This window comes from Streptomyces sp. NPDC048337, from assembly GCF_043201175.1.
GTDB lineage: Bacteria > Actinomycetota > Actinomycetes > Streptomycetales > Streptomycetaceae > Streptomyces.
Genome location: NZ_JBICYR010000001.1, coordinates 558,279 through 607,646 on the forward strand (window position 1 = coordinate 558,279; position 49,368 = coordinate 607,646).

The window sequence follows — 49,368 nt, forward strand, 5'->3', positions numbered from 1 at the left end:
TCCTGGCGAACATCCTGCGCACCGACATGCACGCCCACCGGCCCCTGCCGGCCGACTCCGAACTCGCCCAGGCCATCACTGTCCTGGCCCGAGCACAGCAGGATGCCGTCTGGACTCGGCAGCAGGTCGCCAACCAGGTCCGCTCACTCCTGCGCGAGTATTACGCTGCTGCTCTGCTGGCCTTCCAGAGCAAGCAAGGCGGTCTGACCAGGGCTGACGCCCGTGTCATCCTCGCTCTGGCGCCGACTCCGGCCAAGGCCGCGAGGCTCACCCTCGCCCAGCTGCGGGCTGCCCTCAAACGCCGTGGCCGCCTCCGCGGCTGCGACGCGGAAGCCGAGCGGCTGCGGGACGTCTTCCGCGCCGAGTACGCCCACCAGCTCCCGGGCGTCGAGGGCGCCTTCGGTCACCAGCTCCTGGCCCTGCTCAAGCAGCTGGATGCCACCTGCCAGGCCGCGGACGATCTCGCTGAGGCGGCCACAGCTGCCTCTCACCAGCATGCCGACAGCGAGATCCTGCTCAGCTTCCCCGGCCTGGGGCCCATGCTCGGCGCCCGCGTGCTCGCAGAGCTGGGCGACGACCGTGACCGGTTCGCCGACGCCAGAGCGCTGAAGTCGTACGCCGGATCCGCCCCCATCACCCGGGCTTCCGGCAGGAAGCGCTTCGTCGGCCGCCGGTTCGTCAAGAACAATCGCCTCATCAATGCCGGCTTCCTCTGGGCCTTCGCCGCCCTCACCGCCTCACCGGGAGCGAACGCGCACTACCGGCGCCGACGCGAGCATGGCGACTGGCATGCCGCCGCACAAAGGCACTTGCTGAACCGCATCCTCGGCCAGCTCCACCACTGCCTCAAGACCCGACAGCAGTTTGACGAACAGCACGCCTTCGCACCGCTCCTGTCACCCCCAACCGAGCAGGCCGCTTGACTTCATAGCCCCCTGAGATGTCTTGACACAGCCCCTTAAGGTTTCTGATCAGGGCGTGGTCAAGGGGGTGTGTGATAACACCCCCGGTGTGGTGCGGTGCGGTGGTGCGCCCACCCAATGGTTGCGGTGCGCACCACCGCCGTCCCTGACGCGCACTACACGATGGAGAGGTGCACCGGGTGGGCTCCGGCCGGTGCGGGCTGGAGGCAGCTGGACGGCCTTGCCGGGCCCGACCGACCACCACGCCCAGTCCTTGCCCTTGGGGTTCGGCGCCGGCTGCTCCGCCGACCAGGTCAGCCCGCTGTCCGATTTCCCTCACGCCCGAACGGTACGGGAATGATCACCGCAAGGTACGGGTACGTCCGCACACCGGACCCGTACCGTCTCGGATGCCACCCGGCAGCGCCTACCGCGGCGGCCGCTGCAAGGGCGAACTCCCTGCGGCGGGGCCGAAGATCTCCGTACGATGCGTGCGAATGTTCTCGCACCGCGCCTCGGTTTCAGGGGGAGACTTGCGTCAGGCTGCTGTCGTCTTCGTACATGGCCTCTTCTCGTCGCCGACCACATGGACGCCCCTACAGCGGGAGATGTCCGGGATCCCTGCGGTGTCCGACGAGTACGACTTCCTCTTCTTCGAGTACGCGACGCGACCCGTGACGTGGAACCCACTACGGCGGATGCCGGATCTCGACACGATCGCGGAAAGCCTGCGCGGATTCATCGGCGACCTCACGGCCGGCTATGAGAGGGTCGCCCTCGTTACGCACAGTCAGGGCGGGTTAGTCGCTCAGCGGTACTTGTCCCGGATGCTGCTGGCGGGCCGGGGGAGGGAACTCGCCAAGATCCGGCGACTGGTGATGTTCGCCTGTCCGAACAACGGGTCCGACCTGTTCTTGTTGGCTCGCAGGGGGCTGATCCCGATGACCAGGAACAGCCAGGAGCGAGAGCTCAAGCCGCTTCAGACCTCGGTGCTCGAAACCCAGCGGCGAGTGATCGACGGAATCGTCCGGGCCCCGGAACTCGCTCACGACAGCTGTCCGATTCCGATCGTGGCCTACGCTGGCGAGAGCGACAACGTGGTGGTCCCTTCCTCTGCCGCGGGGTTCTTCCCCGAGACGGGGGTGCTGCCCGGTGATCACTTCTCGGTCATCAAGCCGAGCGGGCCGGACAGCCGGATCGTCCACGCGGTGCGCCGGGAACTCGTCCGGGCCCTGGCGGAGCCCTTTCCCGCCGAGCCGCAGTCCGAGGCTGACATTCCGCACCGTCGCAGGCCGGCCCGCCTTGCCGGCGACGTCCTCACGGAACGGGAGCTGACCGGCCCGATCGACGTGCCGACAGGCGGACCAGGTGGGCGTGCAGTCCCGTTCTACCTTCACGGCGGACCGATGGAACAGCTCAGGAACGTGGACATCGTGGTGTCCTCGGAGAACACCTATCTCCAGATGTCACAGTTCTTCAAGCCATCGACTTCCGGGAGTCTGCGACGGGCCGCTGCCGAAAAGAGCGGCGGGGGCCAGATCCTGGAAGACGTGGCCGGCGATCACCTTGCGACCTGGCTCCGTAGCCACGGCAGCTACGGCCTTCCCGTACCGGGCGGAACCGTCGCTCCTACTCCCGCAGGCGCGCTTTCGAGGCGGAACGTACAGCGCATCTACCACGCGGCCATCGCAGCCCCGGTTTCGGGCACGAACGACTACGCCGTCGACCCCCAGTCCATCCCCAGGGCCGTCCACAACACCTTCGACCTGGCTCGCCAAGAGCGTGAGGAGGGTCTCGCCCTCTCCTCCATCTGCTTCCCGCTCTTCGGGGCGGGGCGCGGCGGGATGAGCGTCTCGGAGAGCTTCGAACTGATCTGGGAGCCGCTGATGAGTGAGCTGGCCGAAGACCCCAGCTGGAGCATCCACTTCAGCACCCGTCGAAAGACGATCTTCGATCTTCTCCACGAGCGGCTTCATGTCAAACAGCGAGCCCACGGCCGGACCACGTAGGGAGGACGGGTGACGTCGTCGCAGGACCTGCCGCCGTCGGATGCGGTCTGCATGAACCACATCGACGACAAACACTTGCGCCACCACCTCGGCGCCATGATGACCGCCTCCCGCTGCTCGTTCTGCACCACGCGTTCGCTGTGTGGCGAACCGGTGGCCGTCGGCCTCCACCACCTCGTGCACCGAGTCCTCGGCGCCGTCCGCGAGAAGTACCGGCCCACAGGCGTGACCGGTCGGGGCATCGGCACTGCTCGCGCCGTCGAGGACATCTGCCAGGGAGCTGTCGAGCCCCGCGTGACACGCGCCCTGCTTCAATGGACGGAGCCAGAGTCGTGGCAGCTGCGGGAAACACCGAACCATCAGCCCGGCACAGTCCACACTCCGTGGAGTCTCTTCCGCCAGCAGGTCGGCCACCACAGACGGTTCACCCTGCTCGCCGGTCCCGACCGACACGGTGCGCCCTCGTCCGTAGCCATGCTGGACGAGGTGTCGGCGGTCGTCGACCGGCTGGGCCTCGTCCGCACGCTGCCCGCCGGGCAACAGGTGTGGCGCGGCCGGATGCGCCGGGACCCGACCCCGCCAGGCTATGCCGCAGCCGATATCGGCTCGACCCCTCTCGCACGGGCCACCGCCAACCGGATGAGCCCCGTGGGTGTCTCGATGTTCTATGGATCCGAGAACGTGGCCACCGTCCTCGCGGAGATAACGGCCCACGACCCCCGGCCCTACGCCGCCGTCGCGGCATTCGAACTGATCCGCCCGATCCCGGTGGTCGATTTGGCGACCGTACCCGCCGCGCCCAGTGTGTTCGACCCCGACCGAAGGTCCTTGATCCGTTCCGTCGGATTCATGCGGTCCTTCTCGGAAGACCTGAGCCGCCCGGTCACTCGAGACGGACACGAGCACCTCGCGTACGTCCCCACCCAGGTGCTGACCGAGTACTTCCGCTGCCTCTCACCACTCAGCGTGGACGGCATCGCCTTCCGCTCCGCCCACAACGGCGGCGTCAACTACGTGCTGTTCACCGGCCCCGAAGGCTGCGTTGACCCCGGTGCCGAAACCTCCCGCGCGGTGCTTCGCCTCCAGCCGGGCACCGAACGAGTCATTGCACGTCAGGAAGCATCTGGGCGTGGCCGAAGCAGGTTCTAGCAGCCGACCGGCAGAGGCGTCTCTCCTCGCATGCGCCGTCGTCCCAGACGTCCCGGATGCTCCGGGTGGCGGGCTCCCTGGTCTCTCAGAGGTCGCTTTTGTCCGATGTTTCATCCCGAGATGGACTGTTTGGTGGGCTTCTTCAGGTCGCGCCAGGAGATGGTGTTCTCGCCGGTCAGGCGGCGGGCCATGAGGTCGGCCATGGCGAGGTGGATCACGGCTTCGGACCGGGTGGGCAGGGTTTCGTAGTCGCGGGCGAGGCTGGAACCTCACCCTGGCGGGGCCTAAGGCTCTGGCCGACGGCAACGAACTACCGTCACGCCCGAAGGCTGGCACCGGAGCGAAGGCCGTCCAAGCGGGGTTCGGCCCGCACGCCGTCGCGGTGACCGTCACGATCCTCGCCTACACCGACACCGTCCTGCGCGGGCGCCGGGAGTACCTGACCGACTGGCAGGTGGAGGTCAACCACGCCATCAAGGAGACCGGCCTGTCCTTCAACACCGATGCCGTCCTCCCCGTGCCGACCAAGACCAGCGAGGTCCGCCTCTTCGAACTCGACAACGGGTGACGGCGGCCATGACAACCTCCCCTCTGGGGAGAACTACGGCTCTTCGACACTTTCCGTGAAACGAGTTGGTCAGTGGGCCAGGAGGATGCGTCTGCGGAGGAGATCGAACCCGGCGCGGCCGTAGTGCTGGCGCTTGAGGAGCTTGATTCTCGTGACGTTGCCTTCGACGGCGCCGGAGCTCAGTGGGAGCGTGAGTCCGGCGGTGACGGCGGAGAGGTCCTTGCGGAGTCCGTTGGCGAAGGTGCGGATCTCCTTGACCTGGGACTCGTCTGCCTGGGCGAGCCAGTCTCCCAGCCGGTGCCCGTCGCGGCGGCGCAGGATGGTGGCGAAGCCGCGGGCCAGGCGGCAGGCCTCGGCGATCTCCGGGCAGCGTCCGGAGACATCTTTGAGGTCCTGGCGGGCCTGGTCGCTCTGGTTCTCCGGGCGGCCGATGATCCACCGGACGACATCGGCGACCGCAGGTGGTGGCGGGGGAACGGATCGTGGGCCGTTGTGCCTGGCCAGAGTGTTGAAGAACCGCCGTACGCTTCTGCGGCCCCCGAGGTAGCCGCGGGTGGTGAGCTCGTCGAGCAGGGTCTGTGCGTTGTCGCATCCTTCGGCCCACCGGCGCGCGAGGTAAGGCTTGTGCGGGGTCAGGGCACTGGTGCGGCCGGGCCGCTCGCGTATCAGCGACTCGGCGGTGGCGGCCCTCGCGTATCGCCGTACCGTTTTGCGGTCGAGCCCAAGCCGGGGGCTGATCGCGTTGATGGTGAGGCCCTGCCGGAACAGGGTCTGGACGGCGTGGTGCCGTTCGCGGATCTTGCGTTCGTAGGCAGATTCCGCACCCGGGGTGCTGGCCGGGCCCGGAGTTGCCTCGGGCTCGGGCTCAGGAACCTTGAGGCAGGAGCGGTGGCAGGTGACCGTCTTCTCCAGGCCGGTGGTGAGGTTGTGGAGCAGGTGCCAGCGGTCTGCGACCTGCGGGATTCCGGGCTGGCCGCGTTCAGCGCCCTCGGCGAAGGCACCGCCGCGGTCCCGGCAGACGGTGCCGATGTGGGGGTGCCGGCGGAGCCAATTCGCGAAGGTCTCGGCCGTGTGGTCGGGCAGGACATCGATGGGACGGTGGCTGTCCATGTCGATGAGGATGGCGCCGAAGCGCCGGCCACGGCGGAAGGCGAACCCGTCGACGCCGAGGACGGGTCAGTTCAGGCACTTCCGGGAGATCCATGGAGCGGATCAGTCGCAGTAGCGTGGGCCCGCTCACGGGAGTGGCCAACCGTTCGGCGAGTCGTTCGCCGGGCCTTAACCCGTGTCCAGGATTCCGCAGCGTCGCGGGTCAAGGCCCGGGAGGGCGCAGGGAACCCGTGACTCATGGGTTCCTTCCACCATCCAGACCCCGGTCAGGGAGCGCTCGCCCGGCTCGGCCAGGGCGGTGAGCGCGGCCAGCCTGGCACGGCTCCAGCCCAGCACCCGGTCGGCCGGTTCGACCAGGTACGGGTCCCACACTGCGCCGGCCGCGGCGGACCTCGTCTCCGTGGCGGTCGTGCTGTGTCGACCCGTACCGTCAGCCCGGCCTCGGCCAGGCAGAGTCACCAGGTCACGTCACCAGGTCACCGGGTCACCCGGTCACCACGATGAACCGTCGAGCGCGTCGTGGCTGTCAGGCGGAGCCCGGCACCGGGGCCGTTGCCACCAGCAGGGTCCGTGGGGGGACGGTCCAGCGGTCGCCCGGTTTGAGGGGGGACGGGGAGGCGGGGGTGCCGTCTGGGGTGGTGGTGTCGAGCATGGGCTCGTAGACCGCGCCCGGGCGCCCGGGGACGGTGAACTCGGTGGGTTGTCCGTCGGCGTTGAGGACGGCGAGGAGGTCGTCGTCGTGCGGGTCCACGGCGTCGCCCGCGAGCAGGAAGCCGAGGAAGCGGGTGGCCGGATCCTGCCAGCGTTCCGTGGCCATCGGGGCGCCGGTGCGGTCGTACCAGGCGATGTCGAGGGGGTTGCCCGTGCCGGTGAGGAAGGTGCGGCGCCTGAGTGCGGGATGGGTGCGTTGGAGCGTGACGACCCGTCCTACGAAGGCGACCAGGGAGGCGTCGGCGTCGCTCCAGTCGTACCAGCCGATCTCGTTGTCCTGGCAGTAGGCGTTGTTGTTGCCGCGCTGGGTGCGGCCGAGCTCGTCGCCGCCGTAGAGCATGGTGACGCCCTGCGAGAGCAGGAGCGTCGCGAGCAGATTGCGGCGCTGGCGTTCCCGTACGGCAGTGACGGCGGGGTCGTCGGTGGGGCCCTCGGCGCCGTAGCTGGACGAGCGGTCGTTGTCCGTGCCGTCGCGGTTGTTCTCGCCGTTGGCCTCGTTGTGCTTGCGGGAGTACGAGACCAGGTCGGTGAGGGTCATGCCGTCATGGCAGGTGACGAAGTCGACCGAGGCGTCCGGGCCGCGCCGGTCGGGTGCGTAGAGGTCGGTGGAGCCGGTGAGACGGCGGCCGAGGTCGGCCACCGCGGGCGCGCCGCGCCAGAAGTCGCGGACGGTGTCGCGGTAGCGGTCGTTCCACTCGGCCCAGCCGGCCGGGAAGCGGCCCACCTGGTAGCTGTCGGGGCGGCCGACGTCCCAGGGCTCCGCGATCAGCTTGACCCGGTTCAGGACCGGGTCCTGGTAGAGGAGCTGGAAGAAGGCGGAGAGACGGTCGACCGGGCCGCTCTCGCGGGCGAGGGTGGCCGCCAGGTCGAAGCGGAAGCCGTCCACATGCATCTCGGTGACCCAGTAGCGCAGGGAGTCGAGGATCAGCCGCAGGACCTCGGGGCGGCCGGCGTTCAACGTGTTGCGCGTGCCTGTCGTGTCGAGGTAGCGGGACGGGTCCGCCGGGTCGAGCCGGTAGTACACCTCGTTGGCGAGGCCGCGGAAGCTGAGGGCGGGATCGTCGGCGGGGCCCTCAGCCGTGTGGTTGTAGACGACATCGAGGATCACCTCGATGCCCGCCTTATGCAGCGCGGCGACCATCGTCTTGAACTCGGCGATGGGGCCGCCCCCGTCGGGCGCCCCGCTGTAGCCGGCGTGCGGGGCGAAGAAGCCGATCGTGGAGTAACCCCAGTAGTTGGTGAGTCCCCGGTCGAGCAGAAATTGCTCGGACAGGAACTGCTGCACCGGCATCAACTCGACAGCCGTCACCCCCAGTTCACGCAGGTGGCCGGTGATCGCCGGATGGGCCAGCCCCGCGTACGTGCCACGCAGCTCGGGCGGGACATCGGGGTGCGTGGCGCTGATGCCCTTCACGTGGGTCTCGTACAGCACGGTGTCGGCCCACGGCCGGCGCGGCGGCCGGTCGTCGCCCCAGTCGAAGGCGGTGTCGGCGACCAGCGACTCCAGGCGCCTGGGACCGACGGGGCGCAGCGCCTTGGCGTACGGGTCGAGCAGCAAGTCGCGGTCGTCGAAGCGGAGGCCGCGGGCCGGGTCGTACGGGCCCGAGGCGCGGAAGCCGTAGCGCTGCCAGGGGCCGACGCCCGGCACACGGGTGTGCCAGATGTCGCAGTCGACGGCGAGCGGCACGCGGCTCTCGCGGCCGTTGTCGTCGAGGAGGCAGAGCGTGACTTCGCCGCCGTACGCCCCTGCCGAGGAGTAAACGGCGAAGTCGGTGCCCTGCCCGTCCCAGGTGGCTCCGAGGAGATACGGGTCGCCGGGGCGGGTGTCGGTCATGTCAGTCGGATCCCGTCAGTCGTAGCCGCCGAACATGAAGAGGGAGGCGCGCTGGTCGGCCGGGTTGAGCAGGCCGTGCAGATTGCCGCCCTTGAGGAAGGCCAGGTGCCCGGCCGTGAGCCTGCGGACTTCGAAGGAGCGGGTGCGGGTGCCGGAGTCGGCCCAGTCGCCGATCACCATCAGTCCGTCGCCTTCGAGCATCAGGAAGACTTCCTGGTTGTCGCGGTGCCGGTGCAGACCGATGCCGCAGGCGGGGTCGAGGACGTGCAGGTCCATGTAGTCGACGGCGAAGAACTGCTCGGCGTCGCCACTGTCGTGACCTTTGCGGCCGAACGCGTCGAGGTTGTACGGCTCCAGGGCGCGGCGCAGTTCCCCGCTGCCCTCGAAGCGGCCGTAGTTGCTGAAGAGGTTGCGGTACTCCAGGAATCCGACGCCGCCGTGCGGATTGGGGCTGGTGCCCACGGTCAGATACGAGTCCCAGCCGCGGATCCGCATCTCGAAGCCGAGCCGCACGGCGTCAACGGCCCCGGTGCCGTCGGGCTGGGCGGTCCAGCGCACGTCGATGGCGAGGGCGTTGAGCGGATGCATGGCGTGCCGGGGGGCGACACCGCGTACGTCCTGCTCGGTGAGCCGGTCGCGGGCGAAGTCGTCGGCGCCGCCGGTGACGATGTCCGGCCGCGGCTGGAGGATGCCCGCGTCCAGGGAGGCCCTGCCGCGGTCGCCGAGCCGGTCCCGCAGCCCGTCGCCGCCGCGGCCCCACAGCTCGACCGTGTAGAAGTCGGTCTCCTCGTCGTAGGGGGCGCGCAGTTGGACGGAGGGGCCGCCCGCGACGGACACGGTGCAGCCGATGGAGTCGCCGAGGCGGCCGGCCGTCTGCCGGAGGGCCGAGTCGGGGCCGCCCCGGTAGCTCAGCTGGAGGAAGGGGCCGCGCCAGTCGTCGGTGGACGCCCAGCCGCGTACCGCCCGGGTGTCGGCGAGGTGGAAGTCGCGGACGTTCTGCTTCTGGAAGTCGGTCTTGACGTCCTGGTCCTCGGGGGCGAGCTGATCCTGGTTGGGTGCGCTGGGGCCGTACAGCTCCAGCCATCGGTGTGGGAACAGGTACTGCAGGGAGGCGGCGTCGTACGATTCGCGTTCGGCGGCCAGCCGGGAGCGTTCCACGAGGGTGAGCAGCTTCAGGAGCGGGTTGTCGGCCGCGTAGTCCGGCTGTTTCCCGGGCTCGACGCGGAAGACCGCATCGCTGTGCACGATCTTGGGCATCGGCCCTCCTCAGGTGGTGTGGTACAGGAACGCGACGAACTTCAGCGGCTGGTCGCCGGGGTTGCGGATGCCGTGGACACCACCGCTCTTGGTGTAGATGACGCTGCCCGGCCGTACCGGCAGCTCACGGCACTTGACCGGCCCGATCCCGAACACCTGCCGCTCCACCAGCGGATAGCCGGCGGTGGTGGGATCGTCGCCGTCGCTCATGTAGGCGAGGCCGGTGCCCGAGACGACGTAGTAGACCTCTTCGGAGCCGATGTGGCGGTGGGTGCCTTCCACGGCGCCCGGCGGGACGGTCACCTCGTGGAAGAAGACCAAGTCGCTGCCGAGCTCCCGCTGGAACAGCCAGCGCATCTGCACGATGTTGTCGTTGCGGCGGTCGGGATTGCCCTCGTCGGTCATCGCGTTGCGGTAGTTGACGGGCTTGATCTGCGAGGCGTCGGGGATGAAGAAACCACGCTGGAAGTCGAGGAGGTAGTTCTTGTCCTCGACCGTGTTCTGCGGGGAGCTCGGCTCCTGGGTCCGCGGTTCCTGGTGGGAGCGCAGATAGGCGTTGTCCCACTGCGGATTGCCGAGCCGTTGTCCGGTCGGGTACAGCACCCCGTCCTCGCGGAAGGCCATGGCGACCTCGCTGATCTCGCCGAGCAGCGGGGAGAGCGCCGGCACCCGGGTGATCGGCGCGTCACGGCCCATCAGCGGAAGCACCCGATGGTCGTGCGGAGTGCCTTCGGGGGCCTCCAGGGTGCCCCAGATCTCGGCGGTGTACGCGGCGATGACCGGGTCCCAGTGAAGGGTGACGGTGGCCTCCGCCGTCTTCTCGGGGTCGTCTCCGGTGATCCGTACCCAGGCCTTCGTACGGGGGCCGAGGCGTCGGCCGAACTCACGGGCCTGCTCGACGAGCCGGATGCCCGAGTATTCGAGGCGCAGCATCGGGCAGAGCTTGGTCCCGCCGAGGAAGACATCGCCCTTGATGGCGGTGCCGTCGGCGGAGTTGCGTACCTCCGCGACGTAGTAGCGGTAGCGCGAGGAGCGCGTGGCGGTGAGGTAGCGGGCGTGGTAGATGCGGTCCGGGTAGAACACCACCCGGAAGATCTCGTTCTCCGGGTGCGTGTACACCTGGTCGAAGCGGGTGTCCATGTCAGAGCCTCCCGAGCAGCACATCGCCGACGCGGAACGAGTTGGCCTCGATGGTCAGCGTCGGATTGGCGCTGCCGGACGTCGGCATGAATGCGCCGTCGGTCACGTAGAGGTTGTCGAAGTTCCAGGCCCGGCAGTCCGGGTCGAGTACGGAGTCGTCGGCGTCGCTGCCGAAGCGGGCGCCGCCGAGCACATGGTTGGCAATCCGGACGACCGAGCCGCCGACCGAGCCGGAGCTCACGTCCTTCATGTCGCCGCCGTTCTCCAGGATGGAGCGGCAGGTGTCGGCCAGGGTGTCCATCAGGGCGCGGTCATGGCTGTGCCAGGTCTTGATGATGTAGGCGACCGGGCGGCCCCATTTGTCCTTCACGGTGGGGTGCAGCTCGATGCGGTTGGCGCGCTGCGGCACCTGGTTGGCCATGAAGGCGACGGAGAGCCTGCGCCCGAAGCTTGCTTCCAGATAGTCCTCGAAGCCGTTGCCGAGGAGGCCGGTGTCGTAGAGGTAGCCCTTCCACATGTTGTCCATGTCCATCGCGTGCCAGGTGCGTGCGAGGGAGATGGGAAGGGCTCCGTCGGAGGTGTTGTTGTAGATGACCCCGCCCGCCCACAGCCGCTTCTCACGGATCCACTCGGTGCGGGCGCAGTGGTCGGTCGCCCAGTCCGAGTCGAGGGTCTTCGACTTGTCGGCGCGCTCCGGCACGATGCACTGCGCGCCGCCGAAGCAGTGCGTCAGGAAGTACGCGCCGAGCAGACCGTTGCCGTTGATGCGCCGGTCGAAGGCCCGGTCGGCGGCGCCGGAGAGCTTCAGCAGCCGTACGGACTCGATGGCCGAGCAGGCGACGACGACGATGCGCGCCGAGATCGTGCGGGCACGGCCGGCCGGGTCCCGGTAGTGCACCTTGGTGACCCGGGAGCCCTCGGCCTCCAGATGGGTCACGCAGCAGTTGGCGCGCAGCTCGAAGCCGCTCCCGCGCTGGAGCGGGGCGAGCAGGGACACCCAGGTGCTGGACTTGAGGCCGAGCGGATCGCCGTAGCGGTTCACGAAGGCCGTCTTGATGGTGTCGGGGTCCTTGGGGACGGTACGGCCGCTGGGGGCGTGGTCGCGCGTGATGACGGCGAGCGGGGTGCGGTAGCGCGGCATGCCGAGCGCGTCCATGCCGGCGGCGGCGTAGCGGCTGATCGGGTTGGGTTCCAGCGGCGGCTGGTAGTGGTCGGCGGACGGTACCTTGGCCTGGCCGGTCCAGGTGCCGTTGATGCCGACGAGTTCCTCGGCCTTGGTGTAGTACGGCTCCAGCGCGGCGTAGTCGACGGGCCAGTCGCGGGCCTCGCGGCGGACCTCGCCGCCCGGGTCGTCCCTCAGGTCGCCGCGGCCCTCGTTGAAGGAGCGCAGCCGGAGGTCGTCGGGGGTGAAGCGGGGCGAGACCCCGCCGTACAGCTGGGTGCCGCCGCCCACCACCTGAGCCGTGTATCCCTCGATGGTGACCCGGTCCTGGCCGTCGGAGTCCCGGTAGACGTGTGGTTCGTCGTTGAGGTCGGGTTCCACATGGCTGGAGTAGTACGACTCTCCGGTGTTGGCCACGCCGGGTACGGTGATGCGCTTCTCCGCGCCGGTGGCGAAGGACTCGTCGCGCTTGAAGTCGCTGAGCCCGCCGGGGCTCTGCATCTGGGTGCGCAGCATCGGGCCCTTCTCGAGCACCACCACCTGGTGCCCGGCCCTGACGAGGGCGTGGGTGAGCGGTGCTCCGCCCGCGCCGCTGCCGATGACGACGACCTCGACCTGTTCCACCTCGGTGGTCATGCGTTCCCCCGTCAGCCGCGGTAGTCGGTGTTGTGCCCGAGCGGTGCCTCGAGGGCGCGCCGCCAGTCGAAGAGCGTGGCCCCCGCGGAGTCGCGGAAGCGGCTCTCCAGATACATCCAGCCGGCCGCCCCGGAATTCCCGTGGTGGCGCGGGTGCACAAAGGCCCCGGTCATCGCGTGCCGCCTCAGCAGCAACAGGAAATTACGGGGTTTTCCATAACGCCCGTAGTCCCACCCGGGAACTTGCTCGGTCTCCATCTGTGCGTAGAGATCCGCATACACCTCGGGTGGCGCCAGAGCTGGTTCCAGACCTCCGCAGCGGGCCCTCACCAGATCCCCGATGCTCCTGAGACAGGTGTGGTAGTCGTCGGCGTTGTGCTGTTCCTCCCGCGAGATGATTTTGTCGATGTAGTTGACCGTGCCGACTTCTTCGTCGAGCTGGTACGACAGCGGGAATTCCTCGCTGCGGCCGGCCCGGTCCAGCGATTCGTACACACCGCGGATGAAGCGGCGGTTCTCGTCCAGGCGGAACGGCAGCAGATGCCGCACCAGGCGTCCGAGGACCTCCCGCTCGGCGCGATTGAGGGCGAGCGGCACCGTGCAGGCGTCGGTGAAGAAGCGCGACCAGGTCTCACCGTTGTCGACCACCGCGCGCTGCGGGTTCACGGGGTCCAGGCCGTACGCGCCGTCCACGGCGAACTTGTAGAGGTGCACCTGGCCCTTGGGGACGCGTACGGTCGTCGCGAACAAGCCCGTCGGCTCACCCGCGAACATCAGCGGGCGCAGCGGTATCGGAGTGTGCAGCGGCGCGAAGGTTCCGACGACCTCCACCTCGCGCGCTGCGGCGCGCCGCCCGTCGTGGACGAACGTCACGTCGTTGAAGGGGAAAGACGTCTCGGCGGACGCCCCGTCCCAGTGCGTGTCGACGAGGGGAAACCGCCATGCCTCGCACACGGCGGCCCGCGCGTCACCCGGCTCGTACTGGCCGAAATCGTGGCGCGGATCCTCACTGTCACGGGCGAGGTATTTGGTGCAGTGGTTCAGGACGTACTGATCGTCCTTCTCTATGATTTCGACTTTCACTGCGGCCCCCGGATGATTGACCATCAGATGCCCCCGACGCAGACCGTCATCGAAGCTATTCGCGAACCGGGTTCTTGTCCACGGATACGGCGGGAGCGCGTACCGTTGCCTACATGCGTGCTGCCTGGTACGAGAAGAAGGGTCCCGCCGCGAAAGTCCTGGAGACCGGTGAAATGGACGCACCGGTGCCCGGACCCGGCGAGGTGCGGATCCGGCTGCGGTATTCCGGGATCAATCCGGGCGATGTGAAGAAACGCCGGCCCTGGCTTGGCGCGGAACAGATGCCGTACCCGCGCGTGGTGCCGCACAACGACGGCTCGGGAGTCGTCGACCTCCTGGGCCCGGGTACGCCCGCGGAGCTGCTCGGGCGGCGGGTATGGTGCTCCTACGCGCAGAGTTACCGGCCCTTCGGCACGGCCGCCGAGTACACCACCGTGCCCGCCCACTGTGTCGGCCCGCTCCCCGACGAGGTCGGCGCTGAGCAGGGCGCCTGCCTCGGCATCCCCGGGATCACCGCCCACCGCGCTGTCTTCGCCGACGGGCCGGTCACCGGGCGTACGGTCCTCGTCGCCGGGGGGCGCGGCGCGGTGGGGCGCTCGGCGGTGGCCCTGGCCGCCCGCGGCGGAGCCCGGGTCATCGCCACGGTGACGGGTCCGCCCGAGCCGGTGCCCGGCGCGGACCATGTCCTGACCGCCGGGGACGACCTGGCGGACCGGGTCCGCGACCTCACCGGGGGCCGCGGCGTGGACCGGATCGTCGAGGTCGCCTTCGACGCGAACGTGACGCTCGACGCCGAGCTGCTGGCCCAGGGCGGCACCCTCGCGGCGTACGCGACCGCGGAGCCCGCTTCCCCGCTGCCGTTCTGGCCCCTGGCCTTCGCCAACGCCACCGTCCGCCTGCTTGGCTACGATGACTTCCCGCCCGACGCCGTACGCGCGGCGATCAAGGACGTTACCGCGGCGGCCGCGGCAGATGATCTGCGCCACCCGATCGCGGAGACCTTCGGCCTGGAAGCGATCGCCGCCGCCCACGAGGCCCTGGAGCACCCCTCCACCGGGCACGGTCGGATACTCCTCTCACTGCCCTCCTGAACCGGCCAGGCACACTGCTGAGACGAGTCCCACAAGGATGAGACCCTGATGAGCCTGTACGACATCCCGCTGCGCACCCTCTCCGGCCAGCCGACCTCGCTGGCCGACCACAAGGGCAGGGCGGTGCTCGTCGTGAATGTCGCCTCGAAGCTGTTGAGCGACGCTGAAGATGTGCATGAAGGCGACGTGTTGGTTGTCGACGGGGCGGGATGAAACGACCCCGGCGGCCGTCAGGCCGCCGGGGTCGTGGTGAACATGGTGTCGTCTTCGTGGTCACTCTGTCGCGTGGGTCTCGGTGATGGCGGCGATGAGGCACTGCCAGGCGATGTTGTTGACCGAGCGGGGCAGGCCGCGGCTGGTGAGATGGATGAGTTCGACGGCGTCGTCGGAGAACAGGGTGTCCTGCCGTCCGGCGATGGTGGGGTGCTTGATGTAGCTGGCGGTGTCAAGGTCAACGGAAAGGACACCGGCACGGTGGTCTCAGCCTGACCGAGCAACGCGCGAAGCTGCCCGTGAAGCTCCGAACCACTGAGGTTGTTCCTGTTTGACGGACATGCCTTCCCGGGCACACGCCCAGTTCTCGGATGTCCGTCAAACAGGAACAACCTCAGTGGTGGCGGCCGTGTCCGGAGAGGTCAGGGTGACAAGCATGTTGGTGCACATACGACGCGACAGCCGGTCCGCGGGCCGGCCGTCGAAGTAGTCACGAAGAGCCTCGCGGCCCGCTATACGGCGATCTCCGGCGGGCCATTCCCAGATCCCGTCCGGCGTGAAGAGGTCCGCCACCGAGCTCGGGTTCCCGGGGGCAAGCTGACGGACAAACTCGATGATCAGTCGCTCGCATGCCCGCTCGGCAAGCAGGCGTTCCATCGGGCCGAGAGTTTCAACATGCGTGATCAACTCCTATCAGACCCGCGCATGGAAGCGAAGGCTTCCCGGAACAACACCCAGCAGCTACGCCCGCCCCCGGCGTTCATGTCGTCCACCTCTGGAAGAACCGGCGCACATGATGCATGGGACACCCACAGCCTGTCCGATCGGGGGAGAGGCCGGGAGTCGGACGGAGCCGGCCAAGAGCATGGCGGTCTGAGCCAGCCGCCCCGTAAACCATCTGACATGGCTTCCCTCTCTGCTGCCGCCACGTTCGTTGGAGCCAACCATCTCTGCTCGGCCTGCTCGGTCTTGAGGCGGATGTCGCGCAGGTGAGTGTCCTGATCTCGGGTGAGATGTCTTGGTGGTCCCGGCTGTTGGGAGTGGCGGCCCGGCAGTCGAGGCGGGGCCGTGCGCACGCGCACATGCGCGAACCCCTACCGTGGTGCCCTCCATGTAGCGGATTTCGAACAGTGCGACGAACGGGATGTGACAGGTGACGGAGGCGAACGGTGCGGATCTGGTCGGCGAGGTTCTCGGCGGGAGGTACCTCGTGACCGCGATGATCGGCCGCGGCGGCATGGGGGTGGTCGCCCGGGCCGTGGACCAGTTGCTGAACCGCGAGGTCGCCGTCAAGGTCCTGCGGGCCTACACCGACGCCTCCCCCGCCGAACTGGCCGATCTACGGGTCCGGATGCAGAGGGAGGCGCAGGCCGCCGCCCGCATCCGGCACCACGGTGTGGTCACGGTGCACGACGTGGTCGAGGAGCAGGGGCTGCCGGTCATCGTCATGGAGCTGGTCGACGGGCCTTCCCTCGACGCCGTGTTGGAGGAGCGCGGCTCACTGGATCCGCGCGAAGCAGCCGCGATCGGCGCCAGGCTGATGGACGCGCTCGACGCGGCACACCGGGCCGGGGTCCTGCACCGGGACGTCAAGCCCGGCAACGTACTGCTTGAGCACAGCGGCCGGATCGTGCTCACCGACTTCGGTATCGCCACCATGGAGACCTCCGGCGACGAGGCCCTGGCCAAGCTGACCCAGAGCGGTCAGATCGTCGGCTCGCTCGACTACCTGCCACCGGAGCGCGCACAGGGCCAGGTACCGGGAGCCGCGTCGGACATCTGGGCGCTCGGCATGACGCTGTACGCGGCCGTGGAGGGTACCGCGCCCTTCCGCCGTACGTCGGTGTGGTCCACGCTGGCCGCGATCGTCGGCGAACCGCTGCCGGAGCCCCGGCGCGCCGGACCGCTCACACCGGTGCTGAAGGCGCTGATGGCCAAGGACCCGTTGCAGCGGCCCGACGCAGGGCGGGCGCGCGAGATGCTGGAGGCGGTCGCCGGGGGCAGCGGGGCGGACCCCGCGCCGGCACCGGCGCCCCAGCCCGCCACTCCGCCGGGCTTCGGCCCCGCCCCCGTCACGCCGTTCTCCCAGCCCGCCCCCCAGCCCCTCGCCCCGTACTCGGCCGGCGCGTACGCGGCCCCTCCGCCGGGGGCGGGTCCCGAGCAGCCGGGCATGGCGCCTGGCATACCCGCCGGTCACCCCAGCCGTTCCGAGACCCGTGCCACGGCGGTCTCAGGGCGGAGCCGCCGCACCCAAACCATCGTCGCGGTGGCGGCCGCCACCATCCTCACCTGCGGCGGCGTCGCATACGCTCTGATGGACACGGGAGGCGCTGAGGGCAGCGGCGGGTTGAACACGGCGCTGCCCACCGCGGGCACGACCGGCGCCCCGGGCTCCCCGGGGGACCTGACGTCCATCAGCCCCGGCGCGACGCCGTCCGGCACCCCCTCGAAGAAGACAACACCGAGCGCTGCGCCGAGCAGCGGAGGTGACAAGTCGGCCGGGAACCCATCAGCCTCTCCGAAGGCAACGCCCGGTTCCACGGTGAAGGAACCCACCCCGGTGTCGACGGCGTGCACCGGGTGGGCCCACTCGAACCGCAGCGACGGCTACGGCCACGCGTCCCAGACCACCCACCTCTACACCGGGCCGTACGCGGAGTGCTCCTTCGTGACCGAGGTCAGCTCCGGCACGAAGGTGTACTACCACTGCTACGTCTCCAACGCTCATGCCAACAAGTGGATCTACGCCCGTATTGCGGGCACGAACACCGAAGGCTGGGTGTTCGGCGACAAATCCACTCTGGACGGCGGCGCGATCGCCCGCTGTTGAGACTGATCTGTCCGAGATCGCGAGGGTAGTCGCCTCCACGACCAATCGGGGTGCGTTCCTGGCGACCGCAGTGTGGAGGCGGGCCACGGACCGGGCCAGGGCCGGCAGCCGAACCGCATCAGCGCCCGCGTGTGGACGACCAACGGATGGAGCGCCAACACCAAGGTGGAGGACGTCGCCAAGTTCAGGACCTAGCGGGACCAGGCGTACCCGCAACGGCACTTCCCCGCGGGGACCCGGCTCTGCGCGGACGGCTTCCGAGGCGGCTCCAGCGGAGGCCTGCCCTGCGTGACCATCACCGGGCGACCTGCTGTGACGACGACTCCTAGCGTGCCATCCCGTAGGCCCGCGGTGTCGGGGTGGGACGGGTCCGGGACAGCTTTGCGGCCCTGCCGCGGGCCGTTTCGAACGCCATGACCGGATTCCCGGCCTCGCGCCAGGGTTGAGCCCCGCACCATGGCCCGATCCGGCGGAACTGCTCCAGGGCGGCCCCGTACATCATCGACCGGAGCATGTAGTGCGCCAGCATGTGGCGCAGGGCAGGCAGGCGCTCGTCGTCGGGCGCGACCTGGTCGAACGAGGCGGCTATCCGCTTCAGCAGTCTCCTCGTCATGGGCGTGACGGGCAGCGCGCGAGCGGCGGACCGTTCGGTGAGCTCGTTCAGCGCGTGCAGGTACATCCCGGCGAGGGGGCTGCCGGAAGGGGCCTTGCGGACTGCCTGGCGGGCGAACAGCATCATCCGCCGGTTGCTGCCGTACCACTTGGCGCACCAGTACTGGAGGCCCTGCCAGTGCCCCTCGTAGTGGTGGGGTGCGCGGGCGATGAGCCCCTCCCAGAGCGGTCTGAACTGCGAGCGGCCGTACTGCGCTCCGCGCGCCGCCGTGACCATGACGACCCAGGGGCCCGGGTTGGCGGGGTCGAGCAGTGCGGCCTCGCGGGCTTCCTCGATCGCGGCCGGGAGCATGGCGCGGAAGCGGTTCATGTCCTCGGTCGGGACCGCGTGTGCGTAGGCGCTGCCCCGGATCTCCCAGGCGCGTTGGACCATGACGCGCGCGTGGAGGGTTGCCGCGTCGCAGTTCCCGGGCTCGGCGGCGCGCCAGGCGTCCAGCCAGGCGTCGTCCTGACGGGCGATCTGCTGCAGGAGCTCCAGCCGGGCCCAGCGCTCGTCCCAGTCCTCGCCAGCTGCCCGGACGTACCGCGCGGCGGCACTCCAGTCCCCTTCCCACGCGGCGTCGGCCACGGCTTGCCGCTCCTCTCCCCGTTCTGCCGACGGGGGAGGACCGGGGCGCCGGTTGTCGAGCTGCTCACGCGGCGGAAGGCCGTAGGCAGACGCCACGAAGTGCTGTCCGACCCAACGGTCGACACGGCCGGGGATGGTGAAGAGGAGGTAGAGCACGAGGAGAAACACGCCGAGTGCGACGGCGAGGAGGATGTTCACGGCGGGGAATGATTCCCGAATCGATCACTCTCCGCAATAGCCCAGGTCATCGATACGGCGAGGTCGGGGCAGGGTGCACGGGCGTCGGGTCGGGCCACGTGTGGGGGTATCGGGAAACGGATGTGCGATTGTCGGTGCCGCGTGATAGTCACTACCCCTACGGGAGGTGATCAACGCCCTCCCCGTTCGAACGCAATAAGGGGTGGGGGCATGGCATTGCTCCGTCAATGGGGACTCACGCTGGGGAAATGGGCAGGTAAGCCCGTTGCGCGGGTCCAGGAGGACTCGGGCGATCCCGACGTACGGCGCGTGCGCGAGGCCGCCGCGGCAGCGGACTGGTCCGCCGTACGCGCGGTCCTCGAAGCGCGTCCCGAGAGCGGCGACCGGACCGAGCTGCTGTGGGCCGTCGGCGACACCGATGGGGTGGAGCGGTGGATCGCCGGTGTCCTCGAAGCGGAGCCCGAGGCAGCCCTGCCCCGGCTCGTGGCCGGGATCCGCCACATCAGCTGGGGCTGGGAGGCGCGGACCTCGGCCCGGGCCAAGGACGTCTCGCGCGAGCAGTTCGAAGTCTTCCACGCGCGGCTGCGTACCGCCGAGGAGTACCTGTACGAGGTCGCGGAGCGCGAGCCGCTGTGGACCTCGCCCTGGTACGGCCTCCAGATCACCGGCCGCGGCCTCCAGGTCGGGCAGACGACCGCGCGACGCCGCTTCGAGGCGACGATGCGCCGCGACCCTGGGCACCTTGGAGCGCACCAGCAGCAGCTGCAGCAGGTGTGCGACAAGTGGGGCGGATCGCACGAGGAGATGCATGCCTTCGCCCGCGCGTCCGCGTTCGGCGCTCCGGCCGGAACCCAGTTGGGCCAGCTCGTCGCGATCGCCCACCTCGAACACTGGCTCTCCCTCGACGCCGGACCGGACGCCGCCTACATGCGGCGGCCCGAGGTCACGGCGTCCCTGCGGGAGGCGGCCGACCACTCCTTCCGGCATCCGGACTTCGTGCGTGACGGAGGGTGGATCCAGGTCCTCAACACCTTCGCGATGGCCTTCTCCCTGGCCGGGGACCGTGACGCCGCCCGCGAGTGCTTCGGTATAACGGACGGACGCGTGACGGAGTTCCCCTGGTACTACCTGAACGGCTCCGACCCGGCCGCGGCCTACCGCAAGCAGCGTTCGTCCATCGGCCGCTGAGCCGCTGACACCCGGGCTGGGGTTCGGCGGGGCGGCGGGGGCACCGGGGGCCCGGGGCACCGGTGGACCACGGCGGCTGCGAAAGCGCGGCCGGCCCACCGTCCCGGCAGCATCGCCCCGGCCTCGACGGCCATTGCCCCGGACCCCGGCCCCGCCCGTACGCGGACCCCCGTACCCCGCTCGCTGGGCATCCGCCAACCGCCCCAACGCCTCAGCCCGGTCCCCACCGCGCCACACGCCCGCGTACCCCTCTCGTCCGCTCACCCGCCCACGCCGCCCGCGGCGCACGGCCCACCGAAAGACTCCGCCAGGTGCCCAACTCAGAGACTGCACACACCTTCCAGGTCGACCTGCGCGGCCTGGTCGACCTGCTCTCCCACCACCTCTACTCCAGCCCCCGCGTCTACCTGCGCGAGCTCCTGCAGAACGCCGTGGACGCCATCACCGCCCGCCAGGCCGCCGCCCCCGGCGCGCCCGCCACCATCACGGTGCGCACCGGCGACACCCTCACCGTCACGGACACCGGTATCGGACTGACCGAGGCCGACGTCCACCGCTTCCTCGCCACCATCGGCCGCAGCTCCAAGCGCACCCCCGACGGCGTCCTGGACGGCGCCGGCGTCGACGCCGCCCGCGGCGACTTCATCGGCCAGTTCGGCATCGGACTGCTCGCCTGCTTCGTCGTCGCCGACGAGATCACCGTGCTCAGCCGGTCCGCCGCCGACCCCTCGGCTCCCGCCGTCGAATGGCGCGGCCACTCCGACGGCCGCTACACCATCCGCACCCTGCCCGCCTCGGCCGTGCCCGAGCCCGGCACCACCGTCCGCCTCACCCCGCGAGCCGACAACGCCGAGTGGACCACCCCGCAGCAGGTCGTCTCCCTGGCCCGCCACTACGGCGGACTGCTGCGCCACGAGGTCACCGTCCTCGGCCCGCACGGCGAGACCCACCGGATCAACGAAACACCCCCGTGGGAACAGGACCACCGCTCCCCGCTGGCCCGCCGCGAGGCGATGACCGCCTACTGCCGCAGCCTCTTCGACTTCACCCCCCTCGACACGATCGAGCTGGACCTGCCGGCCGCCGGGCTGCGCGGCGTCGCCTACGTCCTGCCCACGGCCGTGAGCCCGGCCCAGCGCGCCGGCCACCGCGTGCACCTCAAAGGCATGCTCCTGACGGACCAGGCGCCCGAACTGCTCCCGGAGTGGGCGTTCTTCGTACGCTGCGTCGTCGACACCACGAGCCTGCGGCCGACGGCCTCCCGCGAGGCCCTGTACGAGGACGGCACCCTCTCCGCCGTACGGGACGCCCTCGGTGACCGGATCCGCGACTGGCTCACCGGGCTCGCCGCCAGCGACCCGTCGCTGCTGCACCGCTTCATCGACACGCACCACCTCGCCGTCAAGGCGCTCGCCCGCTACGACGACGAGCTGCTGCGCATCGTGCTGCCGTGGCTGCCGTTCGAGACCACCGACGGCAACGTCACCCTCGAGGAGTTCGCGCGGACGCACCCGACCCTGCTGGTCACCCGTAGCGTCGAGGAGTTCCGCCAGGTCGCGCCCATCGCCTCGGCCGCCGGACTGGGCGTCGTCAACGGCGGCTACACCTACGACCGCGACCTCGTGCACCGGCTGCCGGAGATCCGACCGGGCACGGCCGTCACCGACCTCGACCCGGCCACCGTCACGGCCCACCTCGACGCCGTCGATCCGTCCGCCGAACTGCGCGCCGCGGCCTTCCTCGCCGTCGCCCGCGAGACCATCGGCATCCACGACTGCGACGTCGTCCTGCGCGACTTCCAGCCCGTCACCGCCCCCGCCCTGCTCCTCGACAACCGGGACGCCCGCCACGAGCGGACCAGGTCGAGCCTTGCCGCCGACAGCGACGGCCTGTGGGCCGACATCCTCGGCTCGCTGCGCCAGGAGACCCCGCGCGCCCAGCTCGTCCTGAACCACCTCAACCCGCTGGTCCGCCAGGCCATCACCATCGACGAGCGCGGCCTGGCCGTCACGACCGCCGAGGCCCTCTACGGCCAGGCCCTGCTCCTCAGCCGCCGCCCCCTGCGCGCGAGCGAGAGCGCCCTGCTCAACCGGGCCTTCATCGGCCTGCTCACCCATGCCATGCACCACACCGGTACGACGGCACCCGGCTCCGAGCCCCGGAAGGAACTGTAGATGCTGGACACCCCCGAGGCCGTCGTCGAAGCGCTCCGCGAGAACAACGACCGCCCCCACGGCCTGCAGCGCACCGTCACCGCCGAGGAACTCGTCGAGGCGGCCGAACCCTTCGACAAGCCCGACGTCCTCGTCACCGCCCTCCTGGAACTGATGACGGCGTACGAGCACACCGGAGAGCACCGCAAGTCGCCCGTCGTGTTCGCCCGGGTGCTGAAGCTCTGGGACACCGCCCCCGAAGCGTTCAGCCAGTGGGAGGCCCACCAGGTCTTCTGGCGCTTCAAGTGGGTGACGACGTCCCTGCTCCAGGTACCCGAGATGCCCCTGGCCACCATCCAGGGGTGGATCGAGCAGATGCGCACCCGTTACGCGGACGCCGACCACGGCATGCAGCCGGTCGCGGCGATGCGCTACCACATCGCGCACCACACGGGCGAAGGCCGCGCCGATGCCTACGACCTCTGGGTCACCCGCCCCCGTACGGAGCTGAGCGACTGCGAGGCCTGCGAGGTCCGCTACCTTGCCGAGCACCAGGTCACCTCGGGCGACGACGCCGGAGCGCTGGACATCTGGCAGCCGGTCCTCGGCGGGGCGACAACCTGCACCGAAGAACCGCAGATGAGCCAGGCGCGCGCCCTCCTGCCGCTGCTGCGCGCCGGCCGTACCGACGAAGCCCGCTCCCACCACCTCACCGGCTACCGCCTGGTCCGGGGCAACACAGGCATGCAGGACGAGGTCGGCCTCCACCTGGAGTTCTGCGCCCTCTCCCGCAACGAGGGGCGGGGGCTGGAGATCCTCGCGGAGAACCGCCCGCTGTTCGAGGCGACCGGCGCACCCCTGGACCACCTCGGTTTCCTCACCGGCGCCGAAGTACTGCTCGCCCGCCTCGCCGAGGACGGACACAGCGAAGCGGCCGTCGCCGGCCCGCCCGGACGCAACTGGACCGCCGGCGAACTGCTCGCCCACGTCCGCGCCGAAGCGGACCGGCTCACCACCGCTTTCGACGCGCGCAACGCCACCACCACGGTCGGGGACACGCGTCGCAGACGTCTCGAACAGCGCCCGCTGCTCGCCGAGCCGCTGCCGCTCGGCCTGCGTACGTCCCTCAGCCGTCCCTCCGCCGCGAATACCACGGCCGGCACAGCCCACGCGTCCCCCGTGGGAGTGGACGTTCCCCAGGACTTCGTCGCCCTGGTGCGCGAGGCACGCCGCCTCGAAATCGAGGGGCATCCGGGCGCCACCCGGCTCTGGACCCGCATCGAGGAGCGCCTCGCCGACGGCAGCGCCACACACGACGACGAACTCGGCCCGGAGGACCTGCTGCAGGCCGAGCTCGCCGAGCAGCGTGCCTACCGGCTGACCAAGGAGGACCGCAGCGCGGAGGGCACCGCCGAGCTGGAGCGGGCGACCGAGCTGTACGAGGGCCTTGACATGCCCTGGCACGCGCTCTCCGCACGCGCCCGCGGCCTGGCCTGGCTGAGCGTCTCCGACGACGCCGACCACGAGGCGGGCCGTACCGCACTCGACGCCGTCCTGGCCGAGGCGGAACTCCGCAAGGCGGAAGCCCCCTTGACGCCCGACACGGACTCCCCCTCCGCATCCGACGGGCCCTCCGAGACCGAGCTGGAGTACCTCACCGTGCTCTACGCGGCCACCTTCGCCGCCTATCAGGAGGCTGCGCGGACCCTGCCGGAGCCCACGGGCTCCGCCATGGAACGCTTTGAGGAACGCGCCGGGACACTACGGGCGGAGGCCGAGCGCCTGTCGGTACCCCACCAGGTGGCCAACGCGCTCCAGTTCACCGCCGACCTGGCCGCCCGCACCGGTGACACCGAACGCGCCGAGGAGGGCCTGCGGGCCGCCCTCGCGGCCGTGGACGCCTCCGGCCGGCCCTGGCGCGGCGCGCGCCCGCGCGCCCTGCTCGCCCAGCTGATGCTCGGCAAGGGGGAGCCTGCCGAGGCAGTGGAACTCCTCCACCAGGCGCTCGCCGACGCGGCACGGTACGACGACACCGACTTCGCGGCGGCCCCGACGTACGGTCTGCTCGGGCATGCGGCTTCACACCTCGGCGACATGAGCGGCGCGGTGCGCCACCTGTCGGAGGCGGCCGCGCGGTTCGACCAGGACGGTGCGCACGACGCTGCCACCGACGTACGGCTCCAGCTCGCCGACGTCCTGGCCCGGGACGGCCGACAGGCGGACGCCGTCGCCGTCCTGGAATCCGTCCTCACCGGTGAGGCCGCGGCCACGGGCGACGAGCGGGCACTCGCCCAGGCGCGCCTGACCCTGGCGCGCGGACTGCGGGAACTGGGGGAGTTCCTGCCCGCGGCCGAGGAGTTCCTGCGGCTCGCGGACACCGTCGCCGCGTGGGAGGGGGACGACGACCGCCGGGTCCTCACCCTGGTGGCGTCGGAGGCGGCGACCGCGCTGGCGATGGCCGACCGCTGGGACGCGGCCGCGACGGCGTACGAGCGCGCCGTCGCCGCGCACGCCGAGGGACCGAACGAACCCCTGATCATCCACATGATGTGCGAGTTCGCCCGGCTCACCCTGCAGGCCAGGGGACCCGAAGGCCTGGACACGGCCCTGGACCACCTGACGCAGGCCGACGCCCTCCTCGCCGCCGTACCGGAAGACACCGACCACTTCGCCGTCTGGTACGAACGGGGCAACGTGCACTACCGCCGCGCCCGCGTCCTCGCGGAGGCCGAACGCTTCGAGCAGGCCCTGGCCGAGGCGGAGGCCGCCATCGCCGCCTACGAGGAAGGCGGGGAACAGGGCGAGGTACCGCGCGCCGAAGCGGTACGGATCGCGGCCCTCATCGAGGGCAACGGCCTCGCCCGCTTCAAGGACGCGGTGGCCCGCCTGACCACGGCCGCCGCCCGCTGCCACGCGGCGGACCTCCCGGAAGCCGCCCACATCCTCGACGCCCTCCGCGAGGACTACACGAAGCGATAGTAGGGCTTGGTCAGGTTCCCTCGCTGGTGGCGTGTCTGTGTGACTGGTGATGTCGTTGACCGGGCATGTTGGCTGGGGAGTTGGCTGCGGTCCGGTGTGATCTGGAGGATTTCGCGGCGGAGGTGTTCGAGCCGTTCGGGCGGGTGGATCAGCGTCGGTGGGGGTCGGTCTATCTGCGTGGTCTGCTGATGGACGGCGGTCGCAAGTCGGTGGAGCCGATGGCCGCCCGGCTGGGCGAGGACGGCAACCGGCAGGCCCTGGCCCACTTCGTCACCACCAGTCCATGGGATCCGGCACATGTCCGGGCCAGGCTGGCCTGGAGGATGCAGCCGGTGATCAAACCGACCGCGCTCATCATCGACGACACCGGGTTCCTCAAGGACGGGGACGCCTCGGCCTGCGTGACACGCCAGTACACCGGAACCGCGGGCAAGGTCACCAACTGCCAGGCCGGTGTCTCCCTCCACCTGGCCTCCGACCACGCATCCGCGGCCGTCGACTGGCGCCTGTTCCTGCCCAGGAGCTGGGACCCGGCCTCGCCGGAAGCTGATCCCGCCAAGGTTGCCCGCCGCACGGCATGCGGCATCCCGCCGGAGGCGGGTCATGTCGAGAAGTGGCAGCTTGCGCTCGACATGGTCGACGAGACCCGCTCGTGGGGCATCGACGTTCCCGTCGCTGTCGCCGACGGCGGCTACGGGGACACCGCTGCCTTCCGCCTCGGCCTGCAGGAACGAGGACTGCACTACGTGGTGGGTGTCTCCACGACCGTGACCGCTCAGCCGGGCGACGCGGTCCCGCTCACTCCTTCCTACAGCGGCACCGGCCGCCCGCCGGCGGCGAGGTATCCCGAGCCGGCAAGGAGCGTGAAATCGCTGGTCATCGATGCGGGGAAGCATACGGCCAGGCCGGTGCAGTGGCGCGAGGGCTCCCGGCCCGGCACGGGTCGCAGCGGTTTCAAGCGGATGTACTTACGCTTCGTGGCCTTGCGGATCCGTCCCGCCGGCCGTGAGATCCGCAAGGCGGTCGAGGGGCCGGAGATTCCCGCATGCTGGTTGTTGGCCGAATGGCCGGCCAGAGAGCGGGAGCCGGTGCAGTTCTGGTTCTCGAACCTGCCCGAGGACACGCCGCTGACCACTCTCGTGAGACTGGCGAAACTGCGCTGGCGGATCGAGCACGACTACCGCGAGATGAAGCAGGCACTCGGCTTGGCCCACTTCGAAGCCCGGACCTGGAGGGGCTGGCACCACCACGTCACCCTCGTCTCCGTCGCACACGCCTTCTGCACCCTCCAGCGACGGGCCAGAGCCCCCAAAGACACGGCGCCGGCCTGACCCTCTACCAAGTCGTCCGAGAACTCCGGACTCTCCTGGCTACCTGGGCCGGCGCCTGCCCGACCTGTCACCGCGACATACCCAGCCCAACACCAACCTGACCAAGCCCTAATAGTGCTGTGACCGGGATGGTTCACCGGCTCATCAGCCGTTCGCATAGCCTGCGTCTATGCCCGAATCCGAGAACGTCTTTGACTGGTTGCAGAGCTGGTACAGCTCACAGTGCGATGGTGACTGGGAGCACGAGTGGGGTGTGGCGATCGAGACGCTCGACAACCCGGGCTGGAACGTCAAGGTTGATCTTGAGGAGACGGACCTCGCAGACCGGGAGTACCCCCGACAGCGGGTCATGCGGAGTGAGCATGACTGGGTGATGGCCTGGACATCTGAGAAGGCGTTCCATGCCGCCTGCGGGCCCGGCAATCTGACTGAGGCCCTCACGCTGTTCAGAGCCTGGGCGACTGTGAGTGTCGTGACTGGCGAATCCGTCACGCCGTGAGAGCGGGGCGGCTGCCCCAGCGGATGCCTTTCTCGCTGCGGATGCTGGCGCGTTCGCGTCGTTGGGCAGCCAGGACATCGGGGTGACGGGCGTTCTTGTTCCGCCAGCGCAGGTAGGCGTGCAGAGCCCGGGTCTGGACGGTGTGGTTGGGGTGGTTCGAGTTCGCGAGGGTGAACTGCCGCAGGGGTCCAAAGTGGGCCTCGATGGGGTTGGCCCAGGAGGCGTAGGTCGGGGTGAAGCACAGCTCGACCTTGTTCTTGGCCGCCCATTGCTTCATCCGTCCGTTCGTGTGGGCGGAGAGGTTGTCGAGGATCACGTAGATCGGGGCTCCGTCCGGACGGGCGGCCCGGATCGACCGCAGGCCGGCCCAGGTGTGGTCGATGCCCTTGCGGCGCCGGTTGATCCCCCACATCTGGTCGTCGCCTACGGAGTAGCAGCCGTGGAAGTAGGTGATCCCGTGGGTGCGGCGGTAGGTGGCCGGCAGCCGGTCGGGGCGGCTCTGTTTGGCCCAGCAGGAGCCGGCGGTGGGGCGGATGCCGAGCGGTCCGAATTCGTCGAACGCGAAGGTGCGGTCGGGACGCTCGTTGATCGCGTACTCGATACGGGCGAGCCTGGCGTCGAAGTCCGGATCCGGGGACTCCTTCCAGGTCTTGGTGCGCTGGAAGGAGATCCCGCGGCGGGCCAGTAAGCAGCGCATGGCCTCCCGGCCGATCCGGACGGGCCGGGCTATGTTCCTGCGCAGGTGATCGGCCAGCTTACGGATCGACCAGCGGGTGAAGGGCTTGCCGAGCTTGGTCGGGCGGGTGGTGGCCGTCACCACGACGAAGTCCTCGTCGTCACGGTTGAGCAGGCGGGGACGGCCTCCCGCCCACTGAGGGTCCAGACATGCGAGCCCGATCTCGTTGAACTTGTGGATCACGTCACGCACGGTGTCCTCGTCCGCCTGCACCAGCCGCGCGATCACCGGGACCGTGCTGCCGCCGGACGAGGCCAGCAGCAGTATCGCCCGCCGGAACCGCACCGAGCTGGTACTGCCCCGCCGCACGACCTGTTGCAGCCTCTGCCCCTCTTCCTCAGACAGTCGGGTCTGCCGCACTATCGGGTGACATCTGATCTGGCTTGCCCTGTAGGGCAAGTGGGAAGGATGTCGCTGTGCCCAAGCCCTATCCGGAAGAGTTCCGCCAGGACGTCGTGCGGGTCGCGAGGAACCGCGGCCCGGGTGTGACAGTCGAGCAGGTCGCCACCGACTTCGGGGTCCATCCGATGACGCTGTGGAAGTGGATGCGCCGGGCGGACATCGACGACGGGGCCAAGCCCGGGACCACCAGCCAGGAGCACGCGGAACTTCGGGAGGCGCGTCGGAGGATCAAGTTGCTAGAGCAGGAGAACGAGGTCCTGCGTCGGGCCGCGGCCTATCTGTCGCAGGCGCATCTGCCGGGAAAAGGATCTACCCGCTCGTGAAGGAGCTGGCCGCGGACGGGACGCCCGTCTCGGTGAGTGCCGGGTGCTGAAGCTCGCCAGGCAGCCGTACTACCGCTGGCTCGACAAGCCGGTGCCCGACGCCGCCCTCGCTGAGGCGTATCGCGCGAACGCGCTCTTCGACGCCCACCGCGAGGACCCGGAGTTCGGCTACCGGTTCCTGGCCGACGAAGCACGCGGCAGCGGGGCGGCGATGGCCGACCGCACCGCCTGGCGGATCTGCCGGGACAACCGCTGGTGGAGCGTGTTCGGCAAGAAACGCGGCCGCGGCGGCAAGGCCGGACCGCCGGTCCACGACGATCTCGTGAGCCGCAACTTCACCGCGGCCGGCCCGAACCGGTTGTGGCTCGCCGACATCACCGAACATGCCACCAGCGACGGGAAGCTGTACCTCTGCGCGATCAAGGACGTGTTCAGCAACAGGATCGTGGGCTACTCCATCGACGCTCGGATGAAGTCCCGCCTGGCCGTGACCGCCCTGGACAACGCCGTGGCACGGCGCGAACACGTCGACGGATGCATCCTGCACACCGATCGCGGATCGCAATTTCGATCAAGGAAGTTCGTCCGGGCGCTCGACCGCCACCGCATGGCCGGATCGATAGGGAGAGTCGGGGCAGCCGGCGACAACGCGGCCATGGAGTCCTTCTTCAGCCTGCTGCAGAAGAACGTCCTCGACCGCCGACGCTGGATCACCCGAGAGGAACTGCGGATCGCCATCGTGACGTGGATTGAGCGGACCTACCACCGACGTCGTCGCCAAGCCGCACTCGGCCGCCTGACCCCCGTCGAATACGAGACCGTCATGACCACACCGGCCCTCCAGGCGGCGTGACTGAACCTGTCACCCGAACCTGCACCAAACCCTTTCGGTGAGTGAGGGGTTGGGTGGCGGGGCGAGGCGGCGTGAGCGGCTGACGTCGGCACCGCGTGGGCGGCGGGTGAATCTGTCGTTCAACGATGCGGAGCTGGAGGTCGTGAAGGCGGCGGCGCGGGAGGGGATGTCGCCCGCGTCGTGGGCGGGACGGCAGGTGATGGCTGTGGCGCAGGAGGTCCTGGTGCCGGTCTCCAGGGACGCGGGGGATGTGCTGCGCGAGCTGGTGGCGGCGCGGGTGCATCTGCGGGAGATGGTCGCGGCCGTCCGCGCCCTGACGCCTGCGGGCCCGTCCGCTGCCGGCCTTCCAGATACGGCCGCGGAGGTGTTGGAGGAGGCGCTGCGGGTGGTGGCCCGGGTGGATGTCGCCGGTCAGTGAATGTGAGCAGTTGTCCGGCTTCTGACCTGGGGTTGTCCAGTTTGATTGAGTGGTTCAGCGACTGTGTTGGCTCACTGATTCTGCGCAGGCTTGGAACGTTCCGGTCGTCTGGCCTGCGGGGTTTCTGGCTCCGGGGGTTGCTGTGCAGGTGGGTTGAGCACTGCGCAGTTTCGCTGCTCCCCGGTATGTGGGGCGGGGGCTACGGGGTGGGGTTGGTGTCGAGCCAGGTGGTGGGGATGAGTTTTTCGCCGCCGCGCCAGTTGTAGCGGACGGAGTCTTGGTACCAGGGGTGTGGCAGGTCGGCGTGGTCGCTGACGATGATCTGGAACTTGGGGGCGAGTTCGGTGACGACTTGGTGCATGAGCTTGAAGAGGCCGGTGACGGTCACGCGGTCTTCGTCGAGGGCGAGGTCTTCCAGTCGTCCTCGTGCTTTGGCCATGTCGGAGGGGTAGTAGGGCTGGGTCGGTTGGTCGAGCATGAGGAAGCGGGGTACGGGCCGGCTGTTCGCGGTGAAGTACTGATGGAGGGCGAGATGGGCGGCAAGGTGGTAGCCGACATGGTTCTTGCCACTGCCGATGCGAAGCAGTTCGGTGATGCCGTTCGGGGTGTCGGTGACGACGGTGAGTTTCTTCAGGTTCAGGCGGACCAGGCCGTCGCCGTGCTCGAGTCTCAGGAATTTGGCGTGGCTGCTCATCTTGCCGCTGATGTAGCCGAGGATGTGGGTGAGTTTGTCGTCGATGGCTTCGCTGTCGAGCTGGGCTTCGAGTCCTTGGACGCGTTGCTGCGCAATGTCGACGTCTGCTTGCAGTCGCTGGAGGTGTCCACGGCCGGTTGTGGTGCTGATCTGGCCCAGGTAGGCGCTGATCCTGCCGCGGGTGTAGGCCTGGGCCTCGGCTTGCCCGAGGAGGCCGGCCTGCTCGGAGCGCTGTTCGACGATGACGCTGAGGGCGCCTTCGATGCCGCGGAGCTGTTCACGGAGACCCATGGCGGTCTGCTCGATCTCGCGCAGGGCCTGTTCGCGCCGTGGCTGGACTGCTTGGACCGCGTCGAGCTGGCTGCGGAGGTCTTCGAGCGTGGTGTGCATGTCGCCGATGGTGGGGTCGGGCTCAGCGAGCTCGTTTCCGCACAGGGGGCAGCTGTGCTCTCCGGGGAAGCCGTCGGGTACGAGGCTGAGTGCGGACAGGCGTGACATACCGCGGCTGACGGCCCCGCTATAGCCGGCGGCCTGGGACTCCAGGTCGTTCAGGAGCTGGCGCTCTTCTGCCAGGGAACGTAGCTGCCGGCGCAGAGCCGCGGACTGTTCGCCCAGGACAAGCTCCTGCCGACGCTGCTCTTCGTCTCCGTCGTGCCGCGTCGGCCGGAAGGAGGAGGCCTGCTGCAGTGCCTCGATGACGACGTCCCTGTCCGGGCTGATGAAGGCATCGTCGGCGAGGAGTCCGTGTACGCGGGCTTCGCCCAGGAGGGACTGCAGCTGTGATTCCACGTTCTGGTTTGCTTCTTGGGCGGCTTTGAGGCGGTTCTCCGCGCTGCGCAGGGCTCGTTTGGCCTGGAGGAGCTGCTGCTGGAGTGCTGCCTGGTCTTCCGGGACCGCGCCGAGGAAGTACGGGATCGTGGCCTTAAGGCTTTCGGGGATTTTGTTTTCGTTCTGGCGGTGGAACAGGATCCTCTTGGAGGCGACCTCGTCCTGGTTCTGCAGACAGAGCATGACGGCGTGACCGAGATTGGCGCTGAGAGGGGTGGCCAGGCTGCCGGCCGCAGGCTCACTGCGGGTGTCTCCGATGCCTATCCGGCGTCCGATCTGCTGGCGCAGCTGGGTGGAGTCGGTGTTGATGCGCAGGTCCGCCAGCTCCGGGACGCCAAGGTCGCTGCCGACCTCGAACATGGCGTTGGTGACGGACTTGGCCGTCGGGCCAGGTGCCGGCCGTGCGGCGAGTACGCGGGTGTCGGCCAGCTGCAGGATGACGGCGTACCAGGCGACGGTGGTGAAGATCGGGCTGACCGGGAGAGTGGCCTCGTCCCTGCCGAGGCAGTAGTCGACGATGTCGAGCAGTGCGCTTTTGCCTGTCTCGGAGGTGCCGGTGACGATGTTGAGTTCGCCAAGCCGGAAGTCCAGGACGCGCTTCTCGCCGCTCTTGCTGTAGAGGATGATCGACCGGATCTGCACCCGCTCAGGGTCTCACGCCCAACAGCGCAAATACGGTCGAAGGGTTTTCTGACTTGGCTGTCCAGCGGCCTATCAGCGAGGCGGCCTTGATGAGATCGGCAAGCTCACCTCCCGTACGGGACTGTGCCAGGGTGCCTTTGAGGCAGCCTTGTTCGATCGCGAGCATCCGGTGACGGAGGCCGAACCGCAGGCCTTCTCGTACTGCGGGTGCCAGGGAGGTGCCGCGTGGGGCGAGGCCGGCGACGAGCGCTGGGTGTTCTGCCACCCAGTTCGTCAGGTGGGTGCGCGTAGAGGTGGGCAGTGCCCGCCGTGTGGGCCGGTGAAGAACCAACGGGGCCAAGACGAAGGCCATGGGCCATGGCATCAGCCTGTCGGAGGCCTCCCGCTCGTAGTCGCGTGCCGCGGTGGCGGCAATGGCGGCTATGAGGGCGGGGTTGAGGAAGGCGGCGCTGGCCTGCGGCCTCCGCGTCCAGCTAGGCACGCGCGGCCCTGATCAGATTCTTCACCCGTTCCTCGAAGTCGGGGTGCCATCCGATCCGGCCGAGGTCGGCTAGCTCGTGGTGCTTGCCGCGGGAGAAGAACGCTTCGTCGTACGCCTCACGGATCCGGACGCGGGTCTGGTCCAAGGTCTTGCGTAGAAGTGCCCTGCCGGCCTGTTCCTGGGCACGGTCGCCCGCGTCGTCGCCCAGGTCGTCGAGCATCCACTCGAACTCCCGCTGCCACTCGTCGGAGAGGTCGTCTTCGAACCGGGCCAGCTCGTCGAGGTCGACGAGGTCGTCTTCGAGCCAGGCCACGGTCTGGGTGTAGGCACGGTAGTAGTCCACCATCGCCTTGTTCAGATGGCGGCCGGCACCTACCCACCGCAGCTGGTGGACGAAGGCCGCCTCCGAAAGCTCGGCCTCGGCCTCTGCCGGGAAGTCCTCACGTCCCACGAGCGTGGGCAGCCTGTCGGAGGTGTAGTCGTCCCGGATGCGGCTGATGCGCTGCATCACCCGGGTCACGGAGACGCTGGTGTGCCGCTTCTGCAGCATGTCCACGGTCTGTTCGTACCACCATGCCCACAGCTGCTTCATGAATGAGTCGCCATGCCCGTCGGGGAGTGCGGCTCTGAGCTTCACCCGCACTTGCGCGTCGAGGTCGTCGATGGACGGGGTGCCGTCGATGACCCGCATCCGCTGGACGAAGACGGCCCGCTGTGCGGGCTGGAGTTCCAAGAAAGCAGCCCGTGCGTCCGCGGTCCCTGCGGCCGTCGACTCCTCAGCCGCGGCGGTCAGCAGCTTCAGCGCCTCGGCGGACGCAGGAGCCGGCGCCTTGAGCGCGGCCATCGCTGTCCCTGGGCGCGCCTGCTGGGTGGTGACCAGAGTCAGTGCAGGGCCGTTCTCGTCGCCGGGGGCGTGGGTGTCCATCCATGACTTGATGGTCCGCCAGACGTCGTCGTCCTTGTCGCCGAGAGTTCGCACGCCGCGGATGTGATGCTTGACCTGCAGCAGGTCAATGGGCCGGCCGTCATGTTCCCACGCGACGTCGTCGTGGAGTTCCAGGCTGATCGCCCCGTCAGGCCGGTCCTCTTGTCCGCGCAGCAGTTCGAGCAGAGCGAACTGCGCCTGGAAGAGGTAGCCCAGGGCGGACGCCGATGCCTCATGTGCGGAGGACGCCATGCCCTCAGTCTCCCGATTCCGATGTTGGCCTGTCCAGAACACCACACTAATCGAACGTAGTTACGCACGTTAGATGTTGTCCTGTGCGGGCTCGAAGTGGCTTCTCCTGGGTGCTACCTGCCCCGGGATCCGTGGGGTTTTGTTCTTGGGTGGGGTGGTTGGTAGCCGAGCTTGGTGAGTTCTGTGGGGCCTGGGTTGTAGGGGTTGTGCCGGTAGGGCCACCGGCTTCGGGGGTAGGGGTGGCGGTCGGCTGTGTAGGTGATGCGGTTGCCGAAGTGGTCTGGGTAGAGGGCTGGGTTTTCGAGCCAGGGCCGGCCCAGGAGGGTGGCGATGGCGGTGTGGAGGGGGTGGGTGCGCCCGGGGCGTTCGAGGGCGTGGAGTGTGCGGGGGTGGTGGGTGAAGAACTGGGCGAGGGCGATGGTCTCGGGGTAGGTGATCGCTTCGCGGGCGAGGGCGTACCAGAGGCGGGGGCGTTTGTTGTTGCCGATGCGGCGGGCGCGTGCGGGCCAGATGCGTTCGTCGGCTGGTGCGTTGCGTCGCCAGGCCTCGGTGAGGTTCATGGCCTGGGTGAGGGCGTGGTCGGCGGCCGGTCCCCAGCGTCGGAGGAGGCGGATGTGGATGCGGTGGGCGGCGAGGATCTCGGGGGTCCGCGTGAGGTCGGCGTGCTCGACCGGGAGCCGGGTGCCGGTGAGGGTGTGGCGGCCGAGCATCCAGAGGTGGTGGCGTTGGCAGATGAGGTGGGTGTCTGGGAGGTACTGGGGGATGGGGTGGGTCTGGCCGGTGCGGGCGAGGGTGCAGCGGGGGCAGCCCGTGACGGCGTATGCGGAGGAGAGCCGGAGCCGGGCGCGGGCGGATTGGGGGTCGGGCTTGTCGCGGTAGCGGTTCCATGCGGGGAGCGCGTGGGCGAGGTGCTCGTCGGGGATGCCTGCGAAGTCGGCGATCAGTTGGCGGCTAGGGGCGTTGAGGTACAGCTCGATGCTCCGGTAAGGGCCGTGGGGTTTGGTGCATTCGGGGTGGAGGAGTGGCCCGGGGATGCCGATGCCGCGGAGTAGTTCTGCGGTGTCCATGTGATGGCGGCGGGCCAGGCGTTGAAGGTAGGAGACCGTGGTTTCCCACTGGATGGGGGCCAGGCGCAAGATGCTGGCGCGCGGGGCCTGGTGGTGGCGGCGCGGCATGTCAGCGCCGCTTGGCGGGCGGGGGCGTGTGTTCTGCGAGATGGTCGAGTTCGATGTCTTCGAGTAGTGCTTTGGTGATCTTCTCGGTGCCGTCGAGGATCGCTGCGATGGCTGCTTCCCGGATGAGTGCGGACAGGCTCCCGATCCGGCCTCCGGTGCGCAGGTGGAGGTAGGGCGCGTGACGGACCAGTGCACCTTCGCGGTGGGCGTTCAGGCGCAGGGCTTGGTCCATGCCGCGGATCAGCCCTTCCCAGGCGTTGCGTTGCGTGGTGCTGCCGTGCGCCAGGGGCGGGTTGCGCACCGTCTTGAACCGTCCGGCCAGCTGCGCGCCGCGGTTTCCTGTCAGGAGGGGGGACTCCTCGATGGCGACGCCGGCGTAGACGAAGGTCGCGGGGATGCGTTCGCTGAGGTGTTTCATCTGGTCGGAGGTTTCGGCGCCGCTGCGGGTGCGGGTGTTGAGCAGGTGGATGTCGTCGACGAGGACGAGCTGGGTCGCCAGGTCGCGCAGGGTGGCGCAGACGATGTCGGTGATGCGGGCCTGGTTCATGCGCTCGGTGATGGGCAGGTCGAGGTACCGGGCCAGTTCGGAGACCAGCATTTTGGGGGTCGCGGCGGGTGGTACGGACAGGAAGACCACCGGCAGGTGGTCACCGGGTGCGCCGCGGCGTGCTCGGTCGGCGAGGTGGAAGGACCGGCCGAGCTGCTGCAGGGTGGTGGCCTTTCCCGTGGTTGGTGGCCCGGAGATGAGCAGGCCGCGGCGGGCGGTGCCGTTGTGCCTGCGGTTGAGGATCATCAGCCGGCGCAGGGTGAGGGAGATCTTGGCCATGGTGGGGGTGGAGAGGATCACGAACCGGGAGTGGTAGTCCAGGCGGTCGTCGGCGCTCCAGGGGCCGGTGCCGGGCAGGCAGGGTGGGGCGGTGTCGACGAACTGCGTCCACTCGCGCCAGGTGGTGGGGGAGGCGTACGGATCGTCGTGCGTTTCGTGGCCGGTGGGAGTCACCATTGCTGTGCCTCCTGGTGGGCGTCGAAGATGCTCCAAGCCGTTGCCGACGTCAGGGAGTCGCCGATGTCAGGGGCGGCGCCGCAGTCCTCGTCGGCATCTGGGACCTGCCTGGTGGGGTTGCCCGGCGATTCCGTCTTCGTCTTCCGTCGCTTCGTGCGGTCCGCCTGCGTCTTGCGGCGTGAGTGTGGGGGCTGGCCGGTCGCGCTGGGCTCGCCGCTGGCACTGGCTGCTGCTCCCGGGGTGGTTTCGGCTGGGCGGGAGCCTGCGACGTCGCTGACGCCTTTGTCGGTGGTGTGTGCGCGGCGTAGGAGTTCGTCGAGGTGGCGGGCGAGCTGCTCTTCGTGTTCGGCCCGACCTTCACGCTGTTTGATCACGCTGAGGATGTGTCGCCAGGTGGTGTCGGTGAACGGCTTGGACACCAGTCCTTGGTGGATCCAGGGGACCGGTTCCCAGCCGTGGGGGAGTCTGACCCAGCATTGCCACGGCTCGTAGGGGTTGTGGTGGACCTCCCACTTGCCGTCGGTTGCGGTGGAGCGGTGTCGGTGTCCGTTGAGGACGCGTCCGTCGTAGGTGCGGTGCTCGAACCGGATGCCCTCGTCGCCGATCGCGCACCGCCTGGAGGGCAGCAGTTCGATCCAGTCGGCTGCGGCCAGGGGGACGGGCACGTGGCCGGCGATACCGACGAGCGCGGCCCACATCTCGTTGGGCGTGAGTGTCAGGCGGGGCATGAGGGGGTGCCGCAGGCGTTCGTGGCGGCGTTCCTGCCACCCGCAGACGACCCATTCGTCGAGGAGGTCCTGCAGCTGGGGCAACGTCCAGCACGCCTCGTCCTCCACGTTGCTGCCGCGCGCGTTGAGGCTGTTGCCGGTGTATCCGGCGACGTACTGCGCGAACAGCGTGCCGATCGCTCCGAACCCCCGCTCTACCTGTCCTTTCGCGTGCCCGGACGCGGGTGGGCACGGCTGGACCGAGATCCCGAGGTGTTCGGCGGCGGCGAGGAAGCAGCGGGAGACGAACACCTTGCCCTGGTCGATGACCACGGTCGTCGGCCGGATCACGGGCCGGGCGGCCGCGCCCTGCATGCGGCCGTCGATGGAGGCGAGCCGCTCGTGGGGGATGACGGAGGCGGCCATGGACAGGTACTGGGGCCAGTTCGGCCGCATCTGCTGCGGCACGAGCGTCTGCGCGAGGAGCACGGCAGCATCGACCGCCTTGGTGCCCTTGGGGCGTAGGACGGCCGCGGTGATGCTGCGGGTGGCCACGTCCACCGCCATCGTCAGCTCGGGCCGGCGCGCCTGTCCGTCCTCGCACACGACCATCACGTCCAGCAGGGTGCTGTCCATCATCACCAGCTCACCGGGCGCCATCGCGTGCGTCGGTGTGAACACCGGCACGGGCCGAGAGGCCCTGCGCCGCTCCCCGGCTGCGGTCAGTGCGAGGCCCTGCTGCTCGGCGACGGCCCGCACCAGCCGGTTGAATGTGGAGGGCGGGGGCACTGCCACGCCCTCGGGGCCGTGGGCGTCCTGCAGCAGCCAGGCCACCTGCCTCCGCAGCCGGCTCAGCGTCCCACTCGACCGCCCTCGCTGCTCTGTCAGCGCCCCGGTGATCGCGGCGACCACCCGTGGATCGGCCTGGCCGAACACCGACCGCTCCCGCTTCCTGCGGCCGTCTACGAGCCCCCACACTCCTTCCTCGCGGTAGCGGGCCCGCATCCTGCGCACCGTGGCCACACTGACCGCCTGGCCGGCCGCGGTCAGCTCGGCGGCCTTGGCCGCCTCCCGCTCGGCGAGCGAGTGCACGACCGGGTCGTACCCGGGCCGCGGAGGCCAGTCCTGGCGAGGGCCGATGTGCCCGGTCTCGACTTCCAGGATGTGCCGCTCCCAGGCCAGGGCTTTGTCCCGGACTTCGGGGCCGAGCCCGTCCAGCGGGCCGTGGGCAGGGATCCGCCGGCGTGCGGGGCGGGGGTGGTCCACGACGTCGAAGTCCGGAGCTTGGAGGACTTGCGTGAGCAGCAGCACCTGCACACCGGCGTCTTCCTCTGCGAGCAGCCGGCAACGCGGCCCGTCGAGGCCGGCTAGGACGTGGACCTGGTCCTCGAACCGGATCCGGTCGCCGACCTTGACGACGTCCACCGTCCGCTTCACCGTCCTGCTCCCAGCCGCCGGCCTGCGCCGGCGGTCACGAGGGTTTCCTCGTTCAGGGGACGATCCCAGTCCATGGCCAGCAGGCCGTGCCACAGCTGGTGGTAGACGGCCGGGAGCGTCGCGATCGGGTCCCCGAGCCGGAGCGCGCCCCCGCCCAGCGCGGTGGGCTGGGGGAATGCCCGACGTATCCGGGCAGGGGAGATCCCGACCGCACATCGGGGATGCCGGTAGCCCGACAGCCACCGTGCGTTGGCCGTGACCACAGGGTCCGCGGCCACCGCGAACCGGTGCTCCCAGCCTGCTTCCCGAGCACACGCTTCGACTACCTGGGCCCGGTCTGCGAGCCGCCTGGAAGCGCCGCTGCGCCCGGGGCAGTCCACAAGGTGAGTCGCGCCGTCGGCCAGAGCCACGGCCAGGTCAGGGGCGTGGGTGACAAGCCTTCCGTGTTCTTCCCACACGAACTCCACGGGTCGGCAGGCGATGCCTACGACTTGCGGATCCCGGTCGAGGAGCATGACAGCGTCCCGCATCGCAGCGCTGCCGTATCCGATCAGAAGGCCGGTGGTCGCGGACCACCACCATCCGGGAGCCAGCAGCCGTCCGCGCCGTACGGGGAAGCCGCGTACGGCCGGGTAGTCCAAGGGCCGGAGCTCCCCAGCCGTGGTCCGCCAAGGCAGCTGGGCCATACCTCCGTCGAGTCCGACGAATCGGACGCTCACATGACGTGGATGCACCCCGCCCCCTCTGCTGGTCCAAGGCGAGGCCGCGGGCAGAGCGGCCTTCCCTTTCAGTGGAGAACGGGCTGACCTATCTGAGCAATGCGCAGGTACGAGGCGTCACACGATGCGGTGAAGAACTGCCGGAGCGCCCCGAAGTCTCCTTCAAGGTCTGCTAAGTCTCTGCCGTCGGCGTGCGCCTGTCGGGGACGGTGCGCCGCCACCGAACCACGGGGGCTGGACTGTGCAGGTTGGTTGAGTGCTGCGCAGTTTCGGTGAGCCGCGACATCACCGCAACGCAGGGACCGCAGCCCACTTTGGCCGGATTCCTGAGTCTATCCGGGTAGCAGAATGAAGCAGTCGCAGCACGGGCCTGCGGCCTCTCTGGGACCCGGACGCCGTCGAGGACGACGAAGACGAGGAGTGACGGGCGGCGCACCCGACCTGTCGGGCCGTTTGCTGTCCAAGCAGAGGCCCCGCGCAGATGCCCGGGGCCGAGAAGAGAAGAGGAAGCCGTCCTGTCAGGTCAGGACGAGGCACCCCTGCCGCTCCAGCTTGCCGAGGAGCGGCAGGGAGGGATCGACGTTGTTCCAGCGCAGATCCAGCTTCGGGGTTGAGTAGTAGCGGTACAGCGGTTGGCGCTGAGAATGATCATGAATGGTGAGATGGCCGTGGAGGTCGGGAACATTCGTGTCAGATCGTGTGCTAAGTCTTCACCGGTCGTCTCTCTGCGAGTCTGTTGACCATGGTCTACCGCTATGAGCACACGCCGTCGGAGCCGCTGACTGTCGGCCGTCTCCTTCTTCTCCTCGCGGGGCTGGACGACTCGACGCAGATCGAGGTGGTGGTGCCCACCGGCCCGAGTACCGGGGTTGAGTAGTAGCGGTACAGCCATTAACGCTAAGCACTTGATCTTGAACGCTTAGCAGGTCAGGCGCACGGCCGTGGGGCCTTGGGCTGATCCGGGGCGGCGGACCTTCGCGGGCGGCTAGGGTCGCCGGGTCTACTTGTCGTACGAGAGGGATCGCGCGATGCCTGAGCGGATCTGGCACCCCATCAGCAAGCTGGAGTTCTTCATCGACCACACCCGGCGCTGGGCGGTCGACGTACGAGAGAACCTGGAGACGCTGGAGGAGGCCCGCACCAAGCCGCACGTCCTTGCCGATGCCGACGTGGCGCGGATCAAGCGGGTCTACACCGAGCAGGCCGGCGACCTGACCCTGTTCGAGGAGCAGGCGGCCAAGTGGCGCCAGCTGACGGACCTCAGCCCGTCGCGGCGAGCGAAGCTCAAGTCCCTGGACGAGCAGCTTGCCGGGCTGCGGGAGTTGAACGAGAAGGTGCTCGTCCTCGCCGACGAGCTGTCCCTGGGGACCATCGACACGGTGCTGGCGACTTCGGACGCGGAGTTGGGCCTGGCGGCGCTGCTCGGCCAGCAGCCGGGCGCGTAGATCGTCAGCGGTCGATGCTGGCCCGTACGGTGCGTACGAGGTCGGCGTCGTCGCGCATGACGGCGGGGACCGCGGCGTCGGCGCGGGCCTGGCCGTGGTCTTCACCGCAGGGGCAGACGCTCCACCCGTCCTTCTCGATCTTCTGCGCGACGCGGTCCAGGATCTGCGCGGTCTCGTCCAGCACGGCGGCCGGGACGGGCGCGCGGTCGCTGTCCAGCTCCGCGATGGCAGAGCCGATCTCACAGATCAGGTCGATGGCGTGCTGCGCGGTGCGCGAGTCTCCGTTGGTGGTGGCGTACTTGGCGGCCTGGGCCAGGGCCATCAGGGGGCGTCCGGTGACGCACCGGTCGGTGGGCACCGTGCGGTCGTCCAGACGGAAGGGCCGGATGCCGTGGGCTCCTTCGGCGCCGTCGGTGGACTCGGCGCCTGCCTTGGCGATCTGGTCGGCGATCACCGAGGGGTCGATGTAGCGCAGGGCAGAGCGGGGCTGGATGTCCATGCGCTCGGCAACCGTGTTTACCGCGTGGGCAAGCACGTTGCGTACCCCGATGGGCACGACGTCCAGGCCGCGGGTGAGTAGTTCGGCCTCGGTCTGCGCGAGGAGGGCCTTGAAGCCCTGGGTATTCCTGATGTCTGCCACGGCGTCGAGCCTACGGCCCGGGGCTGATCGGTCGGGCCCGCCTTGGGGAGCGCACGCCGTGGACGCGGTCTGTGTCCCGGTAGTTCTCGCAGAAAAAGCAACGCTAAGCGGCTACGTACCAGCTCAGGGGCCTGGTTACGGCGGAGGACCCCGGTGATCGCATCGCCGGGGTCCTCCGCCGTACTGCGTTGCTCGGTCAGCGGCGGGGGCGCCAGCGGGTGAAGATGCACTCGCTGTCTTCGACGCCGACGCTGAAGGGCAGGGCGATGCGGTCGAGGGAAACGGCCTCGCCGGGGGCGTGGACGGTGTAGCCGCACCGGGTGTAGAAGGCGCCCAGGTCGCGATAGGTCTCGTACGAGCCGTACAGCAGGAAGTAGTCGAGCTGCTGGTAGACCTGCCAGGCCCGTTTCATCAGCACGTCGGCGATGCCCTGGCCGCGGGCCTCCTCGGCGACGGCCAGGCCGTGGACCTTGGCGATGAACAGGCTCAGGGCCAGGGCTCTGTCTCCGGGGTAGCCGGTGTCCATCGCTTTGCCGATGATGGTGGCCGGGGCGGTGACGGACAAGACGCCGAGCGGCCGGTCCTGGCCGTCGGCGGCGACCAGGGTGAGGCTGGTGCTGCTCATCGACTCGCCCGACGTGTGCCCAGCCGTCTTGTGCGCGAAGCTCTGCTGGAAGGTCTTGCGGGTGCCGTCCAGGCCGTCGAGCAGCGCGGCGCCCTCCGTCCCGTCCTCGATCGCGGAGCGCAGGGTCGGGATGAGCCGTACTCCGGCGGCATCCAGCAGCGTGTTCGCGGCCTCTGCGTCGTTGGCCCGCGCCCGCCGGATTCGGGTGCCTGCGGGCCCTTGCCAGCCATCGCGGAGCCGGTCGGCGGACAGGGGTGCGGCTTGCCTGGCCTTCGCCTTCTTCGTCGTGTTCCGGCCCATGTCAGACGTCGATGTCCACGAGCGGCGGGAGGTCCCGTAGGGCTGCGGGCAGTTCGGTGATGCCGCGCTGGAGATACCAGCCGCGGGCCCAGCGCAGGATGGCCGCACGGCCGAGCCGCCACTCGTCGCAGAACTGCGAGAGGAAGTCGGTGCAGAAGTCCTCGCGGAGGGCGACGAGGGTGTCGTCCTGCGGCCACTCGCTCATGGACAGGCCGGCCTTCTCCGGGGTGCCGAGGTCGAGGGCGTCGGCGAGGACGGCCGCGGCGGTGCGGCTGGCTCCGCCGCCGTTGTAGCCCCATCCGAAGCCGCCGAGCTCGTCCTCGTCCTTGGCCTTGAGTTCGCGCAGCACGGTGACGTTCTCACGCTGGGTGGGGCCGTCCTCGGGCTTTTCGACCAGGAGCCGGGCGGGCTGCCACTCGTCCTCGTCGCCGCCAACTCCCTGGATGCCGTGGTACGTGCGGTCCTCGTAGGCCATCGCCGTGTCCCCTCCCATTGATCGTCTTGCCGGACGCTCCCCACCCTGCCCGACCCCGGCGTGCGCCGACAGGGCGCGAACGGTCAGTCCTTGGGCGGAAAGAGCGCCAGCAGCCTCTCGCGCTGGTTGGCGCCGAGGCCCTGGACGCGGCGGCTCTCGGAGATGCCGAGGTCGGCGAGGAGCTGGCCGGCGCGGACGGCGCCGATGCCGGGGAGCGATTCGAGGACACGGCGCACGCGAATCTTGCCGACCACGGTGTCCTGACGGGCGAGCAAGTCCGTGAGCGGCAGGGTTCCCGCCTTCAGTGCGGCCATCAGGTCGCCGCGTTCCTTGCGGACGACCTTCGCCTTTTCCAGTGCTTCGGCCCTCTGGGATGGGGTCAACGGAGGAAGCGCCATGAGGAACGGTCCTTTCACAAAGGTGGTCGGGAAGACCATCCTGCCTCTGCCGTCGCGGCGCTGACCAGCAAGTTTACGAGGTTTCCACAGGTGAGGGCCCCTCAGCGGCGGCGAGGGACGGACGAGGTCGGGGGATGTCGTCGCCCGGGAGGGCGGCGAAGTCGGCGTGGGCCGCCTCGACGGCTTCGGGGTACGCCTGGCGCTTCTCGTGCTCGGCGAGCGCCCGGTAGATGCTGGCCAGGGAAGGGTTCTGGCCCTTGCGCTTGCCGGTGGCGATCCACAGGTCGGGGCGGATCTGCTCGACGGACTCCCCGAGCGCTTTGCGGCGGAGCACGGTGTGGAGCATGTCGTCGGTGATGACCTGGGGCCGCCCGCCGTGCTTGCCCTTGCGGGCCGCGGCGTCGAGCCCTTCCAGCGTCGACTCGCGGATGTTCTCCCGCTCGGTCTCAGCCATCGCCGCGAAGAACGCGAACAGCAGCCTGCCGTGCCCGCTCGGGTCGTACGTCCCCGCCAGGGGCCCGGCGAGCATCTCCAGGACCAGGCCGTGGGCGGCCAGGTGGTCGGCGAGCGCGGTCAGTTCGGCGGCGTCGCGGCCCAGCCGCTTCATCTCGTACACCGTGAAGATGACCCGGCAGTGCGGGGCGTGGGCCTTGATCTCGCGGGCGGCGGCGAGCGCGGCCTCGAACTGCGGGCGCACCCGCACTCGGGTGCTGATCTTCTCGCTGAAGATCTTGTCTCGGGGGATGCCGCGCCCGGTGAGCGCGTCGAGCTGCGACTGGAGCTCCTGGGTCAGCGTCGAGCATCTCGCGTATCCGATGCGGATGTCCGCGCTCGGGGTGTCGTCGGTGATCGGCGCCGGCGGCGGGGTGCCGGGTCGCCACGGCTGTCCCGGGCCCCGGTCGGCCGGGGTCGGCACCCTCAGCCGCTTGGCGAGGCGAGGCACCTTCTTGAACCGGCCGGTGTGGTAGATCCCGGCGACCGCGCCGCCGCGCGAGCGGCACGGCGATCCGGGCTCGGCCGCGCAGCGGGGGCAGGGGTGGCGCTCGACATCGTCCGCGTCGGCCGGGGAAGGCTCTTGAGGGTCCGTCATGCCTCCGGATCTTGTCACAAACAATTCTCAGAAGGGGGCAGATCGCCGATTTGTGTGAGAACGGGTTCTGAGAACCGATCCGGGATCAACGGCGGCTCGGCAGCCCGTTTCCGATCTCGCTCCGAGAAAGGAACGTTTGTGAGAGTCTCCGGAGCCCGGATCGGTGATCGAGCCGACATATGTGGCTGGGGGCCTCGCCCGCACGCCATGCCGGAGTCGAGCGCAATGTGCTGCGCCCATCTGACTGAATCACCACATGAAGGAACGATCCTGCATTCGCGTGACGAATATCCGCGCCGGACTGCGGGGAACGTACCTTCGCTATTCAGCTACCGCGACAGACACCTGGTAGCTGCCCCCCCCGCGTGCAGAATGAGGTGCTGAAGACTCCATGCCCACTGCCTTCGGAAAAGTCAACCGCCCGGATGCCAACACGATCAAGGCCACGTTCCCTATGAACGGCAAGGTCGTTTCTTTCACCGCATCAGTCAACCCTGCCATGGAGGATTTTGAGAGTGGGGCAACCCTTACCTACTCCGACATGGACGAGCTGGTCGGCACCCACAGCTACTCAGGCGCGGTGGGCAAAGGCACCATCAAGCTCAACCTCGACAACGGGCCCGCACTGGCAGGACCGCTCAATAGTCCTAGTCTCGACAAGGTGTACTCGGTCAGCGGCCGCGGCAGCTGGCAGCATGTCCACTGAGAGCGCTGAAGGCTGTCTCGTGACCCTTGACTGACCGGGGCTACTCCGCCTCGTCACCGGAGTCAGCTCGCCTTCCCCACGGGCCGGGTGCGTCCTCCCGATTTGGTGGAGGGCCAGTCTGGCACACACCCTGGTCGCGAGCTCGAACTGGGGCGGCACCGACCTGTCCGGCGGACAGTGGCAGCGCATCGCGGTCGCTCGCGCGTTCTACAGGGACGCCGCCATGCTGATGCTCGACGAGCCCACGTCCGCGATGGACCCGCGCGCCGAACACCTCGTGATCAGCAGGTTCAAGGAACTCGCCGCGGGCAAGGCCGCCATCTTCGTCACCCACAACCTGGAGAACGCACGGATCGCCGACCGCATCATCGTCCTCGACGGCGGCCAGGTCCGGGAAACCGGGACATGGCAGGAGCTGATGGACCTCGGCGGACTGCTCGCCGAGCTCTACAAGCTGGCCCAGGACCGGTGATCACCAACCGGATGCCGCCCGACTCGGCGGCGCCCCGGTTCAATCCTCCGCGCTGCCGAGCCTGAAGTTCACTGGTCGGCATCCTCTTCCTCGTCCTCGGGGATCGGGGCGTTCGGGTCACGCAGTGGACGCAGCACCCCGCCGGCCGGGGTGGAGGAGGTAAAGCTGTAGCGCCCAAGGACATTCAGGTTCTTGTGCTTGAGCGGGGACAGCCGGGCGATGTCCTCGTCGCTGATCTCGTGTCCCTCGGCGCGGAGCTGGGCGACGGCGGCGTCAATATAGCGTGTCGTCCACAGGACAACTGCGTTCAAAACCAGGCCAAGCGACCCTAGTTGATCTTCCATGCCGTCGCGGTACGCCTGGTGGATGTGGCCCTTCTTGCCGTGGCAGATGTCCCGGGCGAGGGTGTGGCGGGACTCCTGGACGGACAGCTGCTTGCCCATCTGGCGCCGGTAAGTGTCATCGACCGGGTCGACGACCTGGAGCAGGTGCAAGGTCTTGGCGATCCGGCCATACTCGGCGAACGCCTGCCCCAGCGGGGTCGGCTTGCTCGCGCTGCCGAACATTCGCAGCAGGTCATAAGCGCGGACCTGATTGGTGACCAGCGAGCCAGCGACCCGGAGCATGTCCTCCCAGTGCGGGATCACCTTGTTCAGGTTGACCTTGTTCTTCGCCAGGTCTTCCAGAGCTCCGTACGGGCCGGTCTCGACGCCGTCCATCTCGGCTCTCCAGAACCGCTGGTCGTCCAGGTCGCGAAAGCGCGGGGAGAAGTTGTAGCCCAGGATCTTGAACAGGCCGAAGACCATGTCGGAGTAGGAGGCGTTGTCGGTGGCGACCATCTCCGGCTTCACCCCGCCGTCGAGGTTCAGCAGGGCGTCCAGGATGTGCAGGGAGTCGCGCGGGGTACCCGGGACGACCATCTGCCCGATGCCCGCGACCTGGTCGTTTACTGCGTTGAGCCAGGTAATACCGCGCTTGAATCCGAAGTACTTCGGGTTGGGGGCGGAGTTGATGGTGCGGACCGGAACCGTAAACCGCAGCCCGTCCACGGAGGCGAGCAGCCCATTGCCCCAGAACTGCACGATGGGGATGTCGGCCTGGGCGGCGATCAGTGTGGCGTTGGCCGCCGCGATGGTGTCGGCGCGCAGGTAGTACTGGTCGACGTGGGAGAGCCGCGCGCGGGTCAGGGCCTCCTGCGCGGGGTTGATGACCGGGGTGAGCCCGATGTTGCAGCTCTCACTCACCAAGAGCGCCACCACCGACGTCGCGAGGTCCTTCATGCGGGTCTTGCCGTCGCCCAGGTGCACGAACGCGTCCAGGAAGCCGGTCCAGGAGTGCACCTCGAACAAGAGGTCCGGCAGGTCGACCTTGGGCAGCATCCGCTCCACCCGCCGGCGCAGCCAGCGTAGCGACTTCGGCTCGCCCAGCGCCCCGAGCTTGTCAATGTTCAGCTTCGCTCGGCCGCCGCCCTCGGGGATCTCGACAGAGACCTTGGCTTGATCGCCTGCTTCTTCGAGGCGGTCGGCCATCTGCTTCCACGCCGCGTCCAGGACGCGCACCAGGTCGGTGAGGTGCTCCTCGACGGGCATCTCCAGACTCAGGCCCGCCAGGACGTCATCGCGTACGGCGAACCAGGGCTTGCCGTCCAGCAGCTTCGCGCGCGGGTTGGAGTCGCGGTGCGAAGGGGAGGCGAAGATGTTGCGGCCCGTCAAAGCGCGGTACAGCTGCTCCAGCACGCACACCACATACGCGTTGCGGTCGACCGCCCCCTGCGGCAAGTCCTTGTTCGCGTAGACCGCCTTGCGCCAGTGCGGCGGCACCACCTTGTCGTCGACCTCCCGCTTGAGCAGCGGCTTCTCATCCACCCGGCGCCTCGACAGCGCGGGCAGCCGCCGAACCGCGGCCAAGACGCGCTCACCGGCCGGGGCCGCGCCGAGCATCCTCGTGTCGCCGAGCAGCGACAGGAACGGCCGCACGGTGTTGTAGCGGCCACTCAGGGCCTCCCGCATGGCCGCCTCGGCGCCGCCGTCGCCGTCGGGGACCAGACTCGCCACGAGCGAGGCCGCGCTGGATATCTGGGCGCGCGGCGCGACTTCCTCCACAGCCCGCCACAGCGCGGCCACGTCCACATCGGCGCCACTCTCCTCGACCAGTTCCAGCTCCTCGATGAGCACCTTCGCCGCGAGCGCCAGCGTGCGCGATGCCTTCTCCAGCTGCGGCAGCGTGGACATCCGTTCCTTGTCCGTCTTCCGCCTCGCCGCACTGATCAGGCGAGTGGCCATCAGCACGGTGAACAGGTCCAACGCGTCGTCGATCGCCTTGGCCTCCAGATGCCGCATCACCGCCGTGAGCATCGCAGTGCGCCTCGGATCGCTCGCCCGCTCCAGCGTCTGGGCCTTCGACCCCAGCCCGTACCGAGCCAGCGCCGCCAGCCGATTCGGAGGCAGCTGGTCCAGCTTCAGGCGGCCCAGCCGGTACACCGCGATCTCGTCCACCCGCTGCAACGCCCGCTTCATCGCCGTACCCGTCGTCCGCGTCGGCGGCCGGCGCAACTCCTCCAGATACGAAAACCGCTTCCCCTCCGGCACCTGAAGCAGCCCCACCAAGTCTGCGGGCAGCGACTTGTCCGCCCGGAACGTCGCCTTGGCGACCGTCGCGTACAGCCGCTTGTCCGAGATCTCACGCACCTCCGACAGCTGCCGCGCGAGCACCGACACCCCGGGCAACAGCACCCGGTTCTTCCGCAGCCAGCCCACCGCGTGATCGAACAGGGCCTTCGGCCCCTCGGCGTGCGCGGTCCAGGCCCGCCCGTGCAGGAACGAACGGAACTTCCGGCCCCACTCCGGGTCGTCGTACTCGTGGTACTCGTAGGTGTCCCGGATCTCCCACGCGTGGTCGTACGCGGTCTTCGGCCGCTCCGTGTACTTCTTGGCGCAGCCCGCGTCCTCGATGCCGAGCTGCTCGGCCAGGTGCTCGATCACCGACCACGGCACAGCCAGCGGATCATCCGGCAGGAACCGACCGATATAGCGCACTGTGCACATCTGCAGTGCGAAGCCCAGCTGATGTGACTGGCTACGCCGCAGCGCGATCAGGTCGCGGTCCCCGTCGTCGAGGTAAAAGAACCGCTCCAGCTGCGGCCTCGTCGGCTCCTCGGCGAACTTCCCGTACGCCTCGGCCTGCTCATCACTCAAGAACTCCACCGGCATACCGGGGACGTAACCACCAGCCCATCCGCAGCCGTGGGCCTTTTCTCGAACATCCACACCAGATGGATCACTTGTGCTAAAAGATCACCACGGGCCGACCATGATCGATCTCAGCGCCAACCGCTGTACCACTACTACTCAACCCCGAGCTTCTCCAGAGATGGCAGCAGGGTGAGCCAGTCGGGCAGTCGGCCGAGGCTGTTGCTTCGCAGGTCGATCTGACGCAGTCGAGGGAGACCGGCGAGCGACTCCGGCACCTCGGTCAGTGAGTTCTCACGTAGGTCCAGGTGACGCAGTTCGTGCAGGTTGGCTGTTGACGACGGCAAGTGCTCGATCGCGTTTCCTCGGAGCCACAGCTCGCGCAGGCTGCGGAGCTGGCCGATGGTGTCGGGCAGGGTAGTGAGCCGGTTGTGCTGGGCTCTGAACTCGATGAGGCTGCTCATCCCGCCGATGGTCTCTGGCAGGGTAGTGAGCGGGTTCTCGCCGACGTTGAGGTAGCGCAAACGGGTCAGGTTTCCCAGAGAGTCGGGGAGGCGGGAAAGCTGGTTGTCGTGCAGGTAGAGGCAGTCACTGAGCTCGGTCAGCTTGCCGATTTCTTCGGGCACCGACGTCAGCGCGTTGTGGCCGAGGTCCAGGGTTTTCAGCCGGTGGAGATGCCCGATGTCCGACGGGAGGGCCGTGAGTCCGTTGTCCGCGAGGATCAGCACATCGAGCTCAGTCTTTAGCCAGACTGACTCGGGCACCTCTCCAAGCTCTTGACGCCACAAGTTCAGTGTGTTCCTCACGGCCATTTCCCCTTCGTCGGCAGTCTGGGCTCGATTCTCGTCCAGGACGTTCTGGGCGGCGGCGGGAAATCCAAGTCCGCCTGTCGGTAAATCCGCGTAGCGGGCCTTGGCCCTGGAGGCGGAGCCGGAAGGGCCGTGGTGGGGGAGCGGAGCGGACCCGCCCAACGGGCCGGAGGCCCGGGCCCCGTGAAACGGGGTCACCTCCCGCGCGGAGCGCGGGAGCTCTGAGGCCGGCGAAGCCGGCCCGCTCAGGTGGAGCGCAGCGGAGCCTGAGCCAGTCCGGAGCGAAGCGCAGGACCCCGGCCCGAAGGGCCGGCCATGGCTCGGAGCGAAGCGGAGAGCCGGG

General features: G+C 69.1%; 37 protein-coding genes and 5 pseudogenes (1 of these 42 cut by a window edge). 18 read left to right on the top strand and 24 right to left on the bottom strand.

Annotation, left to right across the window (positions count from 1 at the left end; all coding sequences use genetic code 11):
- The 3 genes from ACGFYU_RS02860 to ACGFYU_RS02870 all read left to right on the top strand — a co-directional run.
- Positions 1 to 923, top strand: the 3' portion of a protein-coding gene (locus ACGFYU_RS02860; protein ID WP_393825469.1) for an IS110 family transposase. Its footprint begins 334 nt before the window's first position; 923 of the gene's 1,257 nt are visible here — the last part of the coding sequence; its start codon lies beyond the left edge, outside the window; it ends in the stop codon at positions 921 to 923.
- Positions 924 to 1,399: 476 nt separating this feature from the next.
- Entirely contained in the window at positions 1,400 to 2,911 is a 1,512-nt protein-coding gene (locus ACGFYU_RS02865; protein WP_393825418.1) for an alpha/beta fold hydrolase, read from the top strand.
- Between the two features lie 9 nt (positions 2,912 to 2,920).
- On the top strand, positions 2,921 to 4,060 hold the full coding sequence (locus tag ACGFYU_RS02870; RefSeq protein WP_393825419.1) for an RES family NAD+ phosphorylase: 1,140 nt from the start codon (positions 2,921 to 2,923) through the stop codon (positions 4,058 to 4,060).
- 110 nt (positions 4,061 to 4,170) lie between these two features.
- On the opposite strand, the pseudogene ACGFYU_RS02875 reads toward ACGFYU_RS02870, so the two are convergent.
- Positions 4,171 to 4,320: pseudogene (locus ACGFYU_RS02875) on the bottom strand (IS5/IS1182 family transposase); the annotation flags it as partial.
- 32 nt (positions 4,321 to 4,352) lie between these two features.
- Between ACGFYU_RS02875 and ACGFYU_RS02880 the strand changes: the two are divergent.
- Positions 4,353 to 4,628, top strand: a complete 276-nt coding sequence (locus ACGFYU_RS02880; protein WP_393825470.1) for a replication-relaxation family protein — start codon at positions 4,353 to 4,355, stop codon at positions 4,626 to 4,628.
- 69 nt (positions 4,629 to 4,697) lie between these two features.
- Here the strand turns inward: ACGFYU_RS02880 and ACGFYU_RS02885 are convergent.
- The 6 genes and pseudogenes from ACGFYU_RS02885 to ACGFYU_RS02910 all read right to left on the bottom strand — a co-directional run.
- Positions 4,698 to 5,789: pseudogene (locus ACGFYU_RS02885) on the bottom strand (ISL3 family transposase); the annotation flags it as partial.
- 475 nt (positions 5,790 to 6,264) lie between these two features.
- Positions 6,265 to 8,283: a glycogen debranching protein GlgX gene (gene glgX, locus ACGFYU_RS02890; RefSeq protein WP_393825420.1), complete on the bottom strand. Its 2,019-nt coding sequence runs from the start codon at positions 8,281 to 8,283 to the stop codon at positions 6,265 to 6,267.
- A gap of 15 nt (positions 8,284 to 8,298) precedes the next feature.
- Complete coding sequence (locus ACGFYU_RS02895) at positions 8,299 to 9,540, bottom strand: hypothetical protein (RefSeq protein WP_393825421.1); 1,242 nt, start codon at positions 9,538 to 9,540, stop codon at positions 8,299 to 8,301.
- A 9-nt stretch (positions 9,541 to 9,549) separates the two neighbouring features.
- Positions 9,550 to 10,680, bottom strand: a complete 1,131-nt coding sequence (locus ACGFYU_RS02900; RefSeq protein ID WP_393825422.1) for a cupin domain-containing protein — start codon at positions 10,678 to 10,680, stop codon at positions 9,550 to 9,552.
- Position 10,681: 1 nt separating this feature from the next.
- Positions 10,682 to 12,478 (bottom strand): GMC oxidoreductase, encoded by a 1,797-nt coding sequence (locus tag ACGFYU_RS02905; protein ID WP_393825423.1) that lies wholly within the window; start codon positions 12,476 to 12,478, stop codon positions 10,682 to 10,684.
- A gap of 11 nt (positions 12,479 to 12,489) precedes the next feature.
- On the bottom strand, positions 12,490 to 13,584 hold the full coding sequence (locus tag ACGFYU_RS02910) for a glycogen-binding domain-containing protein (RefSeq protein WP_393825424.1): 1,095 nt from the start codon (positions 13,582 to 13,584) through the stop codon (positions 12,490 to 12,492).
- An 89-nt stretch (positions 13,585 to 13,673) separates the two neighbouring features.
- Between ACGFYU_RS02910 and ACGFYU_RS02915 the strand changes: the two genes are divergently transcribed.
- The 3 genes and pseudogenes from ACGFYU_RS02915 to ACGFYU_RS02925 all read left to right on the top strand — a co-directional run bounded on the left by ACGFYU_RS02915 (position 13,674) and on the right by ACGFYU_RS02925 (position 15,140).
- Positions 13,674 to 14,651: an NADPH:quinone reductase gene (locus tag ACGFYU_RS02915; RefSeq protein WP_393825425.1), complete on the top strand. Its 978-nt coding sequence runs from the start codon at positions 13,674 to 13,676 to the stop codon at positions 14,649 to 14,651.
- Positions 14,652 to 14,699: 48 nt separating this feature from the next.
- Positions 14,700 to 14,801 (top strand): annotated as a pseudogene (locus ACGFYU_RS02920) (glutathione peroxidase); the annotation flags it as partial.
- A 135-nt stretch (positions 14,802 to 14,936) separates the two neighbouring features.
- Positions 14,937 to 15,140, top strand: coding sequence for a hypothetical protein (locus ACGFYU_RS02925; protein ID WP_393825426.1), 204 nt, complete (start codon positions 14,937 to 14,939; stop codon positions 15,138 to 15,140).
- A 120-nt stretch (positions 15,141 to 15,260) separates the two neighbouring features.
- Here the strand turns inward: ACGFYU_RS02925 and ACGFYU_RS02930 are convergent.
- A pseudogene (locus tag ACGFYU_RS02930) lies at positions 15,261 to 15,521 on the bottom strand (nuclear transport factor 2 family protein); the annotation flags it as partial.
- Between the two features lie 496 nt (positions 15,522 to 16,017).
- Here ACGFYU_RS02930 and ACGFYU_RS02935 point away from each other — a divergent pair.
- Complete coding sequence (locus tag ACGFYU_RS02935; protein ID WP_393825427.1) at positions 16,018 to 17,694, top strand: protein kinase; 1,677 nt, start codon at positions 16,018 to 16,020, stop codon at positions 17,692 to 17,694.
- A gap of 325 nt (positions 17,695 to 18,019) precedes the next feature.
- Here the strand turns inward: ACGFYU_RS02935 and ACGFYU_RS02940 are convergent, their stop codons facing one another.
- Positions 18,020 to 19,132 carry a hypothetical protein gene (locus ACGFYU_RS02940; RefSeq protein ID WP_393825428.1) on the bottom strand — a complete coding sequence of 371 codons (1,113 nt, stop codon included), beginning with the start codon at positions 19,130 to 19,132 and terminating at the stop codon, positions 18,020 to 18,022.
- Positions 19,133 to 19,342: 210 nt separating this feature from the next.
- Between ACGFYU_RS02940 and ACGFYU_RS02945 the strand changes: the two genes are divergently transcribed.
- The 5 genes from ACGFYU_RS02945 to ACGFYU_RS02965 all read left to right on the top strand — a co-directional run bounded on the left by ACGFYU_RS02945 (position 19,343) and on the right by ACGFYU_RS02965 (position 27,282).
- A complete protein-coding gene (locus ACGFYU_RS02945) occupies positions 19,343 to 20,320 on the top strand; it encodes a hypothetical protein (RefSeq protein WP_393825429.1) in 978 nt (325 codons plus the stop codon).
- Between the two features lie 311 nt (positions 20,321 to 20,631).
- Entirely contained in the window at positions 20,632 to 22,494 is a 1,863-nt protein-coding gene (locus ACGFYU_RS02950; RefSeq protein ID WP_393825430.1) for an HSP90 family protein, read from the top strand.
- On the top strand, positions 22,495 to 25,452 hold the full coding sequence (locus ACGFYU_RS02955) for a hypothetical protein (RefSeq protein WP_393825431.1): 2,958 nt from the start codon (positions 22,495 to 22,497) through the stop codon (positions 25,450 to 25,452). It abuts the gene before it with no gap.
- A gap of 65 nt (positions 25,453 to 25,517) precedes the next feature.
- A complete protein-coding gene (locus ACGFYU_RS02960; RefSeq protein ID WP_393825432.1) occupies positions 25,518 to 26,783 on the top strand; it encodes an IS701 family transposase in 1,266 nt (421 codons plus the stop codon).
- 169 nt (positions 26,784 to 26,952) lie between these two features.
- Positions 26,953 to 27,282, top strand: a complete 330-nt coding sequence (locus tag ACGFYU_RS02965; RefSeq protein ID WP_393825433.1) for an immunity 53 family protein — start codon at positions 26,953 to 26,955, stop codon at positions 27,280 to 27,282.
- Here the strand turns inward: ACGFYU_RS02965 and ACGFYU_RS02970 are convergent.
- The gene (locus ACGFYU_RS02970) at positions 27,272 to 28,381 is read right to left on the bottom strand and encodes an IS630 family transposase (protein WP_393825471.1); all 1,110 of its coding nucleotides are present in this window, start codon (positions 28,379 to 28,381) and stop codon (positions 27,272 to 27,274) included. The genes ACGFYU_RS02965 and ACGFYU_RS02970 overlap by 11 nt on opposite strands.
- Before the next feature lie 53 nt (positions 28,382 to 28,434).
- Between ACGFYU_RS02970 and ACGFYU_RS02975 the strand changes: the two are divergent.
- Both ACGFYU_RS02975 and ACGFYU_RS02980 read left to right on the top strand, forming a co-directional pair.
- A pseudogene (locus ACGFYU_RS02975) lies at positions 28,435 to 29,596 on the top strand (IS3 family transposase).
- A 106-nt stretch (positions 29,597 to 29,702) separates the two neighbouring features.
- Positions 29,703 to 30,014, top strand: a complete 312-nt coding sequence (locus ACGFYU_RS02980) for a hypothetical protein (protein ID WP_393825434.1) — start codon at positions 29,703 to 29,705, stop codon at positions 30,012 to 30,014.
- 199 nt (positions 30,015 to 30,213) lie between these two features.
- Here the strand turns inward: ACGFYU_RS02980 and ACGFYU_RS02985 are convergent, their stop codons facing one another.
- The 7 genes from ACGFYU_RS02985 to ACGFYU_RS03015 all read right to left on the bottom strand — a co-directional run bounded on the left by ACGFYU_RS02985 (position 30,214) and on the right by ACGFYU_RS03015 (position 38,844).
- Positions 30,214 to 32,178 (bottom strand): DUF3732 domain-containing protein, encoded by a 1,965-nt coding sequence (locus tag ACGFYU_RS02985; RefSeq protein ID WP_393825435.1) that lies wholly within the window; start codon positions 32,176 to 32,178, stop codon positions 30,214 to 30,216.
- Positions 32,179 to 32,182: 4 nt separating this feature from the next.
- Positions 32,183 to 32,659, bottom strand: coding sequence for a three component ABC system middle component (locus ACGFYU_RS02990; RefSeq protein ID WP_393825436.1), 477 nt, complete (start codon positions 32,657 to 32,659; stop codon positions 32,183 to 32,185).
- Positions 32,652 to 33,836: an ABC-three component system protein gene (locus ACGFYU_RS02995; RefSeq protein WP_393825437.1), complete on the bottom strand. Its 1,185-nt coding sequence runs from the start codon at positions 33,834 to 33,836 to the stop codon at positions 32,652 to 32,654. Before ACGFYU_RS02995 ends, ACGFYU_RS02990 begins: the two co-directional genes overlap by 8 nt.
- Positions 33,837 to 33,949: 113 nt before the next feature.
- Positions 33,950 to 35,011, bottom strand: coding sequence for a TniQ family protein (locus tag ACGFYU_RS03000; protein ID WP_393825438.1), 1,062 nt, complete (start codon positions 35,009 to 35,011; stop codon positions 33,950 to 33,952).
- A 1-nt stretch (position 35,012) separates the two neighbouring features.
- A complete protein-coding gene (locus tag ACGFYU_RS03005) occupies positions 35,013 to 36,014 on the bottom strand; it encodes a TniB family NTP-binding protein (protein ID WP_393825439.1) in 1,002 nt (333 codons plus the stop codon).
- The gene (locus tag ACGFYU_RS03010) at positions 36,008 to 38,158 is read right to left on the bottom strand and encodes a transposase (protein WP_393825440.1); all 2,151 of its coding nucleotides are present in this window, start codon (positions 38,156 to 38,158) and stop codon (positions 36,008 to 36,010) included. Before ACGFYU_RS03010 ends, ACGFYU_RS03005 begins: the two co-directional genes overlap by 7 nt.
- On the bottom strand, positions 38,155 to 38,844 hold the full coding sequence (locus tag ACGFYU_RS03015) for a TnsA-like heteromeric transposase endonuclease subunit (RefSeq protein WP_393825441.1): 690 nt from the start codon (positions 38,842 to 38,844) through the stop codon (positions 38,155 to 38,157). Before ACGFYU_RS03015 ends, ACGFYU_RS03010 begins: the two co-directional genes overlap by 4 nt.
- A 1,061-nt stretch (positions 38,845 to 39,905) precedes the next feature.
- On the opposite strand from ACGFYU_RS03015, the gene ACGFYU_RS03020 reads away from it, so the two are divergent.
- Complete coding sequence (locus ACGFYU_RS03020) at positions 39,906 to 40,322, top strand: hypothetical protein (RefSeq protein WP_393825442.1); 417 nt, start codon at positions 39,906 to 39,908, stop codon at positions 40,320 to 40,322.
- A 4-nt stretch (positions 40,323 to 40,326) separates the two neighbouring features.
- Here the strand turns inward: ACGFYU_RS03020 and ACGFYU_RS03025 are convergent, their stop codons facing one another.
- The 5 genes from ACGFYU_RS03025 to ACGFYU_RS03045 all read right to left on the bottom strand — a co-directional run bounded on the left by ACGFYU_RS03025 (position 40,327) and on the right by ACGFYU_RS03045 (position 43,850).
- The gene (locus ACGFYU_RS03025) at positions 40,327 to 40,962 is read right to left on the bottom strand and encodes a hypothetical protein (protein WP_393825443.1); all 636 of its coding nucleotides are present in this window, start codon (positions 40,960 to 40,962) and stop codon (positions 40,327 to 40,329) included.
- 196 nt (positions 40,963 to 41,158) lie between these two features.
- Positions 41,159 to 41,887, bottom strand: a complete 729-nt coding sequence (locus ACGFYU_RS03030; protein ID WP_393825444.1) for a GNAT family N-acetyltransferase — start codon at positions 41,885 to 41,887, stop codon at positions 41,159 to 41,161.
- A 1-nt stretch (position 41,888) separates the two neighbouring features.
- Positions 41,889 to 42,362: a hypothetical protein gene (locus ACGFYU_RS03035; protein ID WP_393825445.1), complete on the bottom strand. Its 474-nt coding sequence runs from the start codon at positions 42,360 to 42,362 to the stop codon at positions 41,889 to 41,891.
- Between the two features lie 83 nt (positions 42,363 to 42,445).
- Positions 42,446 to 42,760: an integration host factor, actinobacterial type gene (gene mihF, locus ACGFYU_RS03040; RefSeq protein ID WP_393825472.1), complete on the bottom strand. Its 315-nt coding sequence runs from the start codon at positions 42,758 to 42,760 to the stop codon at positions 42,446 to 42,448.
- Positions 42,761 to 42,833: 73 nt separating this feature from the next.
- Positions 42,834 to 43,850, bottom strand: a complete 1,017-nt coding sequence (locus tag ACGFYU_RS03045) for a recombinase family protein (protein ID WP_393825446.1) — start codon at positions 43,848 to 43,850, stop codon at positions 42,834 to 42,836.
- A 391-nt stretch (positions 43,851 to 44,241) separates the two neighbouring features.
- Between ACGFYU_RS03045 and ACGFYU_RS03050 the strand changes: the two genes are divergently transcribed.
- Together ACGFYU_RS03050 and ACGFYU_RS03055 are read left to right on the top strand one after the other, a co-directional pair.
- Positions 44,242 to 44,556: a hypothetical protein gene (locus ACGFYU_RS03050; protein ID WP_393825447.1), complete on the top strand. Its 315-nt coding sequence runs from the start codon at positions 44,242 to 44,244 to the stop codon at positions 44,554 to 44,556.
- 163 nt (positions 44,557 to 44,719) lie between these two features.
- Positions 44,720 to 45,028: an ATP-binding cassette domain-containing protein gene (locus tag ACGFYU_RS03055; RefSeq protein WP_393825473.1), complete on the top strand. Its 309-nt coding sequence runs from the start codon at positions 44,720 to 44,722 to the stop codon at positions 45,026 to 45,028.
- A gap of 68 nt (positions 45,029 to 45,096) precedes the next feature.
- Here ACGFYU_RS03055 and ACGFYU_RS03060 read toward each other — a convergent pair whose 3' ends face one another.
- Complete coding sequence (locus ACGFYU_RS03060; protein ID WP_393825448.1) at positions 45,097 to 48,237, bottom strand: Tn3 family transposase; 3,141 nt, start codon at positions 48,235 to 48,237, stop codon at positions 45,097 to 45,099.
- Between the two features lie 134 nt (positions 48,238 to 48,371).
- Positions 48,372 to 49,028, bottom strand: coding sequence for a leucine-rich repeat domain-containing protein (locus tag ACGFYU_RS03065; protein WP_393825449.1), 657 nt, complete (start codon positions 49,026 to 49,028; stop codon positions 48,372 to 48,374).
- Positions 49,029 to 49,368 lie beyond the last annotated feature (340 nt).

What these genes read in the sequence shown, in the direction of transcription:
- ACGFYU_RS02865 (WP_393825418.1), top strand. Translation starts at nt 1,400, where the DNA reads ATGTTCTCGCACCGCGCCTCGGTTTCAGGGGGAGACTTGCGTCAGGCT.
- glgX (WP_393825420.1), bottom strand. Translation starts at nt 8,283, where the DNA reads ATGACCGACACCCGCCCCGGCGACCCGTATCTCCTCGGAGCCACCTGG.
- ACGFYU_RS02895 (WP_393825421.1), bottom strand. Translation starts at nt 9,540, where the DNA reads ATGCCCAAGATCGTGCACAGCGATGCGGTCTTCCGCGTCGAGCCCGGG.
- ACGFYU_RS02900 (WP_393825422.1), bottom strand. Translation starts at nt 10,680, where the DNA reads ATGGACACCCGCTTCGACCAGGTGTACACGCACCCGGAGAACGAGATC.
- ACGFYU_RS02905 (WP_393825423.1), bottom strand. Translation starts at nt 12,478, where the DNA reads ATGACCACCGAGGTGGAACAGGTCGAGGTCGTCGTCATCGGCAGCGGC.
- ACGFYU_RS02910 (WP_393825424.1), bottom strand. Translation starts at nt 13,584, where the DNA reads ATGGTCAATCATCCGGGGGCCGCAGTGAAAGTCGAAATCATAGAGAAG.
- ACGFYU_RS02915 (WP_393825425.1), top strand. Translation starts at nt 13,674, where the DNA reads ATGCGTGCTGCCTGGTACGAGAAGAAGGGTCCCGCCGCGAAAGTCCTG.
- ACGFYU_RS02945 (WP_393825429.1), top strand. Translation starts at nt 19,343, where the DNA reads ATGGCATTGCTCCGTCAATGGGGACTCACGCTGGGGAAATGGGCAGGT.
- ACGFYU_RS02955 (WP_393825431.1), top strand. Translation starts at nt 22,495, where the DNA reads ATGCTGGACACCCCCGAGGCCGTCGTCGAAGCGCTCCGCGAGAACAAC.
- ACGFYU_RS02960 (WP_393825432.1), top strand. Translation starts at nt 25,518, where the DNA reads ATGTTGGCTGGGGAGTTGGCTGCGGTCCGGTGTGATCTGGAGGATTTC.
- ACGFYU_RS02965 (WP_393825433.1), top strand. Translation starts at nt 26,953, where the DNA reads ATGCCCGAATCCGAGAACGTCTTTGACTGGTTGCAGAGCTGGTACAGC.
- ACGFYU_RS02995 (WP_393825437.1), bottom strand. Translation starts at nt 33,836, where the DNA reads ATGGCGTCCTCCGCACATGAGGCATCGGCGTCCGCCCTGGGCTACCTC.
- ACGFYU_RS03000 (WP_393825438.1), bottom strand. Translation starts at nt 35,011, where the DNA reads ATGCCGCGCCGCCACCACCAGGCCCCGCGCGCCAGCATCTTGCGCCTG.
- ACGFYU_RS03005 (WP_393825439.1), bottom strand. Translation starts at nt 36,014, where the DNA reads ATGGTGACTCCCACCGGCCACGAAACGCACGACGATCCGTACGCCTCC.
- ACGFYU_RS03015 (WP_393825441.1), bottom strand. Translation starts at nt 38,844, where the DNA reads ATGGCCCAGCTGCCTTGGCGGACCACGGCTGGGGAGCTCCGGCCCTTG.
- ACGFYU_RS03020 (WP_393825442.1), top strand. Translation starts at nt 39,906, where the DNA reads ATGCCTGAGCGGATCTGGCACCCCATCAGCAAGCTGGAGTTCTTCATC.
- ACGFYU_RS03030 (WP_393825444.1), bottom strand. Translation starts at nt 41,887, where the DNA reads ATGGGCCGGAACACGACGAAGAAGGCGAAGGCCAGGCAAGCCGCACCC.
- ACGFYU_RS03035 (WP_393825445.1), bottom strand. Translation starts at nt 42,362, where the DNA reads ATGGCCTACGAGGACCGCACGTACCACGGCATCCAGGGAGTTGGCGGC.
- mihF (WP_393825472.1), bottom strand. Translation starts at nt 42,760, where the DNA reads ATGGCGCTTCCTCCGTTGACCCCATCCCAGAGGGCCGAAGCACTGGAA.
- ACGFYU_RS03045 (WP_393825446.1), bottom strand. Translation starts at nt 43,850, where the DNA reads ATGACGGACCCTCAAGAGCCTTCCCCGGCCGACGCGGACGATGTCGAG.
- ACGFYU_RS03050 (WP_393825447.1), top strand. Translation starts at nt 44,242, where the DNA reads ATGCCCACTGCCTTCGGAAAAGTCAACCGCCCGGATGCCAACACGATC.
- ACGFYU_RS03060 (WP_393825448.1), bottom strand. Translation starts at nt 48,237, where the DNA reads ATGCCGGTGGAGTTCTTGAGTGATGAGCAGGCCGAGGCGTACGGGAAG.
- ACGFYU_RS03065 (WP_393825449.1), bottom strand. Translation starts at nt 49,028, where the DNA reads ATGGCCGTGAGGAACACACTGAACTTGTGGCGTCAAGAGCTTGGAGAG.